The sequence below is a fragment of the Arenibacter lacus genome (genome assembly GCF_008711145.1).
Taxonomy (GTDB): domain Bacteria; phylum Bacteroidota; class Bacteroidia; order Flavobacteriales; family Flavobacteriaceae; genus Arenibacter; species Arenibacter amylolyticus.
In genome coordinates this window covers 1-49,041 of the sequence record NZ_VVIN01000029.1, presented here as the reverse complement: position 1 = coordinate 49,041, position 49,041 = coordinate 1, and the positions used below count along the sequence as shown (strand labels likewise).

39 protein-coding genes are annotated in these 49,041 nt (G+C 42.4%); 26 read left to right on the top strand and 13 right to left on the bottom strand.

Annotated elements, in window-relative coordinates; all coding sequences use genetic code 11:
• The first annotated feature begins 86 nt into the window (after window positions 1-86).
• The 3 genes from F1E73_RS10140 to F1E73_RS10130 all read left to right on the top strand — a co-directional run bounded on the left by F1E73_RS10140 (window position 87) and on the right by F1E73_RS10130 (window position 1,614).
• On the top strand, window positions 87-503 hold the full coding sequence (locus F1E73_RS10140; RefSeq protein ID WP_150451831.1) for a VOC family protein: 417 nt from the start codon (window positions 87-89) through the stop codon (window positions 501-503).
• Window positions 504-1,066: 563 nt separating this feature from the next.
• A complete protein-coding gene (locus F1E73_RS18115) occupies window positions 1,067-1,318 on the top strand; it encodes a type II toxin-antitoxin system Phd/YefM family antitoxin (RefSeq protein ID WP_150451830.1) in 252 nt (83 codons plus the stop codon).
• Between the two features lie 17 nt (window positions 1,319-1,335).
• A complete protein-coding gene (locus tag F1E73_RS10130) occupies window positions 1,336-1,614 on the top strand; it encodes a Txe/YoeB family addiction module toxin (protein ID WP_150451829.1) in 279 nt (92 codons plus the stop codon).
• A 39-nt stretch (window positions 1,615-1,653) separates the two neighbouring features.
• Here the strand turns inward: F1E73_RS10130 and tamL are convergent, their stop codons facing one another.
• Both tamL and F1E73_RS10120 read right to left on the bottom strand, forming a co-directional pair.
• The gene (gene tamL / locus F1E73_RS10125) at window positions 1,654-3,930 is read right to left on the bottom strand and encodes a translocation and assembly module lipoprotein TamL (RefSeq protein ID WP_223883406.1); all 2,277 of its coding nucleotides are present in this window, start codon (window positions 3,928-3,930) and stop codon (window positions 1,654-1,656) included.
• 7 nt (window positions 3,931-3,937) lie between these two features.
• The gene (locus F1E73_RS10120) at window positions 3,938-8,929 is read right to left on the bottom strand and encodes a translocation/assembly module TamB domain-containing protein (RefSeq protein ID WP_150451827.1); all 4,992 of its coding nucleotides are present in this window, start codon (window positions 8,927-8,929) and stop codon (window positions 3,938-3,940) included.
• Window positions 8,930-9,382: 453 nt separating this feature from the next.
• Here F1E73_RS10120 and F1E73_RS10115 point away from each other — a divergent pair, with 453 nt between their 5' ends.
• From F1E73_RS10115 to F1E73_RS10080, 8 genes are all read left to right on the top strand, one after another.
• A complete protein-coding gene (locus F1E73_RS10115; protein WP_150451826.1) occupies window positions 9,383-10,399 on the top strand; it encodes an LLM class flavin-dependent oxidoreductase in 1,017 nt (338 codons plus the stop codon).
• 39 nt (window positions 10,400-10,438) lie between these two features.
• A complete protein-coding gene (locus F1E73_RS10110; protein ID WP_150451825.1) occupies window positions 10,439-10,855 on the top strand; it encodes an HYC_CC_PP family protein in 417 nt (138 codons plus the stop codon).
• A 268-nt stretch (window positions 10,856-11,123) separates the two neighbouring features.
• On the top strand, window positions 11,124-11,693 hold the full coding sequence (locus F1E73_RS10105) for a DUF3347 domain-containing protein (RefSeq protein WP_150451824.1): 570 nt from the start codon (window positions 11,124-11,126) through the stop codon (window positions 11,691-11,693).
• 86 nt (window positions 11,694-11,779) lie between these two features.
• A complete protein-coding gene (locus F1E73_RS10100; protein WP_150451823.1) occupies window positions 11,780-12,346 on the top strand; it encodes a helix-turn-helix domain-containing protein in 567 nt (188 codons plus the stop codon).
• Between the two features lie 73 nt (window positions 12,347-12,419).
• The gene (locus tag F1E73_RS10095; protein ID WP_150451822.1) at window positions 12,420-15,182 is read left to right on the top strand and encodes a heavy metal translocating P-type ATPase; all 2,763 of its coding nucleotides are present in this window, start codon (window positions 12,420-12,422) and stop codon (window positions 15,180-15,182) included.
• 293 nt (window positions 15,183-15,475) lie between these two features.
• A complete protein-coding gene (locus F1E73_RS10090; RefSeq protein WP_223883405.1) occupies window positions 15,476-18,592 on the top strand; it encodes a SusC/RagA family TonB-linked outer membrane protein in 3,117 nt (1,038 codons plus the stop codon).
• A 19-nt stretch (window positions 18,593-18,611) separates the two neighbouring features.
• On the top strand, window positions 18,612-20,093 hold the full coding sequence (locus tag F1E73_RS10085) for a SusD/RagB family nutrient-binding outer membrane lipoprotein (RefSeq protein ID WP_086475646.1): 1,482 nt from the start codon (window positions 18,612-18,614) through the stop codon (window positions 20,091-20,093).
• Between the two features lie 300 nt (window positions 20,094-20,393).
• Complete coding sequence (locus F1E73_RS10080; RefSeq protein ID WP_150451821.1) at window positions 20,394-21,488, top strand: alkaline phosphatase family protein; 1,095 nt, start codon at window positions 20,394-20,396, stop codon at window positions 21,486-21,488.
• 164 nt (window positions 21,489-21,652) lie between these two features.
• Here the strand turns inward: F1E73_RS10080 and F1E73_RS10075 are convergent, their stop codons facing one another.
• Both F1E73_RS10075 and F1E73_RS10070 read right to left on the bottom strand, forming a co-directional pair.
• The gene (locus tag F1E73_RS10075) at window positions 21,653-23,458 is read right to left on the bottom strand and encodes a hypothetical protein (protein WP_150451820.1); all 1,806 of its coding nucleotides are present in this window, start codon (window positions 23,456-23,458) and stop codon (window positions 21,653-21,655) included.
• A gap of 389 nt (window positions 23,459-23,847) precedes the next feature.
• The gene (locus tag F1E73_RS10070) at window positions 23,848-24,603 is read right to left on the bottom strand and encodes a sulfite exporter TauE/SafE family protein (protein WP_223883404.1); all 756 of its coding nucleotides are present in this window, start codon (window positions 24,601-24,603) and stop codon (window positions 23,848-23,850) included.
• Between the two features lie 82 nt (window positions 24,604-24,685).
• On the opposite strand from F1E73_RS10070, the gene F1E73_RS10065 reads away from it, so the two are divergent.
• A complete protein-coding gene (locus F1E73_RS10065; RefSeq protein ID WP_086475648.1) occupies window positions 24,686-26,497 on the top strand; it encodes a sodium:solute symporter family protein in 1,812 nt (603 codons plus the stop codon).
• 177 nt (window positions 26,498-26,674) lie between these two features.
• On the opposite strand, the gene F1E73_RS10060 is transcribed toward F1E73_RS10065, so the two are convergent.
• Complete coding sequence (locus F1E73_RS10060; protein ID WP_086475649.1) at window positions 26,675-27,265, bottom strand: riboflavin synthase; 591 nt, start codon at window positions 27,263-27,265, stop codon at window positions 26,675-26,677.
• A 70-nt stretch (window positions 27,266-27,335) separates the two neighbouring features.
• On the opposite strand from F1E73_RS10060, the gene pdxA reads away from it, so the two are divergent.
• The 8 genes from pdxA to F1E73_RS10020 all read left to right on the top strand — a co-directional run bounded on the left by pdxA (window position 27,336) and on the right by F1E73_RS10020 (window position 34,153).
• Window positions 27,336-28,382, top strand: a complete 1,047-nt coding sequence (gene pdxA, locus F1E73_RS10055) for a 4-hydroxythreonine-4-phosphate dehydrogenase PdxA (protein WP_086475650.1) — start codon at window positions 27,336-27,338, stop codon at window positions 28,380-28,382.
• A 164-nt stretch (window positions 28,383-28,546) separates the two neighbouring features.
• Window positions 28,547-29,080 carry a YceD family protein gene (locus F1E73_RS10050; protein ID WP_086475651.1) on the top strand — a complete coding sequence of 178 codons (534 nt, stop codon included), beginning with the start codon at window positions 28,547-28,549 and terminating at the stop codon, window positions 29,078-29,080.
• A gap of 8 nt (window positions 29,081-29,088) precedes the next feature.
• A complete protein-coding gene (gene rpmF, locus F1E73_RS10045) occupies window positions 29,089-29,286 on the top strand; it encodes a 50S ribosomal protein L32 (RefSeq protein ID WP_026808788.1) in 198 nt (65 codons plus the stop codon).
• Window positions 29,287-29,459: 173 nt separating this feature from the next.
• On the top strand, window positions 29,460-30,455 hold the full coding sequence (locus tag F1E73_RS10040; protein WP_086475652.1) for a beta-ketoacyl-ACP synthase III: 996 nt from the start codon (window positions 29,460-29,462) through the stop codon (window positions 30,453-30,455).
• A gap of 36 nt (window positions 30,456-30,491) precedes the next feature.
• Window positions 30,492-30,977 (top strand): acetyl-CoA carboxylase biotin carboxyl carrier protein, encoded by a 486-nt coding sequence (gene accB / locus F1E73_RS10035; protein WP_086475653.1) that lies wholly within the window; start codon window positions 30,492-30,494, stop codon window positions 30,975-30,977.
• Between the two features lie 89 nt (window positions 30,978-31,066).
• Window positions 31,067-32,419, top strand: a complete 1,353-nt coding sequence (gene accC / locus F1E73_RS10030; RefSeq protein WP_086475654.1) for an acetyl-CoA carboxylase biotin carboxylase subunit — start codon at window positions 31,067-31,069, stop codon at window positions 32,417-32,419.
• A 149-nt stretch (window positions 32,420-32,568) separates the two neighbouring features.
• Window positions 32,569-33,684, top strand: coding sequence for an NAD(P)/FAD-dependent oxidoreductase (locus F1E73_RS10025; protein ID WP_086475655.1), 1,116 nt, complete (start codon window positions 32,569-32,571; stop codon window positions 33,682-33,684).
• Window positions 33,685-33,697: 13 nt separating this feature from the next.
• Window positions 33,698-34,153 carry a 3-oxoacyl-ACP synthase gene (locus tag F1E73_RS10020; RefSeq protein WP_086475656.1) on the top strand — a complete coding sequence of 152 codons (456 nt, stop codon included), beginning with the start codon at window positions 33,698-33,700 and terminating at the stop codon, window positions 34,151-34,153.
• 43 nt (window positions 34,154-34,196) lie between these two features.
• On the opposite strand, the gene arfB is transcribed toward F1E73_RS10020, so the two are convergent.
• The 7 genes from arfB to F1E73_RS09985 form a co-directional block, all read right to left on the bottom strand.
• Complete coding sequence (gene arfB / locus F1E73_RS10015; RefSeq protein ID WP_086475657.1) at window positions 34,197-34,601, bottom strand: alternative ribosome rescue aminoacyl-tRNA hydrolase ArfB; 405 nt, start codon at window positions 34,599-34,601, stop codon at window positions 34,197-34,199.
• A gap of 6 nt (window positions 34,602-34,607) precedes the next feature.
• Window positions 34,608-35,582 (bottom strand): ABC transporter ATP-binding protein, encoded by a 975-nt coding sequence (locus F1E73_RS10010; protein WP_086475658.1) that lies wholly within the window; start codon window positions 35,580-35,582, stop codon window positions 34,608-34,610.
• 87 nt (window positions 35,583-35,669) lie between these two features.
• Window positions 35,670-37,826 carry a prolyl oligopeptidase family serine peptidase gene (locus tag F1E73_RS10005; RefSeq protein ID WP_086475659.1) on the bottom strand — a complete coding sequence of 719 codons (2,157 nt, stop codon included), beginning with the start codon at window positions 37,824-37,826 and terminating at the stop codon, window positions 35,670-35,672.
• 145 nt (window positions 37,827-37,971) lie between these two features.
• Window positions 37,972-38,961, bottom strand: a complete 990-nt coding sequence (locus tag F1E73_RS10000; RefSeq protein WP_086475660.1) for an aspartate-semialdehyde dehydrogenase — start codon at window positions 38,959-38,961, stop codon at window positions 37,972-37,974.
• 213 nt (window positions 38,962-39,174) lie between these two features.
• On the bottom strand, window positions 39,175-39,585 hold the full coding sequence (gene mscL, locus F1E73_RS09995; RefSeq protein ID WP_086475661.1) for a large conductance mechanosensitive channel protein MscL: 411 nt from the start codon (window positions 39,583-39,585) through the stop codon (window positions 39,175-39,177).
• A gap of 81 nt (window positions 39,586-39,666) precedes the next feature.
• Window positions 39,667-40,776 (bottom strand): alanine racemase, encoded by a 1,110-nt coding sequence (gene alr / locus F1E73_RS09990; RefSeq protein WP_086475662.1) that lies wholly within the window; start codon window positions 40,774-40,776, stop codon window positions 39,667-39,669.
• Complete coding sequence (locus F1E73_RS09985) at window positions 40,773-41,411, bottom strand: thymidine kinase (protein WP_086475663.1); 639 nt, start codon at window positions 41,409-41,411, stop codon at window positions 40,773-40,775. Before F1E73_RS09985 ends, alr begins: the two co-directional genes overlap by 4 nt.
• A gap of 198 nt (window positions 41,412-41,609) precedes the next feature.
• On the opposite strand from F1E73_RS09985, the gene F1E73_RS09980 reads away from it, so the two are divergent.
• The 3 genes from F1E73_RS09980 to F1E73_RS09970 all read left to right on the top strand — a co-directional run bounded on the left by F1E73_RS09980 (window position 41,610) and on the right by F1E73_RS09970 (window position 44,255).
• The gene (locus F1E73_RS09980) at window positions 41,610-42,287 is read left to right on the top strand and encodes a hypothetical protein (protein ID WP_086476003.1); all 678 of its coding nucleotides are present in this window, start codon (window positions 41,610-41,612) and stop codon (window positions 42,285-42,287) included.
• Window positions 42,288-42,417: 130 nt separating this feature from the next.
• Entirely contained in the window at window positions 42,418-43,089 is a 672-nt protein-coding gene (gene rsmI / locus F1E73_RS09975) for a 16S rRNA (cytidine(1402)-2'-O)-methyltransferase (RefSeq protein ID WP_086475664.1), read from the top strand.
• Window positions 43,090-43,127: 38 nt separating this feature from the next.
• Window positions 43,128-44,255 (top strand): DUF819 family protein, encoded by a 1,128-nt coding sequence (locus tag F1E73_RS09970; protein ID WP_086475665.1) that lies wholly within the window; start codon window positions 43,128-43,130, stop codon window positions 44,253-44,255.
• A 36-nt stretch (window positions 44,256-44,291) separates the two neighbouring features.
• Here F1E73_RS09970 and F1E73_RS09965 read toward each other — a convergent pair whose 3' ends face one another.
• Complete coding sequence (locus tag F1E73_RS09965; protein WP_086475666.1) at window positions 44,292-44,882, bottom strand: carboxymuconolactone decarboxylase family protein; 591 nt, start codon at window positions 44,880-44,882, stop codon at window positions 44,292-44,294.
• Window positions 44,883-44,937: 55 nt separating this feature from the next.
• Here F1E73_RS09965 and F1E73_RS09960 point away from each other — a divergent pair, with 55 nt between their 5' ends.
• Genes F1E73_RS09960 through recJ form a run of 3 tightly spaced genes read left to right on the top strand, consistent with a single transcriptional unit; the run spans window position 44,938 to window position 48,999 of the window.
• On the top strand, window positions 44,938-45,357 hold the full coding sequence (locus tag F1E73_RS09960; protein ID WP_191089003.1) for an OsmC family protein: 420 nt from the start codon (window positions 44,938-44,940) through the stop codon (window positions 45,355-45,357).
• A 28-nt stretch (window positions 45,358-45,385) separates the two neighbouring features.
• Window positions 45,386-47,296, top strand: coding sequence for a peptide-N-glycosidase F-related protein (locus F1E73_RS09955; RefSeq protein ID WP_150451819.1), 1,911 nt, complete (start codon window positions 45,386-45,388; stop codon window positions 47,294-47,296).
• A gap of 5 nt (window positions 47,297-47,301) precedes the next feature.
• Complete coding sequence (gene recJ, locus F1E73_RS09950; RefSeq protein ID WP_086475668.1) at window positions 47,302-48,999, top strand: single-stranded-DNA-specific exonuclease RecJ; 1,698 nt, start codon at window positions 47,302-47,304, stop codon at window positions 48,997-48,999.
• The last annotated feature ends 42 nt before the right edge of the window (window positions 49,000-49,041 follow it).

Sequence of the window (49,041 nt, the reverse complement as noted above, 5' to 3'; positions counted from 1 at the left end):
ATTCCGCAGCAAGCACTGCATGAGATCATTCAGGAAGCCATCTTGCTCGATGAAGTAAAACCTTATCCATCCAAAAGGAAATTAAAATGAAGCAAAACGGCGCTATGATAATTCCAACACTGCGATACCAAGACGCTGCAGCGGCAATTGAATGGCTGTGCCATGCCTTCGGATTTGAAAAGCATTTGATTGTACCTGGGGAGGGACACACCATTGTTCATGCACAACTAAGTTTTGGCAATGCTATGATAATGTTGAGTTCTGAAAATGACAATGAATATGGCAGATACGTAAAGACACCCAAGGAGTTGGATGGAATTAATACACAAGCCCCGTATATCATCGTTGAGGAAATCGACAAACATTACCAAAGGGCCGTAGCAGCTGGCGCAAAGATACTCTTGGAGCTAAAAGACGAGGATTATGGGGGCCGGGGGTATACTTGCCAAGACCCCGAAGGACATAGCTGGAATTTTGGCTCGTACAATCCATGGATGGGGTAAAAATGCTTTGCGTACGATTAACTTCACTCTCATACATATTTTACACTTTATATATTTGAACACCAGTTGGTTGTGTGAAAAACACAGTCTACAACTATAATCTTAGTTGTAATAGTGTCCCTTTTGTCGGAATTTTTTGATTTTTAGTTTTTTGCAGGTCGCTTTAAGTAGGTAAAAGCTTACATTGGTTGAAATAATGGTTTTTCAATAATAGAATGTAAAAAAACGAATGTAAACTTACGAAGTATTCGGCCCACCGATAGGCTAGGGCTGAATATCTTGAACATAACCTAAACGATATGCAGATTTTAGGGTAAAGCCGAAGGTCTGTCTATATTTTCGGGGGCCGCAAAATCGTTGGAATTTGCTCTCGCCGATAAAAAAATAAACCAAAACAAAAGGCTTTTGTTGAGTGCGAGGCCGGAAGTTAAATGCCTGTCCGATCCACACTATTCACAGCTGGGGCCTTAGCATCAAGTAAACAATTCTACTCATTTTTGTGAATTCGGTACAATTATTGTACATTTATATGTACAGGAAAATGTACGTTAATATTAATTAATATGAGAGCAATAACCATTTCTAATCTGCGCAAGAATATAAAAAAGCATTTTGACTATGTCTCAAAGTCGACGGGAGTTATAATTGTACCTAGAAGTAAAGCGGACGATGCAGTTGTTATAATGTCAATTAACGAATATAATTCATTGAAAGAAACGGAGCATTTACTATCTACAAAGGCCAATAGAAATAGACTAATGGAGTCAATCGAGCAACTCGATAATGAAGAATTGGTTGAATACATTGAAGATTAAATTGAACTAGCCTTTTAATGAATATAAATTTTACAGCACACGGTTGGGAGGATTTTAGTTATTGGATAGCTACAGACAACGCTACTGCTTTTAAAATAAAAGAACTTGTTAAATCTATCAAACAAAATCCGTATAGAGGTTTAGGAAAACCCGAGCCATTAAAGCACGGACTAAAAGGATTCTGGTCGAGAAGAATAACAAGTGAACACAGATTAGTTTATAGGGTATCCGGAAAAAAAGGTGTTGACCAAACATGTACTATTATACAATGTAGATTTCATTATGACAACAAATAGACGCCAACACTACCTACACTCCTTCCCCCAGTCATTCACTTAAAAAGGATACCCTATCGCAAAATTCAAGATGGGCTGTGAGAAATCTAAATTAATGCGGTCCCCTTTGGGCAGATAGGGCTTCTGTAGGGGAGTGGCCAAATCAAACCGCAGCACAAAACTCTGTATATCTATACGGAGTCCGGCACCCACGCCAATTCCCAACTCCTCCATAAAACTGGAAGTGAATTTCCCCCCTGGGAGAGCCTCATTTTCCTTTAGCAACCATACATTCCCCGCATCGGCAAAGACCGCGCCTTTTAGAAAGGAATAAATGGGGAATCTATATTCTAAATTTGCCTCTAACCTTATATCCCCGGACTGATCAAAAAAGGAACCAGCATCCCCTGTTTCGGGATTATAGGTGCCCGGGCCCAGAGAGCGAATCCTAAATGCCCGCACACTATAAGGTCCGCCAGAAAAGTACTGTTTGGAAAAAGGCAGGGTGCTACTATTGCCATAAGGAACCCCTATCCCTCCAAAGAGTCGGCCTACCAATGTTTGGGAGCTCCCTACCCGCCAGTGATACCTAAGGTCTATATCCGTTTTTGCAAATTGGGAGTAGGCCAAGCCTAAAATGGTCTTATCCCCATCTTCGGTAGATTTCTTTCCAAACAGGCCTATTGTATTCCCTGCCAGGTCTACATTAGCGTTAAAAAATAGGGCGTTTTTCTTCTTGGGGTCTACCAGTTCGTTATAGGTAAAGGAGTAATTGAGACCGGCAATAAACTGTTGTTCAAAACTACTTCTTAACAAGGGGTTGTTATCCAAAATGGTCTCAAATTCTGCCGTGGTATTGGAGAGGTTTACGTAGTTGATATTTAGGGGATTTAGCTCATGATACACATACCTATTTTCGTTCCAGCCATAGCCAAAGATGTAACTGAAGGAGGTAAGGTTATACAGTTTACTTCTGTTTAGGTGTTCCATTCCCAGACTTATCTTGGTTTTGGGGACCGCATACCTAAAGCGTTCTTTAAATTTTACAAAGGATAACAACCTAGGAAAGATCAGGTCTGTTTTTAATCCAAATTGGGTACTGCTTAAGCCCGTACTATTGCTTCCTGCCAATTGGGTTTCATAGCCAACATTGCCAGTGATATTTAAGGTTTCCCCACCTCTAAATAGGTTTCTGTTGCTATAGGTGAGCGATAGGGTGGGGCCCGCAAAGTTGTTCGATTTGGATACGGCCTGTAACTCTGCCCGTAGGGAACGCTTGTTTAAGGGCGATAAATAGATATAGGCATCCAGTTTGGAGTACCCGTCGGTTTCCAGATTGCTATGGTCTTCCTTATACCGGATGTTCACATATTTATAGGTTCCAATGGAGGCCAATCGGTTACTGGTAAGCTTGGATTTTAGGGGGGCATAGGTTTCCCCTTCCTCCAACAAAATATAGGGTGCCAATCTCTTGGGCTTAAAAAAGTGGTTGTGCTGTATATACGTTATCTCCTCATATTGCACGGTATCCTTTGCCAGGCTATCGGTGGCCACGGAATAATTGGGGAATACCTGTATGGAATTTATGCGGTAAGGAACCAAGGATTTTTTGGGTACGTCTCGCTTCAACCGTAAAAACAGGTTAAACTGCTTGTTGTTATACTGATTGGTATCGGCTTCAAAGATTAGAAAATCGGCATTAAAATTATAATATCCCCTGGCCTTTAGATCTTGGTCTATACGTTCCCTTTCCATTTTAAATCGCTGAAGGTCGTAGCGTGTGCCAGGTCTTAGTAGGCTGTTTCCGAGCTTTTCCTTTATGTCTTGTATTATAGGAAGGGAATCGCCCTCCAATTGATAGGAAGCCAATTTGTAAGGCTTGGTAACGGCTACTTGGTGTGCCAAGGAGGCGGTTTTAGCCTTTTTATTTACCTGGGATGTGAGTTGGTTTCTAAAAAAGCCCCTGTTTTCTAGTCGGTTGTTAATTAGCTCCTGGGTTCTCTCCAAATCGATATCGCTAAGGTACACGGGTTCTTCCCCAATTTTTTTGTTCAGCCACCTATTTATAAATCCCGGTTTTTCCCGTTGTGCCTTATAGTGGACCCATAGGCCGGGATACATGCCCAAGACCTTGGTATTGGGTTCTGGTTTAAGTAGGCTTTGTAATTCTCTGCTTACTTGGTTAAGGTCTGCTACGGTGGTATCTGCGTTTAGCTGAAGTTCACCTTCCGTATACAACCACTGGTCCTCCGGAATATATTTCTTAACACTACATGCTTGCAGGACCCCTAGTAATAGGAGGGTTAAAAAATATTTTATGGATTGTTCGATTTTCAATGCGATGCTATTTTTTTTCGTTTTCTGCTTCCTCCATAATGGCTTTGGCAAAAAGCTCCTTAAATTCATTAAACTCCTTGTTAAAGATCAGGGCAATTCCCGTAACGATCAACTGTCCGTCTATAACGCTTTCAAATTCATTTTTACGAAAGCCTTTTAGTCGATACCTTCCATTTTCGGTCAGTAGGTATTCTACACTTACATTCCCGATTACCGGGGTACTTTCCGCTCCAGAATTCCCTCCTTCTATATTCATCTCGCTTCCCACCTGAACAATGAGTCGGTTATTGAAGAGTTGCTTGCTGGCGTTTACATCCAACTGGGTCCGCTCTTGGGGCGTATCCCCTTGGTAGTCCGTAAAACTTTCCAAACCAAAATCGAGTTCCACCCCAGTGCCTCCGATAAGCTTGTCCGAAAATTGGTTTAATTGCCCGGACAATACTTTGTTCACGTTGTCTTTGGCAATGGAGGCCGCCCCTCCAGAACTCCCATCACTGGTAGAGCCAGGGAAAAACCGATTTAAGACGAGCAGGGAAAATACCTGCTTGTTCAACTCTTCCTCCCTATTGTTTAGTTGTTGTACCCGCCCGTAAACATCACCTCCTAGGGATCCTTGTTTGTCTTCTGGGATGTCTAGGTTAAAGGATATCTCTGGTTGCAACAGCACTCCTTCTACATTCAGGTAGACTAAAAACGGCAGTTTTTGGCGGTATTTATTGGCAATTTCCGAACTGGCAGCCGAGGTCTGGGTAGCCATTAGGGGTGCGGCTGAGGTTTCCAATTTGTAAATGGCCCGTACCTGTAGTTCTGCATTGTATGGGTCGCCACTCCAAGTTAAGGTGCTTCCCGGGGCAATATCGAACCGCCGCTTTACCAGATTATAGAGACTGGCTTCGTAGTGTCCGCTACTTACCTCATACCTCCCTGCCAAGCTAGTACGACCGTTGGGATTGATGTCCAAATCAAATTCCCCCTTTCCGGTAACTTCAAAATTATCTCCGGACCGCTGGTCTATGACTATTTTAAAGGTGGCATTGTCCGCTACGTTTAGGGTGGCCGTAACGTCTAAACCTCTTAGTATTGAGGAGGTGGCGGTACTATCGGTGTTTTTGGTGATAATAGCATCCGGATTTTCTTTGTTCACAAAGAGCACCACCCCTTCGCGTTCCATCACTTCCAATTGGGATTCTGGAACTACAAAGGTTAAATTGGAACCTTCTACTACTCCTAAGTTTCCTGTTATTTTAGGGACGGATAAATCTCCCCCTACCGCTAGGTCGGCATTAAGTTTTAATGTTCCATAAAATAACTCGTTATCTTCCTTGGTGGCTTTAATGGGCTGGAATCCCTGGGTCTTTATTTTAAGATCGAAAGAAGGATTGCTAAGCTGTTCCGTATAGATACTACCGTCAAGGTGAAATAGGTGGTTATTGGCATCGGCTATGGAGAAGTCATCGAAATAAATCCCCTTATTATCTACTTTAATCTCTTCTTGTGGAAGGCTGAAAGTGGCATTTAGGGAATTCACCTTCAATCCGGCCTCCATAAATCGGAGATTCCCCTCGTACTTGGGATTTGCGGGGGTGCCGTTCACCCTAAATTCCCCTGCAAGACTGCCCGTTGGCTGAGAAATGCTTTCGGGTGCCAAGGCTGCTAGTGCCTTCATTTTTATCTCGTTGATGAGGAGGTTTAGGTTTAGTTGTGCCCCACTTTCCGCCGCAACATAATCGCCCTTAATGCCTAGGTTAACATCCCCACCAGAAAGGGAAAGGTCAAAATCATAGGTCTCTGCTGTTTTAGAATTGGCCGTTAATCTCAGATTCCCTAAGTCCGACTCCATAGCCGAAAATTGGGTTATTTCCATTTTTGCGACCATTCCGGTATCTCCATAGGGATCTTCAAAAGTAAGGTTGCCCTTTACGATCCCTGCTGCCAGGTTTTCTTCCGGATTTAAAAAACTAGTGAAGGTGCTCAGTCTAAAATTCTCAAATATCAATGAAAGGTCTTGATCTTTGTCAGCGTAATGACTACTGCTAAGCGTCATTACCTGCTGGTTTCGCTGCAGTTTAAAATCCTGAAATTCTAAAAACCGCTCCGCTAGGACGATGTGGTTACTTTCGGGAATTTGCCATTGCTGTTTATTGAGCATCAGATTGGAAGGGTCTATTTTAAGGCGTAGGGTATCTTGGCGTACGCTTAATGTAGCACCTATATGCGCCAGTGTTGCCTCCCCATCGTAGGCATCAAAATTGAGACCTAGCTCCTGGTTTTTTAAAGTCCCACTTAAAGATATTTTGGGGATGGCAATAGGCCCTGAATTAATGGCTTTCCATCCAAAATTAACATCCAAGTTTTTTCCCGTGCCTTCCAGATCTAGGTGTAAGCTATCTAGGGTACTATCGTTATAATTGATATATGGGGCGCTGAGGTTGGCAGTTAGGTGTTGTTCTGCCTCATTAAAGCCTGCCTCTAGGTAGACGGTGTCCATTTTTTTTAATCCCCCTACAAAAACCTCTTCCAAGACGGGATCTTGTTTTATGGCCAACATCATTTTCATAGAAACCGGATCTTGCCCTGTTTCCTTGGCAGTAGTATCCTTAAAATAACCACTAAAGTGCCGCTTAAGGGCCTTGTTTAAGGAGGTTATATCGCTATTGGAACGCAGCTCCCCCTGTATTATCTTACTGTTGATATCTACTGTGGTCCTTTTCCCGTTGCTAGCGGCATTTACCTTAAGGTTGGTAACGGGATATGGAGTGTTCTCATTAACCAATAGGGCATCGTCTATTTGCGATTGCAGGGTAAAATCATCCGCATTGCCTTTAAAATTGGCCTGTAGCTTAAATTGGGCCTTCGTATCCCTTTTTGTAATTCCCAAGGCAGAAAGGTCTGCCCCTATCACATTGAGAAACAGTTCTACTTTTGAGGAAATGGAATCCAGATCTAGTCCAGCCTCCATTTGGGCGTTTAGGTTTTCATCCTTAAATCTTAGATTTATATTTCCCTTGCCTTGGTTTAGGGTCCCTTGTAATTTTAAATTGGAAAAATCATACCCTTGCCATTGTAGCTCGGTAAAATCGGTATCTACTTCCGCATGCAACGTATTTACAGAGCTACCACTCCCCGTGGCATTTAATGTAAAGGAAACTGGTCCCAATTGTTCATTGTTCAGCAGTTTTTCTAGGTGTAGTTGTACTACCTCTAACTGGCCATTGAATGCTATTAGCTCTTTGCTGGAAAAATTTCCGTCTAGGGAGATAGAACCATCGGGACTTTTTAAAATGGCTTGGGCGTCCATAGTCGCTAAGGTTCCCTTAAGTACTGCTGTTATTTGAATGGAATCTGGCAGGGTTACTCCTAATTCTTCCTCATTAAGAAATTGGGCAACATCGGTTTTAAGGGTAGTAAATTCAAGCTTTGGGAAATCTACATAGAGCGAATCTGTTTGCATTAGGTTAGATAAGGTTCCTTGTAGCTGTAGCGCGGTAGTTTTCCCCCATTGCAGGGCGGTATTTTGTAGTTGAAGATTCCCCAAGGTACCCTCTAGGAATAATTTTCCGGAAACCGACTTCTTAGCTAAAACTTGGAAAGCTTCGTTTTCTTTTAATGCAGCCCAAAAAGGGTATGCTTCCTCCAGGTGGAGCAGCAAGGAGGGCATGGCCACGGACACCTGGGCGGTTGCTGGCTTATTAAGAAAATCTGTGATGGAGGTATATTTTATTTTGATCGTTCCATTGAGCCTGCTTTTTGGGGTGGAAATATCAATATTAGTAAAGGAAACACCCTTGTCGTTGGCCTTAAGGTCTACGCCAAAATTATTTAGGGCGATGCCATCTTTTTGATAAAATGAAAATTGGGCTAGGGAGATTTCGGCAGCTTTGTTTCTTAAGAGCGCCGTCGGCATGTTTAGGTCTAGCTTGCTTATTGCTAAGGTAGTGGTAGTTACCAAATCCTTTGCTGCATCGTGCTCTTTGTAGGTGTAGGTAATATTATTATTCTCCATAACCACGGGGCCTGCTTCAACTTCCCAATTTGGCCATTTAAACTCCAAGGGTTTTTGGGTTTTAGTGGTGTCCTTGGGCAGCTGCTTGGTCACTTTTAGGTCACTATAAGCTACTTGGGAGTTGTGTAGTTCTAGGCGTTCTAGTGCTATCTTTCTATTCGCAAGATCTGCCTTGGGCAAGGCTAGGACAAAAGACCCAATGTTTAGCTGTCCTTCTATTTTACTGGGGAGGGAACTGTAGTTGGCCGCGGTATTTTCTATCGTTAACTGGTCTACCATAAGTAGAGGTAGTGTGTTCTCCGCAGAGGGTTCCGTCTCCTGTTGTAATTCTTTACTCTGGGAATAGGTGATGTGGGTGTTGGAGATAGAGGCGCTACGTATATGGAATACGAATTGCTCTAGGTCTATCTCCTTCATTCTTAAACGAAGATTACCCAACTGAAGCGAAGCGTCTAAACCGGCAACCTCATCCCGGAAATCTACCTTAAAGTCATTTAGTTTAATAGTCCCAATTTCCACTTTGGGCGGCGCGCTGCTAGTGCTGCTAGCGGTAGTATCGGTTGCAAAGGCATCTATCAGGAAATCAAAATTATAGACGCCAGTATTTTCCGAACGATCTATCTTGGCCACCACTCCCTCCCAGTCTAGGGATGCAATCCTAATTTTATCGCCCTTTATCAAAGGAAGTAAGGGGATGGATGCCTCCAAGGCTTTGGAATGTAGCAAGGTATCTCCCCGCTGGTCCTCAATATAAAGTCCCTCTACATAAGCGTTCCCAGAAAAGGTAAGATAGAGGCGGTCTATCCCTATTTTGGTATTGGTTTTCTCCGAAACATAGTGAACCACCTTGTGGATGATGATATTTTGTCCCCAGGGACTTCGGATAAAGAGGAGGAGTAAAAAAACAAGTGCCAGCAAGGCAAGGGCTATCCTGCCAATTATCTTTAGCGCTTTAGACTTTTTACTACGGTCTTTCTCTTTTTTTTGGGAACTCATTTTCTGTTTAGCTATGCACTTTTAAACAAAGCTAAGTGCAAAATGGCAGTTTCTATATCAAAGTTGATTTAAATTATGATTATTGCCATTATTAAAATCCGCTGTGGAGTATCATTGGACTACGCGGCATTAATGAAAGCTCCTTCTTTGAGACTAATAATTTAATAGGATGGCCGAGATAATAATCACGGCCAAAATAACCAATATCATCAGATTGTAAAATCTTCTCTTTTTCTTTTTTAGTTTGGATAGTTCACTCATATTGTGGGTAAAAATAGGGCTTTGCTTTTAGCTGTATTTCTGCTATCGCAATAGAAATTGACTTAAAAAGTAGGATTTTCACCACCCTAAAAAAAGGTTTTTAGACCCCACTTTTAGGCTTTTCTTATGGTTTGGGAGGATATTACCCCTGCATTATTATCGATATCTTTGCAGTCTTAAATTTCGGTAGTTATGAAGCAGGACAGTAAACATAGTTTAAAAGGGATGAAGTTTTCGGTATTAGACTTGGTACCGGTGGCCCAAGGAAACACGCACCTCCAATCCATGGAAAATAGTTTGGCGCTTGCACAGCATGTAGAGCGATTGGGATATGACCGATTTTGGATTTCTGAACACCATAATATGGATACCCTGGTAAGTTCTGCCACCCCGCTTTTAATTGGGTATGTAGCACAGGGAACCAACAGTATTAGAGTAGGTTCTGGTGGGGTGATGCTGCCCAACCACGCCCCCTTACTGGTTGCGGAGCAGTTTGGAACCTTAGAGACCCTTTATCCTGGAAGGATAGATCTTGGCTTGGGAAGGGCTCCCGGAACAGACCAGTTAACGGCCAAAGCATTGAGAAGGGACCGTCCCGAAACGGTGCACGATTTTCCCCGCGATATTGGGGAGCTGCAAACCTATTTTTCTTCGGAAAACCGCAACGCAGCCGTACGGGCCATCCCCGGAGAAGGATTGGATATTCCCCTGTACCTGTTGGGTTCTAGCACCTTTAGCGCTCAATTAGCTGGAATAAAAGGGCTGCCCTATGCCTTTGCCAGCCACTTTGCACCTACCCACCTACACGATGCGTTGCGTTTATACCATCAGAACTTTCAGCCTTCCAAGCAATGCAATACCCCTTACACCATAGCATGTGTAAATGTAATTGCAGCCGATACCGATGAGAAAGCCAAACTTTTAGAGACTAGTTTGCAACAGCTGGCCTTGGGAATTATCAGGAATACTAGAAAACCCCTAGCACCCCCAGTGGAAAGTATGGATGGACTTTGGCATCCCCTAGAAAAGGTGCAGGTAGAGAAAATGATGCACTATAGTTTTGCGGGTTCTAAGGAAACCGTGCGAAAACAGCTGGCATCGTTTGTGGAAGCTACCAGGGTAGATGAGGTTATGGTAGTGTCCCATATCTATAACCATGAAGACCGACTGCGATCTTACGAACTGCTAAGTACAATCTTTAAGGAATAGGCACGCAGGTTTTTAAAATTCCGTATTTTTGTGCGGTTCATGAAAAGTGTTTTTCAAAAAATAGCAGCATTTAGCCTAGCACTATTAGTGCTTGGTGCTACCATGTCTTTTACCGTGGGTATGCACTATTGCGGAAAGACGCTGGTAGATTATTCGTTCTTTAACAAGGTGGAAAGCTGTGGAATGGAAATGATGCAGGTTCCGGAAATTGAAAGCTGCTCCATAGTGGTAGACAATTGCTGTATGGAAGAACATCTTACCTTTGAAGGGCAAGACATTCTAAAAAGTTCCTGGGACCAACTTAAATTTCAGCAACAAGTGTTTGTGGCTTCCTTTTCCTATGGTTTTTTCCAGATCTACACAGGGGAAAATACGAACACCTATCACTTTTTAGACTATTCCCCCCCCTATCTCGTACGGGACATTCCCATTTTGTATGAGACCTTCCTGCTTTGATTTTCATTACCTTATAGAAAACAGCGACTAACAGCAATAGTTGTTTAAGACCAGCTGCCTGTGTTTTTTATAGGACCCCTTTATTTGTGTAAGAATTACAAACAAGGAGCTCCATGGAGCACAGGGGATGGTTAGGGCTGCTCCCAGTTTAGATGAATATTCCTTGATGGAGTTATTGAGAAGATTGGGAGCGCAATGAATTAAGAAGCAGATTGGCGTGAAACAAGCCTATAAATTAGAATAACATTAATTATAAAATCAATTAAAAATGAATACAGTAAAACTAAAAATTGGAGTACTAGCCTTAGGATTATTAAGCATGGGAATGATGTCTTGTAAGGAGACCAAAAAGAATACCGATCAAAATGCAACAAATGCACAGGCACAAGAAGTTGCTTCGGAACAAGAAGCGACGGGGGTGGCCTTGATCATCAACGATTATATGAAGCTTAAAGATGCCTTGGTAGGAGACAACCAAGAATTGGCGGCGAAAGCAGGGGAGACGCTGGCAGGCACTCTATCCACTATGGAGGCAAATACCTTGGCAGATTCCAAGGAGGCCGAGTTGCAGGCTATTATTGATGCGGCCAAGGAAAGTGCCCATCAGATTGTGAAGAGTACTATTACGCAACAAAGAGAGCATTTTGAGGGATTAAGTGATAATTTGGTGAGTTTAGTAGCCATTGCCGGGACTCCAATGCCCTTGTATCAGCAATTCTGTCCAATGTATAAGGACGATAAAGGTGGTATGTGGGTAAGTACGGAAAAAGCGGTATTGAATCCATATTTTGGAAGCCAAATGTTGAAATGTGGATTTGTACAGAAGGAACTAAACTAGGCCACCACCTAGTATTTGGACAGGGACGATAGGAGTCGTATATTATCTTAGAAATAGGGTACTAGACGTCAGATATCTAGATGGGCATGAAAAAAAAGATTCTCGTAAAAAACATGGTGTGCAATAGGTGCATTACCTTTTTGGAACAGGAGTTCCAAAAGGTGGGCCTAAGGGTAGATTCCATTGTTTTGGGAGAAATTGTCTATGAAGAAAAAGAAGGAATTGGTGCCGCTGTGATAGAAGACTTGCTAAGGAGAAATGGCTTTGAACTAATAAAGGATACCGGCGAAATACTTGTCGAACAAATAAAATTAGCCTTGTTAGAAGCGGTAGATCAACTGGATGCCAACTCCGAAGAAAACCTATCGTCCTACCTGTCCAAAAGACTTAATAAGGAGTATTCCGTATTGAGCAAATTATTCAGTAAATTAGAGGGAGTTACCATAGAACGGTATTATATCCACCTAAAAATAGAGAAGGCCAAAGAACTGATTCAGCTACAACAACTTAACTTCTCTGAAATTGCCTATAGTCTAAACTATAAGAGCAGTAGCCATTTGGCATCCCAATTTAAATCCATGACCGGGATGTCTATGAGCGATTATAAGAACTCACAGCAGTGGGGAAGGAAGCCTTTGGACCAAATAGTATAAACATCCTCCACAATTGTGATAACCATCTGACTTTGGATGGGCTAACTTTGAGTTTTCACTTAAAACTTTTACAATGACACATACCTATACCATAGTTGGAATGACCTGTAATGGTTGCAGGAGCCACGTAGAGGAAACCTTGAAAAAGGTGGAGGGGGTTACCAATGCTTCGGTAGACCTAGCAAAGGCAGAGGCCACAATAGAAATGAAGGAGCATATTGGGATTGAGAAATTTCAAAGGGCTCTGGAGAAAGAAGGAGGCCGTTATAGTATTGCCATGCAGGGAGAGGAGCGGCTTCAGCAGCAGGAATCCCATAAAAACATCAATGGTGGCGGTACTGCCACCTATTCCATATTTGGAATGACCTGTAATGGTTGCAGGAGCCATGTAGAGGAAACCTTAAAAAAGGTGGAGGGGGTTTCCAATGCTTCGGTAGACCTGGCAAAGGCAGAGGCTACTATAGAAATGAAGGAGCCTATTGGGATTGAGAAATTTCAAAGTGCCTTGGAGAAAGACGGTGGCCGTTATAGTATTGCTATGCCAGGAGAGGAAGCAACGGACCACCTAAAAAATCCTAAAAAAGAAGTAAAGGGTACGGGAACAGGGACCTTTTACTGCCCTATGCATTGTGAGGGCGATAAGACCTACGACAAGGCAGGTGACTGCCCAGTCTGTGGAATGGATTTGGTGGAAGAAGTGAAAATGGATGCCTTTGGCGCTACCCAATATACCTGTCCCATGCATCCAGAAATAATAGCGGACGATCCCGGTGATTGCCCTATTTGTGGCATGGATCTGGTACCGGTGGAAGCAGATGTTTCTGCCGAAGAAAAGAATTATAAAAAGTTGCTCCGTAAGTTTTGGATAGCGGGAATTTTTACCCTGCCGATTTTTATCATCGCCATGTCCGAAATGATTCCCAATAATCCATTGTACAATATACTTTCCATGAATTATTGGAACTGGATACAATTTGCACTCTCTATCCCAGTGGTGTTTTATGCTACATGGATGTTTTTTGAACGGGCCTATCGTTCCATTAAAACATGGAACCTCAATATGTTTACCCTAATCGGTATTGGGGCGGGAGTAGCGTGGTTGTTCAGTTTTTTCGGCTTGTTGTTTCCCGATTTTTTCCCCGAACAATTTAAGACCCATCACGGAACGGTGCATGTATACTTTGAAGCGGCCACCGTTATCCTAACCTTGGTTTTAATGGGGCAGTTGTTGGAAGCGAGGGCACACAGTAAAACGAATAATGCGGTAAAGGAACTGCTGAAATTGGCTCCCAATAAAGCGACCAGAGTTGTTGATGGGGAGGAAGAAACCATTGCAATCCATAAGATAAAAATAGGCGATTTGCTTCGCGTAAAACCTGGAGAGAAAATACCGGTAGACGGAACCATCCGTGAAGGAAACTCGTCCGTAGACGAGTCCATGATTACCGGAGAGCCCATTCCTGTGGATAAAGGGGAGGGCGATACCGTTAATTCTGGGACCATCAACGGTCAGCAATCCTTTGTGATGGAAGCCCAAAAAGTGGGATCGGATACCTTGCTGGCGCAGATAATAGAGATGGTGAACAAGGCCAGTAGGAGTCAGGCTCCCATACAAAAGCTAGCCGATAAGATTTCTGCCTACTTTGTGCCGATTGTGGTATTGGTGGCTGTTATCACCTTTTTTGTATGGGCTATTGTAGGACCAGAACCTGCCTATGTGTTTGCTTTGGTAAATGCCATAGCCGTACTGATTATTGCTTGTCCCTGTGCGCTTGGACTCGCCACCCCAATGTCTGTAATGGTGGGGGTAGGGAAAGGCGCCCAATCTGGGGTCCTAATAAAAAATGCGGAATCGCTAGAGCGGATGGATAAGATAGACACCCTTATTATTGATAAGACAGGTACCATAACCGAGGGGAAACCCTCTGTAGAAAGTGTTAATAGTAGCTCTCCCGATTATAGCGAGGAGCAAGTACTGCAATATATCTATGCGGTGAACGCCCAGAGCGAACATCCCCTAGCAGAAGCAACGGTTAATTTTGCCAAAGAAAAGAAAGTTTCGTTGTGGTCCGTGACAGATTTTAACTCCGTAACCGGAAAAGGCGTTACGGGAATGGTAGCGGGCAAAAAAGTGGCGCTGGGGAATAAAAAGATGATGGAAGAAGCCCAGGTGAAGCTGTCTAGCCAATTGCAGGAAGCAGTTTTGGAAGAACAGAAAATGGGTAAAACCGTTCCCTTTTTAGCCGTAGATAATGTAGGTGTAGGCTATGTGGTTATCAGCGATAAGATAAAGGTAAGCAGTAAGAGTGCCATTGCGCAGCTGCAGTCGCACGGAATTGAAGTGATGATGTTGACCGGGGATAATCACGATACTGCAAAGGCGGTGGCAGAAACCTTGGGCCTTTCCAATTTTAAAGCCGAAATGCTAACACAGGATAAATTAACGGTGGTAGAGCAGTTGCAAAAAGAAGGCAAAAAAGTTGCCATGGCCGGGGATGGGATCAACGATGCCCCCGCATTGGCAAAAGCCGATGTCGGTATCGCTATGGGCACCGGAACCGATGTAGCTATAGAAAGCGCAGGGATTACCTTGGTGAAAGGAGACTTGCAAGGGATTGTAAAAGCTAGGAACCTGAGTGAAAAGGTGATGGGGAATATTAAACAAAACCTATTCTTTGCGCTCATTTACAATACCCTTGGGGTGCCAATTGCAGCAGGAGTCCTCTATCCTGTATTTGGATTACTGCTCTCCCCTATGATTGCCGCACTGGCGATGAGTTTTAGCTCGGTATCAGTTATAGCAAATGCTCTGAGGCTGCGGGCAGCAAAAATATAACCCTAGAAAAGAGGGTGTTTTTAAGCGGACTTTGATTGATAAAATCAGAGTCCGCTTTTTTTTGTCCTAGTAGTACAAGGATGATAGGATTTCTGCCTACCCTTAGAACTAGCTTTGCGGCAAATACCCCACTCCACTCCTTAGCTAACAATAAGCTAACATAGCTTGGTTTTAATCACAATCCCTTAACATTCTACTTGAATCCGGTTAACCTGTGAAGCTCATATTTGCGGCCTATTAATAACTAATACAATCTTTAGAACAACATGATGAGGACGCAATTTATTTTAATAATGGCTTTATTGGCATTTGTAACCGGCCACTCTCAAAAACTCTTTGAGGGAACGGTTCTGGATGAGAACATGCTGCCCTTGCCAGGGGCTTCGGTAGTAATAAAAGGAAGCACCATAGGGGTGGCGGCCGATTTTGATGGGGTTTTTCAAATCGAATTGCCTACAGGTGACGAAACCTTGGTAGTATCGTACATAGGATATATTGCCCAAGAAATTGAAACGGGGGGTAAGGATAGGATGGACATTCAGCTACTACCAGATTCCCAAATATTGGATGAGGTAGTGGTTACCGCTTTGGGAATTAGTCGTGCAGAGAAAAAAATTGGCTATGCCACCCAAACCATCGATACCGAAATAATAGAGGAGGTAAATGCACCCAACGTGGGGAGTTTATTCTCGGGGCAGGTAGCCGGACTCTCGGTGAGTAATCCTACCGGACTTTTTCAAAAGCCATCCTTTTCCCTAAGGGGGAAAACGCCGCTGGTGGTTATCGATGGTATTGCCGTAGAAACCGATTTTTATGATGTTTCCGCCAATGATATTGCCAATATCAATGTGTTGAAAGGCACCACCGCCTCGGCATTGTATGGTTCTAGAGGTAGGAACGGGGCTATATTGATTACTACAAAAAATGCAAAAACCGATGGGTTGGAGGTCACCGTGTCCCACAATACCATGGTTTCAGCCGGATTTACCGTATTTCCCGAAACCCAAAACCAATACGGGAACGGTTCCAATGGGAAGTATGAGTTTTGGGACGGTAAGGATGGGGGGGTGTCCGATGGCGATATGATCTGGGGCCCTAAATTTGAACCCGGCGTATTGGTATCCCAATGGAACAGCCCAATCTATGATAAGGTAACCAATGAAACCATTCCGTGGTGGGGCGATGTTTCTGGTACCCAGTACGACGATAAGTCCAGATACTCCCGTGTACCTACCCCTTGGAAATATCACAACAACTTAAAAGATTTCTTGGAGCCGGGCTATATCGCCTCCACAGAGTTTGCCATCGCCAACAAATCGGAAAAAGGAGCCTTTAGATTGGCAGGGAATTTTTCTAGCCAAAAAGATAGGGTGCCCAACGCTAGCCTAAAAACTGGGGGCTTAAGCTTTAAGGCCACCACCAATTTATCCGAAGCACTTACGCTAGACAGTAAGTTGTCTTATAATAAAGTATACTCCCCTAACTATCCCAGGCATGGCTATGGGCCCAAAAACCATATGTATACCATTCTAATTTGGATGGGGGACGATGTAAATGGAAAAGAATTGGACCAGCACCGTTACGTTCCTGGACAGGAAGGCTACCGGCAGGCAAATTATAATTACGCCTGGTATAACAATGTGTACTTTGCTGCCCATGAACTCAACCAGAAATACGATGCCGATCTTATAAACGCACAGCTGGCGCTGAACTATGATATTACTAATGAACTAAAAGTACAGGCAAGGGGATCTGCCGTGATACAGGATATTTTTGAGGACCGGCAAAGCCCCAAGAGCTATTTAAATTATGGCGATGCTAGGGATGGGGACTACAAGACGTGGAACCGAAACAGGCTAACGGTAGATTATGATATCCTTGCTACCTATAACAAAGAAATATCCGAAGAATTTTCTTTTGATATCAATGCTGGTGCCTCCTCCTTTTATAGGAAATACCAGGAAGAGTACAATTCTACGGATGGTTTAGTGGTTCCTTTTGTTTATAGTTTAAACAATACCAAGGGATCGGTAGCGGCAAAAACCTATCTAGAGGAAAAAGCTACCAATAGCGTGTATGCAACCTTAGGAATGGATCTTTATAATGCCGTCTTCCTAAATATAGCGGCTCGGAACGATTGGTCTTCTAGCTTGCCAAAGGAAAATAGATCCTATTTTTACCCTTCGGCCTCCCTTAGTACAGTGGTATCCAATTATGTGAACCTTCCCTTAGGGATAGATTATCTAAAAGCGTTTGGCTCATGGGCGAAGGTTTCCAGTGACCTAGGGCCCTATAGTACTGCTTCCTACTATACCAATAACGGGGTGTTTGGAGGGAACGTTAAATTGGAATACCCCAATGGTTTGGTCAATCCCAATATTCAACCAGAAAGTTCTACCTCCTATGAATTGGGGTTGAGTTCGGCCTTTCTACAAAACCAATTGCGATTAGACCTTACCTATTACCATGTGGTAGATACCAACCAGATTATAGATTTGCCAATATCTAACACCTCTGGTTTTGAAAACCGAAAGGTGAACGGCAACGAATATACTACCAAGGGACTAGAGGTTGTTTTGGGGGCTACTCCTTTTCGCACCGATACCTTTAGGTGGGATGCTACAGCTAACTGGAGTAGAAAGGTACAGCGGATTACGGACATTTATGGGGAGAACTCTACCTATAAGGACCTAAGGTTAAATGATCGTGCCGATAGTTATTATGCCACCGTTTGGCAGAAAACAGCTGATGGGGATTTAATTCTAAATGATCAGGGAATGCCCATTCGCGATAATTTTAAACAGCGATTAGGCCATTCCGATCCCAGTTGGACCCTTGGGCTTCAAAATACCTTTAAGTACAAAAACCTTTCTGTAAACATCGGTATTGATGGGGTTTGGGGCGGATTGATGCGTTCCGTAACGGTAGAGAAAATGTGGTGGGGCGGGAAGCATCCCAACTCAACGGAATTCCGGGATGCGGAATATGCCGCTGGGAAACCGGTGTACGTGCCCAATGGGGTTGCCGTGACGGGAGGAGAATTGGTGCAGGATGTAGATGGTAGTGTTATTTCCGATACTAGGACGTATCAGAAAAACACCACTGCGGTAAGTTGGCAGACCTGGTCCCAAAATTATCCTTACCGGGCAGCAGTGAGCTATAAGGAAAACAAAAAGTTTGCGAATGTTTTTGATCGCAGCTTCTTTAAACTGCGTACCCTATCCTTTAAATATGACTTTACCGATTTGGCCAATATAAAAGGGGTAAAGCAGCTAGAGACTACCTTGAGCGGATATAATCTTTTCGTTTGGAAAAAAGCGGATATTATTGATCCCGACTTTGGAAACGACAATAACCTGCAAGACCCGTCTACCAGATATATCGGCATGGGGGTTAAGGTGAAATTCTAATAATGCTAATAAAAAGAACATGAATAAAATACCATTTTTAAGTTTTCTGATGCTGATGATCACCCTAACGGGCTGTACCGATCTTTCCGACATCAACGTAAATCCAAATAACGTAAGTGAGACCCACCCACAATTGTTGTTGACCAATATTGCGAGCAATGCATTTACGGTCAATGGTACATCGGCCTTATACGCCTCCAGAATGCTGGTGCAAACCGATGGGGAAAGCAACCTTCAATATTATAACTGGAGTCGCGCAGAGTTTGGGGATTACAATATGCTAGGGGAGGTAAGCAAGATGATGCAGGAGGCAGAACGTATAAAGAGTCCGGCCTATATAGCGCTATCTAAATTCTTTAGGGCCTATTATTTTTATAATCTTACGCTTCGCTTTGGGGATATCCCGTATAGCGAAGCCCTACAAGGGGAGACAGAGGGTAACTATGCCCCTAAATACGATGCTCAAAAAGAGGTGTTTATCGGGATATTAAAGGAATTGGAGGAAGCCAACTTACTCTTAAATAATAATACCGAGTTAATAGCTGGAGATATAATTTATAGCGGTAATTCGCTTAAGTGGCAACGCTTAATCAATTCTTTTAGGCTAAAAGTCCTTATTACCCTCTCTAAAAAGGAACATGATGCTCAATTGGGGGTTAAAGAAGCCTTTGCCAGTATTGTTGCCAATGAACCACTTATGGAGTCTAATGGAGATAACGGTCAGTTAGTGTATTTGGATGAGGAAGGAAGTAGGTATAGAGAGTTTAACTCCAGTAGCTACGGATCTGGGATGTATATGGATGCGACTTTTATAGACCGATTAAAGGAAAGACGAGACCCTAGATTGTTTATTTTCAGTGGAATTACTAAAAATGCCAAGGAAGCGGGACTGGCAATAGACGATTTTAATGCCTATGCCGGAGGCGATCCCCTTGCTCCCTATGCCGAGGTAAATGATAAGGCTGCGGCAGGCGATGTTTCCAAGGTAAATTTGAGATATTCCACAGACCCCACTACCGAACCACATAATTTGATGGGCTATTGGGAGCTAGAATTTATTCTGGCCGAAGCCGCGCTTAGAGGGTGGATAGGCAGCAGTGCCAAAACGCATTATGAAAATGCCGTAAAAGCTTCTTTTAGCTTTTATAATGAGTATGCCAAAAACTTGGAAGCGTATGTAACGGCATCGGATGCCGAGACCTACCTAAACGGTCCCTTGGTGGCTTTTGAAGAAGGGATGTCTATGGATAATAAACTGGAATTGATATTGACCCAAAAATACTTCACCACCTTTTTGCAGTCGGGCTGGAGCATGTATTTTGACCATCTAAGAACGGGATATCCCAATTTTGCACATTCCCCAGGAGTTACTCCTCCCACTAGGTGGATGTACCCTCAATCTGAATACAACAATAATACCCAACATGTTTCCCAAGCAATTGAAGCACAGTTTGGGGCAGGAAACGATAAGATAAGGGAAATTAGCTGGTGGCTGCAGTAATATTTTGGACTTGAATATGGGCTTCATATAATGGAATGTTTATTTTAGAGGTTGGGCATAGCTGCCAAGTAGTGGGGCACCCCTAGAGGGCCAGGGAGGCTTTGGATATATAAGGACCATACTATAGGGGAACGCAGTGTTTAGTTATGTTGTTATCCTTCCTTAGTAAGTATAGGGATTGCTGCCAAACCTTCTTGTTAAACCGTGGGTGTAGTCATAAACATCACCATTGAAACCAATATTTAGATTGGAGCAGTTGTTCCAATAATATAAATTTTAACACTATAAATAATTAATCAGATGAAAAGAAGCGTAGTAACTGTGATGATGGTTCTCCTAGCGGGAATATTCTCTAAAGGCATGGCACAAACCGACCAGCAACCCAATGTAATTCTTATAACCTTGGACGGACTCCGTTGGCAGGAGCTTTTTTCCGGAGCAGATCCCTTGTTGGTAACCAACAAAAATTATGTAGGGGATACTACTGGTTTAAAGGCCAGATTTTGGAGAGATACCCCAGAGGAGAGAAGAACTATTTTGATGCCTTTTTTCTGGAATAAAGTGAAAGAAATGGGACAGTTGCACGGAAATAGAAGCCTTGGGAATAAGGTAAACCTCACCAATGAAATGTGGTTTTCCTATCCTGGGTATAACGAGATCTTAACCGGGGAAGCAGACGACAAAAGGATTACCAGCAACAGAAAAGAGAACAACCCTAATAAGACCATCTTGGAAAGAGTGAATAACTTGCCTGCCTATAAGGGAAAAGTTGCGGCCTTTGGTAGCTGGGACGTCTTTCCCTTTATCATAAACAAAACCCGTTCTGGAGTGCCCGTGAACGCAGGTTTTGATATTGCAGAGGGCAATGACCTTACGGAAAGGGAAGTCTTTCTTAACCAATTACAGTCAGAAATACCTAGTCCATGGGGCTCGGTTCGTTTAGACGCTTTTACCAATCACTATGCTATGGAGTATATGAAGAGGAAAAAACCAAAATTGGTATTCATATCCTATGGGGAAACCGATGATTTTGCGCACGACGGCGAATACGATGCCTATTTAAAATCGGCTTTAAATACAGACGGATTAATAGAAAAATTATGGAATTTTACCCAGCAAGATCCCTTCTATAAAAACAATACTACCTTTATTATCACCACCGATCATGGGCGGGGTACACAACCTTTGGACACCTGGAAAGGTCATGGCTCTAGTACAGAAGGCTCCGATGAGGTATGGATAGTTGCCTTTGGTAAAGGCGTATCTGCCAAGGGAGAAGTTACAGAAGAAAAACAGCTTTATACCAATCAGGTGGCGCCCACGGTAATAAAATACCTAGGGGTTACCCTAGAAGGACCTGGTTTTAAAGGAAAAACATTGAAATTGGATAAATAATAATAGCTACTGACCATAATTGGTCCATTTTTAAAACTTAGTATCCTTGGAGTAGTTAATTCGGATACTATGTTGATCTAAATAAAAACTTCATCTCGAATCATCGGGATGAAGTTTTTTGTTAGTAACCACTATAAACATTGAGATTTCTAGGAAGTAGCGATTTAGATTGCCGATTGGGAATGTGATTGCACCTCAATTTCTAAATTGCTAAGAGTCTTGGTTGTACAAGCTAATTCTGCGAGTATCGCTATTCTAGCGCTTGAGAAGGTTTTCTCTAAATTAGAAAACAAGTCTTGATAATAGGCGATTCCGGAATTTAGATTTTTTATAAAGGTCAATAAATACTTTTCTTGTTTTTTATTCATGGAAAATCTGCTTTCTTCAATTTTGCTTTTTAGATAGTCCATATAGATTCCCAGTTCTTTTATAAACATATTGGGCCTGTCGGTTCTAGCTATAATATTGGTCCGACCATAGATATGATCGGTCATTTCCTGAAGTGAAACAATTTTAGAATAATAAGCCATATTTGGTCCTGGACAAACAGACACCCCCGGCCCCTCTGTTTTGGTATCCAAATCGTAGGCTAAAAGAGCAGATGTTCCCAAGCCCACACAGGTGCAAGATTTCTCGGTGATTTTATTGAATTTATAATCGTACTCGGCCTTGGAAATATCCTGGGCCTCCAATTCCTTGATTATTATATGTTGATATTGCCTAGAAGCGGTACACAATCCTTTTTCCGTGTATTCCTTATTAAGGGCAACAAATTTCTTGGGACAAGAACTGCCAGGTCGCTTCTTATCAATTAATTGTTGTTTTTCCAGGTCTTTTGTGCTGCCTCTAAGGTTATGGAATGGAACCCCTAGAGGAGAAACGTCACTTAGATAAAGGTCTTTTTCCTTGGCAGCCACTAATTGATTCATCGTTGCTTTATCTACAGTAGTAGCTTCCGGAACCAATAGAAAAGGAGTTCCCCACCCTACGGAATCTACCTGGTAGTGGTTTAGTAAAAACTGATGTTCTTCAAAAGTACCCACACCTCCCTGAGCAGTAATTCTTAGGGGTAATTTTTGTGGAGCTTCCTTTCCCTTAGCCTCCAAGGCCGATGTTAACAAGGTGTAAATCTCTTCTTGCAGGGCCTGGCGGTTGTTCTTAAACTCAGCTAATATGGGGCCCATTAAATAGCCGTCGGTAGCAAATGCATGACCCCCGCAATTTAAACCCGATTCAATTCTATATTCGGATACCCAAAGTCCCTTTTTTGCCAAAAATTTTCCCTGTATCAATGCGGATCGATAATCGCTAACCTTAAGTACAATTTTCTTCTTTATAACGCCATTAATATCTGGGTAGAAATCTTCAAAATTTTCCAGGTAACTATACAATCTTGAGTTCATACCGGCAGAAAGAATAAGGGAAGAACATAGTTTACTGTTGGCGTATCCCCGAAGAGCAGCATGTGCATCATTAAATTCGGCAGGCAGTTTCACATCCTTTGTAAAATTATCCTTGTCTACCTTGGTCATGATATTAACATCCACACTCCCCATGGTTAAGTGCTCTTTTAACCATTTATTTACCGCACCTTTTTTAATTTCATGGGAGGAAAATTTTTCCAACTCCTGTTTTAGGGTAGTGGCATCTGGAAGTAAGTTTAGGTAGTCACTTAGCTCTTTACGGGTATTGAAGGTGGAATTCTTAAGGGCTTCAAATTTTTTGTTCGCGGCATCATGGATGAGGTTAAGGTAACTGGTAATTCGTTTGGCCCTAAAATCTTCCAGCTTGTCTGAAATTTCTTGGTAGGGAACTTCAAATTTTTCGCAGTACATTTTGCGAAGTTTTTCTAAAAGGATATCGTCTACCAGTGAAATAACGGAGTCTATCCCAAGGTGCGATACCTTTAAAGGAGTGTCTATGGTAAACCCTATTCCCATTACGGGTATGTGAAAATTGTGATGTGTCATAAAATTAATTTAAATATTTGATGCGGAGGAAGTAGGTGTTATTTAAAAGCGTTTTTAATAGTAGGGCGATGGTTTTCAGTGAGTTATGGTTAGTGTCCCCCTGTGTGTTATTCGTCAAAATTCACGATAAATCCAATGCTATTTCATGATTTTTATCATAGAATGAACATACTGATTAATTAAATTTCCCCTTATGGAATAGGTGAAAAGAGAGGGGTTTAAAAGCTCATGGGGTTAGTGTTTTAATAATGATAGGTTGAAGTTATGATAACCTATCGCTGGGGGATTAAGGGGATATTTGTAGGGAGTTGTTAAGGAAGTAGTTAGAGTTTGTTTTAACTGGAGGCTGGTGCATTGCACCAGCTTTTTTTTATCAACCCTATACTTTTTTATCTAAAAAGAATAAGGAAGGCCCCTATGGCAGTTAAAATCAGGATCATCCTTCTGTAAAACTGATCTTTTATAATCTTTACCAATCGCACCCCTACAAAAATACCTAGAATAATTGCTGGAACTAATTTTAGGTTTATTAGCAGTGTTTCTGGGGTAATGGTCTTCCAGATAAATATGTGAAAGGGAAGTTTAAAGATGTTTACAATGAAAAACAGCCAGGCTGCAGTTCCGATGAATTCATTCTTAGGGAGCCTCATGGCCAAAAAATAGATGTTGGAAAATGCCCCCGCCAAATTTCCGATCATAGTGGTTATTCCTGCTAGGGTGCCTATAAAGCCTGCAAAAGCCCAATGGGTAGGGACATTTTTAGATTTTTTGCGGTCCCACCAATACATCATAGCTACGGTGAATAAGATAATAGCAGACATCCCAATTTTAAAAGTAGCTTCTGGTAGCTCTTTTCCAATGGCGGTTCCAATAAAAATCCCCAAGATCATCCATGGCAAAAAGGCTAGGATGTATTTCCATTTAGCATGTCTGTTATAGTAGATTACGGCGATGGTATCTCCTACCACTAGCAAAGGGACAAGCACTCCGGTAGAATCCTTTGCGCCAAAAGCCAAGGCCATAAGGGTAACAATGATGATGGATATACCTTTAATTCCCGCTTTGGAGATTCCTAAAACAAAAATAGCTGTAAAAGCAAGTATCCAGGTAGTAGCGGTAGTATCCATTGCGATTGTGAGATTCATTTGCAACATTTGGCGATCGTTCGGCAAAAGTATCCTAAAAAAAATTATCTTTATCGCTTTTTCAACAACCAAAGCAAAATTGATGGAATTAAGTACGCTTGATTATAGTTTTATAATCGTTTTCTTCTCAATCGTTTTATTTATAGGGGTCTATGTATCCAAAAAATCAGGATCTAGCTCCTCAGAATATTTTCTTTCTGGCAGGACTATGCCTTGGTGGTTATTGGGACTTTCCATGGTAGCCACTACCTTTTCTACCGATACGCCCAACTTGGTAACGGATATTGTTCGTACCAACGGTGTTTCTGGAAACTGGGTATGGTGGGCCTTTTTATTGACTGGATTGCTTACCGTATTTGTCTATGCCAAGCTTTGGCGGAAATCTAATGTAAGCACGGATTTGGAATTCTATGAGCTTAGGTATGGGGGAAAACCTGCCGAGTTTCTAAGAAAGTTCAGGGCCGTTTATCTAGGGGTGATCTTTAATGTGATTACTATGTCTGCCGTTACTTTGGCAGCGATAAAAATTGGAGGTATTATGTTGGGACTGGAGCCATGGGTAACCGTGGTAAGTGCTGGTCTTATTACAGTAACCTTTAGTGCCTTGGGTGGATTTAAAGGGGTGGTTTATACCGATTTCCTTTTGTTCTTCGTAGCTATGGGAGGTGCTATTGGAGCAGCCTATTACCTAGTGAACATTCCAGAAGTAGGGGGTTTAGAAGCACTTTTGGCCAATGAACATGTGTCGGACAAGCTTTCTATATTACCCGATTTTAGTAATACCAATGCCGTCATTACCCTACTTATTATACCATTGGCAGTACAGTGGTGGAGTTCGTGGTATCCTGGAGCAGAGCCAGGTGGTGGTGGGTATATCGCTCAGCGTATGCTGGCCGCTAAAAACGAGAACCATGCCATTGGTGCTACCTTCTTTTTTAACATTATGCATTATGCCCTAAGACCATGGCCGTGGATTTTGGTGGCATTGGCTTCTTTGGCAGTATATCCGGACGTAGCCAGTATACACGAGGCATTCCCTAACGTGGCTGCAGATAAGTTGGGACACGATTTGGCTTATTCTGCGATGCTGACCAAATTGCCTAGTGGACTATTAGGCCTGGTATTGGCTTCCTTGATAGCCGCGTATATGAGTACCATCTCTACACAGCTAAACTGGGGGTCTTCCTATATAGTATATGACTTTTACAAGCAGCAGATTAATCCAGAAGCATCGGAAAAAAGACTGGTTGCCGTTGGTAGAATCTCTACCGTGATATTAATGGTTTGTAGTGCCGTACTGGCCTTGTTGCTTCAAAATGCGCTACAGTTATTTGAGGTGTTGTTGGTATTTGGTGCAGGTACAGGATTAATCTTTATTCTAAGATGGTTCTGGTGGAGAATTAATGCGTGGAGTGAGATTACGGCCATGTTTGCCTCCGGGATCATTTCTATTGTATTAAAGCTTACGGCAGTGGGTCCTTTCTTGTTTGCCGCAGAATCTGGTGTTTTCCCGCAATGGGCAGAATACCCCTTTGTAGTGTTAACTACTACCATTATCTGGTTGGCGGCTACGTTTATGACCCAGCCCGAATCTAAGCAGGTGCTACAATCTTTTTATAAAAAAATACAGCCAGGAGGCCCGGGATGGTCCAAGGTGGTTAACGAAGCCGAGGCTGAAAATACGGACATAGTAAACTCCAAGGAAAAATGGAGTGTACCCTCTGGAATTAGTGCCATGCTATTGGGCTGTGTCCTCATATACTCTTGTATGTTTGCAACTGGTTATTGGATCTATGGCAAAACAACTCAGGCAATAATCTTAACAGGGGTAGCCATTGTTTCCGGACTATTGCTGGCAAGGGCTTGGAACAAGATGAAGGATCATATCCTATAAATATCAATCCAAAAGGATGTAGAAAATTAAAAAGAGCACCCATAGCGGTGCTCTTTTTAATTATGGTAACTGTTTATGAAAGTTTGGTATTACTGATATAAGGTATTGGTTGGTAGAGCGTCACGGTCGCTAAGAAAGAGGTGTGGAGAACTGGGCTAGACCTCCAAAGACATTAATTTAATCTCTAAGCTCCAATAGTCTGGATACGTATTTACCAATTACATCAAACTCCAAATTCACTACTGTTCCAACCTGGTAAGTGTTAAATACCGTATGCTCATAGGTATAGGGAATGATAGCTACGCTAAAGCTATCCTTTTTAGATCCTACTACCGTTAAGCTAGTGCCATCTATGGTAATGGAACCCTTTTCAATGGTTACATTGTTTAGGTCGGCATCGTAGCTAAAGGTAAATATCCAACTTCCGTCCTGCTCCTCAATATGAGTGCAGGTCCCGGTCTGATCTACGTGGCCCTGTACAATATGTCCGTCTAATCTTGCCCCCAAAACCATGGCGCGTTCCAGGTTTACGATATTCCCCGGTGTAAGGTTGCCCAGATTGGTTTTTTGTAAGGTTTCGTCTATGGCGGTAACCGTATAACGATCCTCCTCTATGCCTACCACGGTAAGGCAAACCCCATTGTGAGAAACGCTCTGATCTATCTTAAGTTCCTGGGTAATGGTAGATTTTATAGTGATGTGGAAATTGCTGCCATCCCGCACTGTATTTGTGACTTCTCCCAAAGTTTCAATAATTCCAGTAAACATGTGTCGTTTTAATTAATTAGTTTTGTGGGGTAAAATTAACGGTTTATTTTATATTAAACGACAATACAGTATGCAGGAAAGAGGGAAAATAAGATTGGGTATTTCCATTGGAGATCTAAATGGTATTGGGTGCGAGGTAGTACTTAAAACATTTGAGGATGTCCGAATGCTCGATTTTTGTACCCCGGTGATTTTTGCATCCAACAGAGCTATTGCCCATCAGAAATCTGCCTTGGGGATAGATATTAATTACAATGGCGTAAAAGAGCCCGCCAATGCTTTGGATGGGAAGGTGAATGTGGTTAATGTTTGGAAGGATACCCATAAGGTAGCGTTTGGCACCCCAACACCAGAGAGCGGGAAGTTTGCGATAGAATCCCTTAGGGCCGCCGTGGCAGCACTGAAGAACAATGAGATAGATGTCTTGGTAACGGCGCCTATCAACAAGAACAATATACAGGCCGAGGATTTTAATTTTCCTGGACATACAGACTTCCTAGCCCAAGAACTGGAAGGGGAAAGTCTAATGTTTATGGTGTCTGGCGATTTAAGGGTGGGGTTGTTAACAGATCACGTTGCTGTAAAGGATGTGGCAGCGACCATTACCCCGAAACTGATAAAGAGTAAGTTGGCTACAATTGAAAAATCCCTAAAGATGGATTTTGGTATACGAAAGCCAAAAATTGCCATGTTGGGAATTAATCCTCATAGCGGAGATAATGGCGTAATAGGGAAAGAAGACGATGAGGTATTGAAGCCAGTCATCAAAGAAATGACCGAAAAAGGGCATTTGGTTTTTGGGCCCTATGCCGCGGACAGCTTTTTTGGCTCGGACAACTACAAGCAGTTTGATGCTATTTTGGCCGCCTATCACGATCAAGGCCTTATTCCTTTTAAAACCTTGTCCTTTGGGAAAGGGGTTAATTATACCGCAGGCCTAAATAAAGTGAGAACTTCACCAGATCATGGAACGGCCTATGAAATAGCTGGGAAGGGAGTAGCCGATCATAGCTCTTTTAAGGAAGCAGTGTTTACAGGGATCAATATATATAGGAACCGACTGGAATTTAAGGAGTTAACCAGCGATGTTCTAAGGAAACAAAAAATTAAAAGATAGACGGTATCCATAGATTAAAAGAGGGTTATAGCGCTTGAGACCAATGCTTTAGGGCGTCTCAAAGCACTTTTATTTATTTCTTTTGATTTGTTGGGATTTTATAAAATAATAGTATCTTTGCACCCGCCTTAATTGTGGCGGGTACATTAAAAACAAGTGTGGACATGATGACGCATAAGGAGTTTAGTATTCCTTTTTCAGGGTTGAAACAGGGAAAACACGAGTTTGAATATACCATTGAAAATAAGTTCTTTGAGTCTTTTGAGTACCATGAGTTTCACGAAGCGGATATAGATATTTCCGTTACCCTGAACAAAATGAGTACTATGATGGAGTTGGAGATGCATGCGCGGGGAACCGTAAATGTAAGCTGTGACCTGTCCAACGAGCCTTATGACCAAGATTTAGAAGCTAATCTAGAATTGGCAATTAAATTTGGTGATGAGTATAATGATGACAACGATGAGATTTTGATTATTCCGCATGCGGAACATCAAATAAACGTTGCACAATACATTTATGAAATGTTAGTGTTGACCGTTCCGCAAAAAAGGGTACACCCGGGAGTTTTGGACGGCAGTTTGCAATCGGAGGCATTAGAAAAGTTGGCGGAGCTTCAACCAAAAGAATTAAAGATAGACGAAGAAGATATAGATCCCCGTTGGGACGCACTAAAAAAATTATTAACGGATAAATAAGTTTCATAATGGCACATCCTAAGAGAAAAATCTCCAAAACCAGAAGGGATAAAAGAAGAACGCACTACAAGGCTGTAGCGCCTACCGTTGCAAAAGACCCAACTACTGGGGAAATGCATTTGTTTCACAGAGCCCACTGGCATGAAGGTAAATTATACTACCGCGGGGAGGTTTTAATTGACCAAACAGAAGAAGCTGTAGCATAATTTGTACGGAAAAATTACAATATGAACTCCCACTTATATAAGGTGGGAGTTTTTTTTATCAAAGATTAAAAATCTAAGAAACACTATATAATTGGGCTGAAAGTCATAGAAAATTACTAATTTTCACAAATTTTCAGTTGTTTTTGAAGGTTTATCGATAAAAACAAATTTGGATGAGTAAAATAACGGCGGCAATTACGGCTGTAGGGTCTTATGTACCAGACTTTGTAATGACCAATAAAATCCTGGAAACCTTAGTAGATACTAATGATGAATGGATTACTACCAGAACCGGTATTAAAGAAAGAAGGATTTTAAAAGGAGAAGGTTTGGGTACCTCCTATCTCGCTATAAAAGCGGCAGAACAGCTTTTGTCCAAAAGAAAATTAGATCCCAAGGAAATAGATATGGTTATTGTAGCCACGGCCACCCCAGATATGATGGTGGCAGCTACCGCAGCCTATGTCGCTTCGGAAATAGGGGCTGAAAATGCCTTTGCATACGATTTGCAGGCAGCCTGTTCTAGTTTCCTATATGGAATGTCTACCGCCGCTAGCTATATTCAATCTGGAAGATATAAAAAAGTACTGCTGATTGGGGCCGATAAAATGTCTTCTATCATTGATTATACGGATAGAACTACCTGTATTATTTTTGGCGATGGTGCCGGAGCGGTTTTGTTTGAGCCAGATACGGAGGGATTAGGGTTGCAGGACGAATACTTGCGATCTGATGGAATCGGGAGAAACTTCCTTAAAATGGATGCTGGAGGTTCTTTATTACCCGCATCGGAGGAAACCGTTAAAAATCGCCAACACTTTATTTACCAAGACGGGAAGTCGGTCTTTAAATTTGCAGTTACCAATATGGCAAATGCCGCTGCGAAGATTATGGAGCGGAATAACTTAACTCACGAGGATGTTAATTGGTTAGTGCCACATCAGGCCAATAAAAGAATTATTGATGCTACCTCCAATAGGATGGGCGTAGAAGATTCTAAGGTGATGATGAACATACAAAAATACGGAAATACCACATCTGCAACGCTACCACTATTGCTCAGCGATTACGAGAACCAGTTGAAAAAAGGAGATAATTTGGTTTTCGCTGCATTCGGAGGCGGTTTTACATGGGGTTCCATCTATTTAAAATGGGCCTATAATTCTTAAATTAGACGAAACCTAAAAATCTAAAACGAACTAACTATGGATATTAAAGAAATTCAAAGCTTGATCAAATTTGTGGCCAAATCAGGGGCTAGTGAGGTAAAACTAGAGATGGAAGATATTAAGATCACCATCCGTACCGGTACCGAAGGTTCCAAGGAGCCTACCTACGTACAGCATGTTCCCATGAATGCTCCCGTTGCTCAACCAACTTTGCCGCAGGCAGCAGCAGAACAGCCTGCCGTTGAAGTTACTAGAAAAGCAGAGGCCGAGGAAGATGATAAACTGGTTACCATTAAATCCCCCATCATTGGTACCTTCTATAGAAAGCCTTCCCCAGATAAGCCTGCTTTTGTAGAGGTGGGGTCCGTTATAAACAAAGGGGATGTTCTTTGTGTGATTGAGGCGATGAAGTTGTTTAATGATATTGAATCGGAAATTTCTGGAAAGATTGTAAAAGTACTTGTGGATGATAGTTCGCCAGTAGAATTTGATCAGCCGTTATTCTTGGTAGACCCCTCATAAGAAATTTTTAAATGCTAAATGTGGATGACCCGATGTGATCGGAGTCATACGGGTTTAAAAATTTGGAATACTAATTAAAATTTCAAGAGATGTTTAAAAAAATACTTATTGCAAATAGGGGAGAAATAGCGCTTCGTATTATCAGGACCTGTAAGGAAATGGGAATAAAGACGGTAGCGGTTTACTCCAAGGCGGATGAGGAAAGTCTTCATGTTCGTTTTGCGGACGAAGCAGTTTGTATAGGACCTGCAGCAAGTAGCGAGTCGTACTTGAAGATCCCAAATATTATAGCTGCTGCGGAAATTACCAATGCAGATGCCATTCATCCTGGATATGGCTTCCTTTCGGAAAACTCTAAATTCGCAAGGATCTGTAAGGAACACGATATAAAGTTCATCGGTCCTTCCGGAGAACATATAGATAGAATGGGTGATAAGGCTACGGCCAAAGAGACCATGAAAAAAGCAGGGGTACCTACTATCCCAGGGTCGGACGGACTCCTAAAAGATTTGGACCACGCTAAAAAAGTAGCCAAGGAAATGGGCTATCCCGTAATGATTAAAGCTACTGCCGGTGGTGGTGGAAAAGGGATGCGCGCAGTTTTCAAGGAAGAAGATTTAGCAAGAAACTTTGAGAGTGCCGTGCAAGAGGCCAAAGCGGCCTTTGGCAATGATGGCATGTATATGGAAAAGCTGATAGAGGAGCCAAGACATATCGAAATCCAAGTTGTAGGTGATCAGTATGGAAAGGCATGTCACCTTTCAGAAAGGGACTGTTCCATTCAGCGTAGACACCAAAAACTTACCGAAGAGACGCCCTCCCCGTTTATGACGGATAAATTAAGGGATGCCATGGGTAAGGCGGCGGTGAAAGCAGCCGAATACATACAATATGAGGGTGCGGGTACCATTGAGTTTTTGGTAGACAAACACCGTAACTTCTACTTTATGGAGATGAATACCAGAATACAGGTAGAGCATCCCATTACCGAGCAGGTGATAGATTACGACCTTATTAGGGAGCAGATCTTAGTTGCTGGAGGTGTGCCCATTTCCGGAAAGAACTACTTTCCAAAATTACACTCCATAGAATGTAGAATCAATGCCGAAGATCCGTTTAATAATTTTAGGCCTTCTCCGGGAAAGATTACCACCTTGCACACGCCTGGTGGCCATGGAATAAGATTGGATACGCATGTGTATAGTGGATATACCATTCCTCCAAATTACGATTCCATGATTGCAAAATTGATCACTACGGCACAGACTAGGGAGGAAGCCATTAATAAAATGAAACGCGCATTGGACGAGTTTGTAATAGAAGGTATCAATACCACTATTCCTTTCCATAGGCAATTGATGGATCATCCAGATTATTTGGCGGGTAATTATACCACCAAATTCATGGAGGATTTTGAAATGAAACCAGTCGCGGAAGACTAATAAAGGCATCCATAATGCCTAAGATTTTTAAAAAGCGAAGTAAGCTGAACAATGAACAGCTTGCTTCGCTTTTTTTTATGCCTAAAAATAAGGGGGAATCCTAGCATTTTCCTTTAACTTTAACTGCATCATTACAAAGATATCGGGATATGAATTTAAGTTTTTGGGAATATAAGACCTGGCTCTCCAATCTAGATTTTACAGTGGTGGGCAGTGGTATTGTCGGACTCAATTGCGCTCTCCAGTTAAAAGAGCGATTTCCTAAAGCCAATATCTTGGTTTTGGAGAAGGGGATACTACCGCAGGGTGCTAGCACCAAAAATGCGGGTTTCACTTGTTTTGGGAGTATTTCCGAGGTGTTATCCGATCTTGGCTCACATACTGAGCAGGAGGTAGTGCAGTTAGTACAGAAGCGATGGGAGGGCGTACAGCTGTTGCGCAAGAACTTGGGCGATGCGCAAATTGGTTATCTTAATTACGGCGGCCATGAGGTGTTCCTAAAGGGGCAGCAAGAGCTTTATAACCGGTGTATGGATAAGATAGAGAGCGTCAATAGCCTTTTAGAACAGGTGTTTAAGGCAGACTGTTTTGCAGTGCATCCCAACAGCTTTCAGTTTAAGAATGTAGAAAACAACTATATCAGCTCTAGCTTTGAGGGACAATTGGATACCGGGATGATGATGGACGCCCTGCTCAATAAGGTTTACAAGGCGGGTATCAAGATTCTTAATGGCGTTCAGGTAAAATCGTATGCAGAATCCCATAGCCAGGTAGCAGTGGAAACAGATCAGTTTCAATTTAATACGAAACACTTGTTGGTGGCCACCAATGGTTTTGCTGGCCAATTGCTTCAAGAGGATGTTAAGCCTGCTAGGGCGCAGGTGGTAATTACCCAGCCCATAGACCAGCTTCCTATTAAAGGCACCTTCCATTTGGATGAAGGCTATTACTATTTCAGGAACGTAGGCAATAGAATTCTCCTTGGGGGTGGTAGGAATCTCGATTTTAAAGCGGAGGAAACCAGTGAGTTTGGGGAAACGCCTCTTGTGCAAAATCGTTTAGAAGAATTATTGAAGACCATCATCTTACCCGAAATTCCCTTCCAAATAGACAGAAGGTGGAGCGGAATAATGGGGGTGGGAAATCAAAAAAAGCCTATTGTTAAACCATTGTCCAATCGCGTGTTTTGCGGCGTGAGAATGGGAGGCATGGGGATAGCCATTGGGAGTAGTGTGGGCAAGGAGCTAGCGGCATTGGTAGAATAAATTATAAGCTTAAATGAAACCTACTGTAAGAGAGGCATTGTATCGGTATTGTGAAACGTATATTCAGGATAGATATGCCCGAATTGAAAGACAGATACAATCCCTACAACAGGCGCTAATCTCGGAGACCAAGAGTAGTGCCGGTGACAAGCACGAAACTGGGAGGGCAATGATCCAATTAGAGCGCGAGAAGTTGGGAAATCAATTGGCCGAGGTTGAGTTACTGCAGCAGCGCTTTAAAAAAGTACCCTTAGAAGGTGCTTCCGACCAAGTAGTTTTGGGAAGCTTGGTATTTACTTCTCAATACCATTACTATATTGGGATTAGTGCGGGTAAGGTTACCGTAGAAGACCAAACCTTCTTTGCTATCGCCCCCAATACGCCCATGGGGAAGTTATTGATGGGAAAATCCCAAGGCGAATGTATCAACTTTAATGGCAGCGAGTTTTGTATCACTGCGATTGGCTAGGGGAATTCCTGGCGAGAACTTCCCTGGTTAGAAAATGCAGGGCTTAATCCATACTTGGTTTTCCGCGATACGCTTTTTTTTGTGCCAATTGCTTCTTTTGTCTTAAGCGTTTTTCCTTAGAGGCTCGGGTAGGTCTTGTTTTTCGTCTAGGTTTCGGTTTCCTAAGGCCTGCTTCTAGCATTTCTAGTAGCTTCTCAATAACCCGTTCCTTGTTTTTGTGCTGACTACGGGTTTCTTCGCTCCAGAGTACCAAAACCTTTTCTTTGGTTAGTTTATGGGACAGTTTTTTGAGAATCAAGCTTTTCTCCTGATCCGTAAGGGAGTTGGATTTGCCAATATTAAAGTAAACCGCCACCTTGGAAGAAACCTTGTTTACATGCTGCCCTCCTGCCCCACTGCTGCGAACGGCCTTAAACTTTAATTCTTGTATAAGCAGCTCCTTGTCCAAACGGTGTTATTGTTTTAAACGTTGATTAATGGTCTCCAAAGAGATGTTTAGGAATACTTTCTTCTTAGGTTTAAGCGCTTTGTCTGAATGAAATCGGATAATTTCTTCCCCAGACAAGGCTTCTATAAGATAGTAGCTGCCCATAAAATAACTTTTTTTTACAACCACTGGGATCCCCGATTTTTTGGAGACCTTAAACTCATGGGCGTAGACAATTATTTTACGCTTGGTATCGGCATAGGATTTTACAATTTCTATGGGAATATGGTTTGCCTCGCCAAAAAGGGTAGCCGTGTAAATATTCCTAGGATTAAAGTAAAGAGTTTCCGTTTCCTCGTCTGCCAATATTTCCTGATCCCTAAGCACCAAAACCCTATCTGCATATCCCAAAATATCGTGGTGGTCATGGGTTGCGGTAATACAACTGATTCCTTTTTCCTTAAGATAGTTGAACAAATTTCTTCTAAGCTTGTTCTTTCTAAGATTGTCTATATGGGCAAAGGGCTCGTCTAGAAGTAATAATTCGGGCTCCTGTGCCAAGGCTCTGGCTAGGGCCACCCGTTGTTGTTGTCCGCCACTTAGTTTTTCTATCTTAACCTTGGAAAACTCCACCATATCTATCATTTCTAACAGTTCTTGGGTGCGCTCCTTTAATTCTTCGGGGTAGAAAACCGATAAGAATTGGCTAACATTCTCCTCTACGCTGGTATAAGCCATTAACTCTAGGTCTTGGGCCAAGTACTTCATATAGGGTTCTCCGGGCACCAAATTAAAGTTAGGTCCCAGCACTTTTTTATCTCCCCAATGTATTTCGCCTTCATTGGGTTGTAGAAGTCCATAAATAAGCTGAAGTAAAGTACTCTTTCCGCATCCGCTCTCCCCAACAATGGAGACATGTTCTCCTTTAGCTACAGTAAAGTCTATATCCGTTAGGATGGGTGCTTTGTGATATGAAAATGAAAGGGAGTCTACTTGTAACATGGTCTTGTGTTATAAGGGGTACTGGAATAAAAAAAGTCCATTTCAAAAAAGAAATGGACTTAACAAAAATATCAATTAAATTGAAACCTACCCTTTAATTTCCTTTAAAACTGACTGATTGGGAAGATTCTGGAAACCCATATTGTACAGGGTAAAGCCAAAAATGTCCGCAGTTTGCTCAATAGTCTTGCTCACTGGGGTGCCTGCCCCATGGCCGGCATTGACTTCTATCCTAATAAGTACTGGGTTGTCTCCTTCCTGCTTTTCCTGAAGGGCAGCAGCAAATTTAAAGCTATGTGCTGGTACAACCCTATCGTCATGGTCTCCTGTAGTAATAAGGGTAGCAGGATATGCGGTGCCACTTTTAACATTATGCACGGGAGAGTAGTTTTTTAGGTATTGGAACATTTCCTCGTTGTCCTCTGCCGTTCCGTAGTCGTAAGCCCAACCTGCACCAGCGGTAAAGGTATGGTAGCGCAACATGTCTAACACGCCCACAGCGGGAAGGGCTACCTTCATCAATTCCGGTCTTTGGGTCATAGTGGCCCCAACCAATAAACCGCCATTGGAGCCTCCTCTAATGGCTAAATAATCGCTAGACGTATAATTGTTGTCAATTAAATACTCGGCAGCCGCTATAAAGTCGTCAAAAACATTCTGCTTTTGCATTTTGGTACCGGCATCATGCCATTTTTTTCCATATTCGCCACCTCCCCTTAGGTTGGGAACGGCGTAAATACCACCTTGTTCCATCCAAACGGCATTGGTAATGCTGAAAGAGGGGGTTAGGCTAATGTTGAATCCGCCATAACCGTATAGGATGGTCGGATTTTTACCGTTTAGTTCCAATCCTTTTTTATGAGTGATGATCATGGGTATCTTAGTACCGTCCTTAGAGGTGTAGAACACTTGGTTAGATTCGTACTCTTCCGGATTAAAATCTATTTCCGGTTTCCAATACAATTCATATTCCCCAGTAGCTACATTGTATTTGTACGAAGAGGAGGGGGTATTGTAATTGGTAAAGGAAAAATAGAATTCCTTTTCATCTTTCTTGCCTCCAAAACCACCGGCACTACCGATACCGGGAAGCTTTACCTCGCGAATCTTTTTGCCATCATAATCGTACTGGTATACTTTAGAGATGGCGTCTACCATATATTCTGCAAAGAGGAATCCCCCACCAATGCTGGCTGTAAGAACATGCTCTGTTTCAGGAATTAGGTCTTTCCAGTTTTCGGGAGCTGGATTGGCCGCATCTACAGTAACTATTTTTTTGTTGGGTGCTCCTAAATTGGTAACCAAATATAGGGTAGATCCTACATTGTCTAAGATGGAAGTATCCGAGTCCGTATGGTCTATAATTGGATATAATTTGCTGTTAGGCTTGGTAAGATCTTTTATGAACAGCTTGTTCCCCGAAGTTGAAACAGAAGCAGATACCAATAGATAGCGGTTGTCTTCCGTAACCCTTCCACCTACGTAGCGGTGCTTTTCCGAGGGAATTCCACCAAAGACAAGTTCGTCGTCTTTTTGGGAAGTTCCCAATTTGTGGTAGTACAATTTGTGCTGATCTGTTTTGGCAGATAGTTCGCTGCCTTTAGGCTTGTCATAGCTAGAGTAGAAGAAGCCTTCATTGCCTTTCCAAGAGATGCCGCTAAATTTGATGTCCACCAGGGTATCCTCTACAATTCTGCGGGTTTCTGTTTCCATGACAATCACCTTACGCCAATCACTACCTCCCTCAGAAATGGAGTAGGCGGCTATAGAGCCATCGTCCGAAAAACTAAGACCAGATAAAGAGGTGGTGCCATCTTCAGAGAAGGTATTGGGGTCTAGGAAAACCTCTTCTTCCTCGTTATCCTTACTTCGGTATATAACGTACTGATTCTGGAGTCCGTCGTTTTTGTAAAAATAGGTGTAATCCCCTTCCTTAAACGGAGATCCCAATTTTTCATAATTCCATAAGGTCTCCAAACGTTTTTTTAGTTGGTCTCTAAAGGGAATTTGGTCTAAATAATCGAAGGTGGTTACATTTTGTTCTTTTACCCAAGCCTCCGTTTCCTTACTTCTATCATCTTCCAACCATCTGTAGGGGTCGGGTACCTCGGTTCCAAAATAATGGTCTACCGTATCAACTTTTTTAGTAACGGGATAATTCAACACAATCGCATCTTTTTTTTGATCTGTACCACAGGCCAGTACAAAGCTGGCAGCAATGGTGGTCAATACTATTTTCTTCATATGTTAATTAGATAGGTGAAGCTCAAAAATACTACAAAAAAAACCTTTGCAGCAAGTAAGGATGCAAAGGTATTTTTTAGGGTTCTATCTCCTTGCGGAGGATGTTGTAAAAACGTGGTGCCAAATGGCAGTCCTAGGTAGTGAGTTATACCAATTTATTCTCTACCAAGTACTCTGCAATCTGTATTACGTTGGTGGCGGCACCTTTTCTTAGGTTGTCTGCAACGATCCACATGTTTAGTGTGTTTGCTTGGGTTTCATCCCTTCGGATTCTTCCAACAAATACGTCGTCCTTGCCATGGGCATAAATAGGCATTGGGTAGGTGTTGGTATCTGTATTATCCTGTACAACAATACCTTTGGTTTCGCTTAGCATTTTACGAACCTCGGAAAGTTCAAAGTCGTTCTCGAACTCTACATTTACAGATTCGGAATGTCCGCCAGAGGTAGGGATACGTACTGCAGTGGCCGATACCGAGAAGCTATTGTCGTTAAGTATTTTTATAGGCTCCTGGGCCAATTTCATTTCTTCTTTGGTATAGCCGTTTTCCAAGAATACATCGCAATGAGGTAGCGCATTTTTCCCAATTGGGTACGGATAGGCCATTTCTCCTTCTACGCCGGCAATTTCATTTTCTAACTGTTGAACCGCTTTTACACCTGTCCCAGATACGGACTGGTAGGTAGAAACTACCACACGTTTCATTTTGTATTTATTGTGTAGCGGTGATAGGGCCATAACCAACTGAATGGTAGAACAGTTTGGGCTGGCAATAATCTTGTCTTCCTCGGTGAGTTCATGGGCATTAATCTCCGGAACAATCAACTTTTTGCTAGGATCCATTCTCCAAGCGGAAGAGTTGTCTATAACCGTAATTCCGGCCGCTGCAAATTTAGGGGCCCATTCCAATGAGGTGTCGCCACCTGCCGAAAAGACTACCAAGTTTGGTTTGGCTTCCAAAGCGGTTTGTAAGCCAATAAGCGTATGCTCCTTTCCTTGGAAAGTTAATTTTTTACCTACCGATCTTTCTGAGGCTACCAATAACAATTCGGTTAATGGAAAGTTGCGTTCTGCCAATACGTTCAGCATTACTTCTCCAACCATTCCAGTTGCTCCAACTACAGCTACTTTCATTGTAATAAAATTAAAATTGAGACGGCAAAGGTACTCATTAAAGCGTTGGGTACAAGCAATTCATCTAATTTTATTAAAAATATAACAGATTGTTACATATAAAACATTGGTGCGGAAAAAAACCGTCAGCTTTGTGCTAATGACAAGGCTAACGGTTTGGGTTGATTGGTTAGTTGGTGGTCTAATCTTTAGACCGGTACAATAAGATTGGTTTTATTGTTTCTTTAATAGGTCCCTAATCTGGGTCAATAATTCTTCCTGACTAGGTCCTTTGGGTGCTTCTTTTTTAGGAGCGGGTGGTTTTTTGGTTTTGTTGTACGCCTTTACAATAACGAAAAGTACAAAGCCTACAATTACTAAATTAACGATAGAATTTACCCATGCTCCATAACGGATAGCACTTTCTGGTTTGGTGACAGTCCCATCGGATGCAACTACTGCTTCGGAGAGTACGATCTGCATTTCTGAGAAATCCATACCGCCGGTAAAATACCCTACAATAGGCATCATAATGTCATTTACAAAGCCATTCACCACTAGGCTCACGGCACCCGCCAGAATAACTGCAACGGCTAAATCAATGACATTTCCCGTCATGATAAAATTCTTGAATTCCTTTAGCATACGCGATGGTTTAGTTTATTGGTTGGTTTTTGCAGTACTGCAATGTAATAAAAAAAATCTATCTTAACAAAATGCTAAAAATTATTTCCCGATGTAAACCCGCTTTATTCGTTGAGAAATTCCTGTTAGTAGTTCGTAGGAGATGGTATCGGCGTACGCGGCCATGGTATCTGCACTGTGAGTCTTGCCAAAAACAATTACTTCGTCCCCTTCTTGGCATTTTATTCCAGTAATATCTATCATCACCATATCCATACACACATTTCCAATAATGGGTGCCAGTGTTCCATTGACCCATACGTGTCCTTTGTGGTTGCCGTAGATTCTTCCCAATCCATCGGCGTGTCCCAAGGGTAAGGTAGCGGTAACCGTAGGGGAAGTAGCTATAAAGCCTCTGTTGTAGCCTACACTTTGGTTGGGTTCAATCTTGTGGATCTGGGAAATAATGGTTTTTAGGGTGGCAACCGGAATCAGTTGGGCGTCTTCGGAGGCTTCATTACCATAGCCATAGATGCCTATTCCGCTTCTAACCATATCAAATTGGGCCTGGGGATAATTAATTATTCCGGAGGTATTTAATAAATGTAAGAGTGGGCGGTCTTCAATTTTATCCAATAATTGGGTGGCGATCCGCTTAAAAGCCTCAATTTGGGAAAGGGAAAACTCCTGTTCGTTTATATCTTCGGAAGCCGCCAAGTGAGAAAATAAGGAGGCTACTTTTACTTCCTTAGCCCCTTGTAGTTGCTCTATGAGAAAATCTACCTCCCTTTCCGAGAACCCTATTCTATTGAGACCAGTATTAAGTTTTAAATGCACTGGATACCTAGTTTGCTGCAATGCTTTGGCAGTCCGTAAAAAGGAAGTTAAAACCAGTGGGGAATACAGGCTTGGTTCTAACCGGTGTTCTATTATTCTGGGAAAACAGACGCGTTGTGGATGTAGTACTAGGATGGGCAGTGTTACACCTGCTTCTCGCAAAGCCACCCCTTCATTGGTATAGGCAACGGCCAGATAATCGGCTCCCAAGTTTTCCAGTTTTTTTGCAATGGCTACGGAATCGCTACCATAGGCAAATGCTTTAACCACTCCTAAAAATTTGGTATCTTTCTTAATCTTAGACCTTAGGTGGTTGTAATTGTGTTCTAGGGCATGGAGATCTATCTCTAGAACGGTTTCTTGAACCTTGCTCATTTATTTTCTTTTGGCAATATCACCTCCTGGGAAGTAACTTGTATAGCATTCACTTTTTCCTTTAGCATTGCCTTGTAGTAGGCAGCTCTGCTTAAGGGTTCGTACTCTTCCGTTTCACCCAAGAGTACTAAATTTTCACTACGGGTCTTTCTAAAACTATAGTTGGCCAAGTTTCCGGTACGGGTGCACACGGCATGTACCTTGGTAACGTATTCTGCGGTGGCCATTAGCGCGGGCATGGGGCCAAAGGGATTGCCCTTGAAATCCATATCTAAGCCTGCTACCACTACGCGGATCCCCTTATTGGCCAAATCGTTGCAGACCGCTACTATTTCGTCGTCAAAAAATTGAGCTTCGTCAATACCCACCACATCACAACCATCGGCAAGCAATCGGATATTAGTAGCTGCTGGTACCGGGGTAGAGCGTATTTCGTTTGCATCGTGGGAAACAACCATTTCTTCATGATAGCGAGTATCTATCATGGGTTTAAAAATTTCCACTTTCTGCTTGGCAAACTGGGCTCTTTTTAAACGTCGGATAAGTTCCTCGGTCTTTCCAGAGAACATAGAACCACAGATAACTTCTATCCATCCGAATTGTTCTTTAGGGTTAACAGTATTTTCGAGAAACATTTTGTAATTTTAGACGAAAGTAATTTGTTTTCCGTTAATTTAATAGGAGGCATAAAATTATTAAAAAAATAATCCAAGTGGCATTATTGTTGAGAAAAGTTGGACTAGGGGCCATCTTTTGATTGCCACCCTTATATTACTTGTAGAATTGTGATAATGGTGCTCCCTAGGAGTCCAACTTTGGTAAAACTTATGAACATGAAAAAGAGACTTAAAGAGGAACTGAGAAAATTATCGACCGAAATCCTAACTGCCCGGGACATGGGGGACATTTCTTCCCTTTACGAAACCTCCAGGGAATTATATGAAAAGTTAGCGGTGTTAAAATATATAGAGGATAAGTTAAACGAGGTAGAGATCGATGTTTCCAAGAGTTCTATCGGCTCAAGATTTGAAACCATGGCCAATTCCGTTTTAAGTGCCAATTCCTCCGTACCCGAAAGCAATCCGCACAAAGAGGATATTATTACCCCAGGAATCGACACCATAAAGGATATGGTTTCAGAGATGCCTAGTTCTACCACCATAGATGAGGTGCTTTCCCAATTTACTTCCAAACAGGAGCTCATCAATGATAAGGACCTTTTTATGCGCAAAGAGGGGAGTCAGGCTAATCCTGTAAGTAGTAAAGACACCACCCAGGTCCATAGGAATATCAAGATAGACCTCAATGATAAACTGGCCTTTGTGAAGCATCTTTTCAATAATAGTATGGAAGACTACAATAGGGTCTTGTCTCAGCTTAGTACCATAGATACGGAAGAGCGATCTATTGCTTTTATTGTTAATATGGTAAAACCAGATTATGATAACTGGGTGGGCAAGGAAGAGTACGAAAAGCGCTTTATGGATATGATCTCAAGAAAGTTTTCCTAGAGAACTGCTTTAAAAATTTTTCAATTGCAAGCTGCCTATTCCAAAATACCATACCCAAGGGTATTTTGTGGGATATAGGTGTGCCCTTGGGGGCATTTTTCATTATTTTTACCAGCTATCACAACTGTTCATGGGGAAATTATACATTGTACCTACACCAATAGGAAATTTGGAGGATATTACCTTTAGGGCCATTAGGGTGCTAAAGGAAGTAGATCTTATTTTAGCGGAAGATACCAGAACCAGTGGTAAGTTGCTGCATCATTATGGGATAGAAACCAATATGCAGAGTCACCATATGCACAACGAGCATAAAATGGTAGACGGAATTGTAAAGCGACTACAGGCTGGGGAGAACATTGCACTTATCTCTGATGCAGGCACCCCAGCTATTTCGGATCCTGGATTTTTATTGACTAGGGCCTGTGTGCAAAACCATATAGAGGTAGATTGTCTACCGGGGGCTACGGCCTTTGTACCCGCTTTGGTTAACAGTGGCCTGCCCAATGATAAGTTTGTGTTTGAAGGGTTTTTGCCCGTAAAAAAGGGGAGGCAAACCAGGCTTACCCTCCTTGCCGAGGAACCCAGAACCCTTATTTTTTATGAATCTCCCCATAAACTGGTGAAGACCTTGGGGCATTTTGTCTCCTATTTTGGGTCGGAAAGGCAGGTCTCGGTTTCTAGGGAGCTTAGCAAAATGTACGAGGAAACTATACGTGGTACCCTGGAAGAGGTGTTGGCGCACTTTACCGAAAACCCACCAAAAGGGGAAATTGTAATTGTGTTGGCGGGTAAAAAATAAATAGTTCAAAATCCGCTTAAAAAAACTAAATTGAGGTAATGTTATTACCTTGGTTTATTACCCTAATTACGGTACTCTCGATCTATTTTTTGGATCGATGGGAAAATAGGCATATTAAATCCCTCTTCGATTGGGTTCCCGCTATTCTTCTGGCATATATTATTCCTGCCATTATATCCTATGTGTTACAGCTAGACCTATCCCAAGCAACAATCCATCAATACAGTAAAGATTATTTTGTGCCCTTGGCTATAATCGCGGTAATGGGGAGCTTATCCATGATGCAGCTAAAATCTATTGGGTGGAAACCTATTCTATTATTTATTTCCGGGTCATTTTGTATTGCTTTGTTGCCCGTTATTCTCAGTCTGTGGTTTTCAGAAACCTCCCTGGTTTCCATTACCTTGGTCGCCGAGGGATATTGGAAGGGTATTCCGCCAATTGTTGGGAGTTGGATCGGGGGCAGTACCAGTCAGTTGGTCTTAAAGGAATTGGTAGATTGTCCTGAGAATATTTTTCTTTCCGTATTGGTGATGGATAATGTGTTGGTAAATGTCTGGACCATATTAATGTTCCAGATCATTAAGAAAAGTAAGTTCCTAAATCGAAAATTGGGGATTACGGATTTTGGGATGCCCCAAGAGCTAAGATCTGTTAAGAAACACGTATGGTCGGGATGGGTTTGTTTTTTAGTGCTCTTTTCGTTTGTTGTATTGTGCAATTGGATCCTTGATAGCTTTGTGGTTAAGATTATAGTGCTTTCTATAATTGGATTGCTACTAAGCAATGTTTTTCCTAGGTGGAACTTTAGGTTTGTTCTAAAATTTGGTGGTATACTAATAATTATCGTGATGGCCGTTTTGGGGTTGAAATTACGAATCGCGACGCTGGGCTTTAACACCTCTTTCCTCGGATTTTTAATCGTTTGGCTGCTTGGGCATTTTGTTTTTATGATAGGGGTAGCCAAGCTATTGAATATTAATATGGCGTGGGTACCCATAGCCAGTATGGCCAATGTTGGTGGAATTGCTACTGCCCCTGCAGTTACGGCTGCCTATGAGGAGAAATGGATGCCCCATGCAGTGATACTGGCCATTCTTAGTATGGCAACCGGTACCTTTTGGGGAATGTTCACCATTTATTTATTGGAGGTGTTATTAATTTGAACGTATTTATAAATCCTAGAGGAGTAGTGGAAGATTCTAAACGTGTTTTCCCTTCTCCCATCCGTATTTCTCCAAATAGCGTTTGCCACAGTCAACCGCATCTTTCTCCAAAGTGGTGCCCATGGTATCGTTCCATCTATTAAGGAATCCAAAAAGGGAAATTACGCCCAGCATTTCTACAATCTCACCTTCATCCCAATATTTGTACAGGTTTTTTTTGACTTTTGCATTCATGGTGTTGGGGACTTGGGAAGCTGCCAAACTAAAGTCTAAAGCGGCCCTTTCGGCTTCCGTGAAGGCCGCATGTGTCCGATATTCCCAAATATTGTTCAGCTTTTCGTTGTCGGTACCATAGCGTTCTGCGGCCAATATGGCGTGTGCCTGGCAATATCTACAGCCCGTAGCATTGCTGCTCACCCATGCGATCATGCGCTTTAAGGTAGCGTCTACCCGCCCATGATTGGCCATTACTGCCTTGTTTAATTGTATGAAAGCTTTGGAGATTTCGGGCCTATGCTGCATGGTCAATACAGAATTTGGACAAAACCCCAGAGTTTCGTTAAAAAATTCGGCCAAAACTTTTGTTTCGGGATCGTGGTTTATATCTAATGGGTTAACGAGCGGCATGGTTGTGTTTTTATACGTATTTTTGGGCAATACAAGTAACAAAAAATTTATATCGATGACAAATCATATTACTACTAAATGGCTTGGTAACATGGCCTTTGAAAGCAATAATATCTCTGGTAACAAATTAATTATAGATGTTGCTCCCGAAGATGGAGGGGAAGGTCAAGGATTTCGCCCCAAGGCGTTAATGTTAACCAGTTTGGCAGGTTGTTCTGGGCTGGATGTGGCTTCTCTAATTAAAAAAATGAAATTGGAGGTAGAAGAATTTACCATAGAAACCATTGCCGATATAACCGAGGAGCATCCTAAGTACTACAATAAGGTGAGGCTAGAGTACCATTTTAAGGGAGCTAACTTGGACGAGAAAAAATTACAGCGTGCAGTAGACCTGTCCATAGAAAAATATTGTGGTGTCATGGAAATGTTCAGGCAATTTGCAACCTTGGAAATTAAGACCATATTTAAAAAGTAATCCCCAAAATCCCCTTATATTTTTTTTGATGATCAGAAAATACCTTTCTATTCTAGGCCTCCTTTTTGGAGTGTTTCATGGCCTAGATGCACAAGAGACGCAACATATTATTTCACATAATAAGGAAACTATTGTTACCGACCCTTCCAAGGGCGCAAACAGTTATAAACGGGAAGTGGTCTTCCCTGGAAAAGAAAAAGAGATTAGGCAGATAATGCTAAATCTAAGATTTGAGTGTCCGGATGGGATGCGGTGCGCAGACTGGGATTATGTAGACCATATAAAGGTGATGCCCAAAAACGACTCCACTACCTATGAAATTGCTAGGATGCTTACCCCGTATGGAGGCCGATTTCAAAAGGATTGGAGTTTTAATTGGAAGGTAGATATTACGGATTTCAGTCCAATTTTAAGGGATTCTGTGGTGGTGGATTACATCCATACCGGATGGGAAGACAATAAAACAAGAGGATGGAAGGTTACCGTAGATTTTGAATTTACCTATGGTAAGCCTGCTGTGGAAGCCTTAGCTGTTCATAAGATCTACGATGGCTATTTCAGTTATGGGGATAAGGCAGACCCTATAGAAAATCACCTAGTGCCGGTAAACCTCCAAGCCAATTCTAAAGCTACCTTCGGAAAAGTAAAGGTGTTGCAGACCGGTCATGGGATGGATGCCAATGGATGTGGGGAGTTTTGTGATAAATACCGGGAAATTCTTTTGAATGGTCAGGTTATTCATTCCCAGCAATTATGGATGCAATGTGGCGATAACCCCTTATATCCTCAGGCGGGTACTTGGATCTTTGATCGTGCCAATTGGTGCCCTGGATACCTCTTACAGCCAGATGAGGTATTGTTTAACCTCAGCTCTAACGAAGCCTATACGGTAGATCTGGATATGGAACCCTATGAAACGGAGAATCCGAGCGCCCGGGAACTACTGGTGGCCTATGTGTTAGAATATGGAAAAATCACCGCTGACAATGATGCTACTTTGGTAGACATAATCAATCCCTCCAATGAGGAGATCTACAGCCGTAAAAATGAGCAGGGCGCCCTAGCGGTGATCAGAATTAAGAACAACGGGAAAAACAACCTGAAATCCCTAATGGTGCACTATGGACTGGAAGGGGAAAAGCCCAAAAAGTTTAAGTGGGAGGGCGATCTCCCCTACGGAGAAACGGCAATATTGACCCTTCCCGAGGAAATATATACAGCGCAAGAAACTGCTATATTTAAGGTAGCGCTTAAGAGGCCAAATGGTAAAAAGGATGGATTTATGGCCGATAATGCCAAGCAATCTGTCTATACCCGCCCGGACATACTTCCCGAAAATGTGGTCATTTATTTTAAGACCAATAATAAACCAGAGCAGAATCAATACAAGGTGACGGATAGCTTTGGAAAGGTATGGTTTAAAAAGGATAGCGTATCCCTTTCGCCCAATACCATCTATAGGGATACCCTTCAACTGCCACAGGGGAATTATACCTTTATGGTAGAAGATTCTGCAGGAGACGGATTAGAGTTTTGGTACAAGGCTAGGGACGGCCGTGGAGACGCAAGGCTATTAGATACCCTTGGGCGTGCCATTAAGCATTTTAACTCCGATTTTGGAAGTCATATCATTTATAACTTTAGGGTAGAGCCCTCCGTTCCTTATCATTTGGATAATGCGCCATCGGTAACCATGTTTCCCGCTAGAACGGATGGGCCGGTTACGCTAGACTATTTTGCGAATGAAGCAAAAGAGGTAACGGTAACCATTAGCCAGCAAGAGGATGAATCCAAGGTTATGGAGACCCATTTGTATAGTACATTAGACAAGGGAACATTTACCTATGACCTATCCTACCTGCCAAAAATGCGGTATACGCTAAAGGTAGAGGTAGATGGAGAGGTAATATTTAAGAATAGGATTAGGTTAAAAGAGTAAAGACTATGCGTTGGACCATTATGCCAAAACCGGAAGAGGAGCAGATCAATGCCCTTGCTACTGCGCTTGGGGTAGATGATTTGGTGGCACAGCTGTTGGTGCAACGGGGAATTACCACTTTTGACGAGGCCAAAAGGTTCTTTAGACCAAAATTGTCGCAACTCCATGATCCCTTTTTAATGAAGGATATGGAGTTGGCCGTTGCCCGTATAGAGGAGGCAGTGGCCAAGGGCGAGAATATCTTGGTCTATGGAGATTATGATGTGGACGGTACTACCTCTGTAGCCTTATTGTCTTCCTACTTGGAGTCTTTCTATCCCAATGTGGCTACCTATATCCCAGACCGATATACGGAAGGCTATGGGGTTTCCTTCCAAGGGGTAGATTTTGCGGAAGACAATGATATTACCCTTATTATTACGTTAGATTGTGGGGTAAAGGCTATCGATAAGGTGGCTTATGCCAAGGGAAAAGGAATCGATTTTATCATCTGTGACCATCATAGACCAGGGAGTGAGCTCCCAGAGGCAGTAGCCATCCTAGATCCCAAAAGGGAAGATTGTCCCTATCCATACGACGAGCTCTGTGGATGCGGGGTAGGTTTTAAACTTATACAAGCCCTAGGGTCTAAGAGAGGGCAAACCATAGACGATCTTATTCCCTATCTAGACTTGGTGGCAACTGCTATTGGAGCAGATATTGTCCCCATTACCGGAGAGAATCGTATTCTGGCCTATTGGGGATTAAAGGTAATCAATGAAAATCCTAGAATTGGGTTTAAGGCCATTATCGATCAAATAAAGAAAAAGGAACTTACCATTACCGATGTTGTTTTCATCATTGCACCCCGTATTAACGCTGCGGGACGTATGGAGCACGGCCAACACGCCGTAAACTTATTGCGAGAGCAGGATTTGGAAAAGGCAAAGGTATTTGCCAGCGAAATAGAGGTATATAATACGGATAGAAGAAATCTGGATCAGGAAATAGCGAAGGAGGCGCTGCTGCAAATCTCTGAAAATAGTGAGGAAGAAGCTTATACCTCCGTGGTTTATAAGGATGACTGGCATAAGGGGGTTATTGGGATTGTAGCATCCAGGCTAATGGAAACCTATTATAGACCTACCCTTGTCTTTACCAAAAGTGGGGATAAATTGGCCGCTTCTGCCCGTTCCGTGAAAGGATTTGATGTGTACAGGGCGCTGGAACAATGTGCAGATACCATAGAGCAGTTTGGCGGACATAAATACGCTGCGGGATTAACCATGTTGGAGGCAAACTACGAGGCTTTTAAAGCGCGCTTTGAAGAGGTGGTGTCCCAGAATATAGATAGAAAGCTGTTGTCGCCAGAAATTAAGGTTGATGCCATTATCTCTATCGATAACATTAGCCCTAAATTAATGCGCATTGTAAAGCAATTTGCGCCATTCGGTCCAGGAAACCAAGCTCCGGTGTTTATGGCAGAAAACTTGATGGATACTGGCTATGCCAAGGTGGTAGGTAATGATGGAGGGCATTTAAAATGTAGAATTGCAGATGCTGGGATAGGGTCCAGGGGACGAAGTTTTGATGCCATCGGATTTAATCTGGGGATTAAGTTAGATCGGGTAAAACAAAAGGGTTTTAGTGCGGTCTTTTCCTTAGATGAAAACGAATGGCAAGGAAAAATTAGCCTTCAATTAAGGTTGAAGGATGTTAAATAACCCAATACTTCCTAATTGAATAAAAGGAGATTCTAAAGGAAT

Coding starts and splice junctions, on each gene's coding strand:
- F1E73_RS09980 (WP_086476003.1), top strand. CDS start 41,610: ATGAAAAAGAGACTTAAAGAGGAACTGAGAAAATTATCGACCGAAATC.
- F1E73_RS10075 (WP_150451820.1), bottom strand. CDS start 23,458: ATGACACATCACAATTTTCACATACCCGTAATGGGAATAGGGTTTACC.
- F1E73_RS10090 (WP_223883405.1), top strand. CDS start 15,476: ATGGCTTTATTGGCATTTGTAACCGGCCACTCTCAAAAACTCTTTGAG.
- F1E73_RS10040 (WP_086475652.1), top strand. CDS start 29,460: ATGAGTAAAATAACGGCGGCAATTACGGCTGTAGGGTCTTATGTACCA.
- mscL (WP_086475661.1), bottom strand. CDS start 39,585: ATGCTAAAGGAATTCAAGAATTTTATCATGACGGGAAATGTCATTGAT.
- F1E73_RS10000 (WP_086475660.1), bottom strand. CDS start 38,961: ATGAAAGTAGCTGTAGTTGGAGCAACTGGAATGGTTGGAGAAGTAATG.
- F1E73_RS10070 (WP_223883404.1), bottom strand. CDS start 24,603: ATGAATCTCACAATCGCAATGGATACTACCGCTACTACCTGGATACTT.
- F1E73_RS18115 (WP_150451830.1), top strand. CDS start 1,067: ATGAGAGCAATAACCATTTCTAATCTGCGCAAGAATATAAAAAAGCAT.
- F1E73_RS09965 (WP_086475666.1), bottom strand. CDS start 44,882: ATGCCGCTCGTTAACCCATTAGATATAAACCACGATCCCGAAACAAAA.
- F1E73_RS10085 (WP_086475646.1), top strand. CDS start 18,612: ATGAATAAAATACCATTTTTAAGTTTTCTGATGCTGATGATCACCCTA.
- F1E73_RS09960 (WP_191089003.1), top strand. CDS start 44,938: ATGACAAATCATATTACTACTAAATGGCTTGGTAACATGGCCTTTGAA.
- F1E73_RS10020 (WP_086475656.1), top strand. CDS start 33,698: ATGAAACCTACTGTAAGAGAGGCATTGTATCGGTATTGTGAAACGTAT.
- rpmF (WP_026808788.1), top strand. CDS start 29,089: ATGGCACATCCTAAGAGAAAAATCTCCAAAACCAGAAGGGATAAAAGA.
- recJ (WP_086475668.1), top strand. CDS start 47,302: ATGCGTTGGACCATTATGCCAAAACCGGAAGAGGAGCAGATCAATGCC.
- alr (WP_086475662.1), bottom strand. CDS start 40,776: ATGAGCAAGGTTCAAGAAACCGTTCTAGAGATAGATCTCCATGCCCTA.
- accB (WP_086475653.1), top strand. CDS start 30,492: ATGGATATTAAAGAAATTCAAAGCTTGATCAAATTTGTGGCCAAATCA.
- F1E73_RS10110 (WP_150451825.1), top strand. CDS start 10,439: ATGAAAAGTGTTTTTCAAAAAATAGCAGCATTTAGCCTAGCACTATTA.
- F1E73_RS09970 (WP_086475665.1), top strand. CDS start 43,128: ATGTTATTACCTTGGTTTATTACCCTAATTACGGTACTCTCGATCTAT.
- accC (WP_086475654.1), top strand. CDS start 31,067: ATGTTTAAAAAAATACTTATTGCAAATAGGGGAGAAATAGCGCTTCGT.
- F1E73_RS10060 (WP_086475649.1), bottom strand. CDS start 27,265: ATGTTTACTGGAATTATTGAAACTTTGGGAGAAGTCACAAATACAGTG.
- F1E73_RS10115 (WP_150451826.1), top strand. CDS start 9,383: ATGAAGCAGGACAGTAAACATAGTTTAAAAGGGATGAAGTTTTCGGTA.
- F1E73_RS10065 (WP_086475648.1), top strand. CDS start 24,686: ATGGAATTAAGTACGCTTGATTATAGTTTTATAATCGTTTTCTTCTCA.
- F1E73_RS09955 (WP_150451819.1), top strand. CDS start 45,386: ATGATCAGAAAATACCTTTCTATTCTAGGCCTCCTTTTTGGAGTGTTT.
- F1E73_RS10050 (WP_086475651.1), top strand. CDS start 28,547: ATGATGACGCATAAGGAGTTTAGTATTCCTTTTTCAGGGTTGAAACAG.
- F1E73_RS10105 (WP_150451824.1), top strand. CDS start 11,124: ATGAATACAGTAAAACTAAAAATTGGAGTACTAGCCTTAGGATTATTA.
- F1E73_RS10120 (WP_150451827.1), bottom strand. CDS start 8,929: ATGAGTTCCCAAAAAAAAGAGAAAGACCGTAGTAAAAAGTCTAAAGCG.
- F1E73_RS10010 (WP_086475658.1), bottom strand. CDS start 35,582: ATGTTACAAGTAGACTCCCTTTCATTTTCATATCACAAAGCACCCATC.
- F1E73_RS10025 (WP_086475655.1), top strand. CDS start 32,569: ATGAATTTAAGTTTTTGGGAATATAAGACCTGGCTCTCCAATCTAGAT.
- F1E73_RS10095 (WP_150451822.1), top strand. CDS start 12,420: ATGACACATACCTATACCATAGTTGGAATGACCTGTAATGGTTGCAGG.
- F1E73_RS10100 (WP_150451823.1), top strand. CDS start 11,780: ATGAAAAAAAAGATTCTCGTAAAAAACATGGTGTGCAATAGGTGCATT.
- F1E73_RS10130 (WP_150451829.1), top strand. CDS start 1,336: ATGAATATAAATTTTACAGCACACGGTTGGGAGGATTTTAGTTATTGG.
- F1E73_RS10005 (WP_086475659.1), bottom strand. CDS start 37,826: ATGAAGAAAATAGTATTGACCACCATTGCTGCCAGCTTTGTACTGGCC.
- F1E73_RS09985 (WP_086475663.1), bottom strand. CDS start 41,411: ATGTTTCTCGAAAATACTGTTAACCCTAAAGAACAATTCGGATGGATA.
- F1E73_RS10080 (WP_150451821.1), top strand. CDS start 20,394: ATGAAAAGAAGCGTAGTAACTGTGATGATGGTTCTCCTAGCGGGAATA.
- F1E73_RS10140 (WP_150451831.1), top strand. CDS start 87: ATGAAGCAAAACGGCGCTATGATAATTCCAACACTGCGATACCAAGAC.
- rsmI (WP_086475664.1), top strand. CDS start 42,418: ATGGGGAAATTATACATTGTACCTACACCAATAGGAAATTTGGAGGAT.
- pdxA (WP_086475650.1), top strand. CDS start 27,336: ATGCAGGAAAGAGGGAAAATAAGATTGGGTATTTCCATTGGAGATCTA.